Origin of the sequence: Kitasatospora indigofera (assembly GCF_014655955.1) — a bacterium.
Classification (GTDB): Bacteria; Actinomycetota; Actinomycetes; order Streptomycetales; family Streptomycetaceae; genus Kitasatospora; species Kitasatospora indigofera.
Map to the genome: position 1 here is coordinate 55,119 of NZ_BNBO01000015.1, position 57,105 is coordinate 112,223.

At 73.4% G+C, this 57,105-nt stretch carries 51 protein-coding genes and 2 tRNA genes (1 of these 53 cut by a window edge); 31 read left to right on the forward strand and 22 right to left on the reverse strand.

The genetic code is table 11. The features are described 5' to 3' along the window. The first annotated feature begins 196 nt into the window (after window positions 1-196). A complete protein-coding gene (locus IE329_RS15775; RefSeq protein ID WP_190211501.1) occupies window positions 197-679 on the forward strand; it encodes an Lrp/AsnC family transcriptional regulator in 483 nt (160 codons plus the stop codon). A 94-nt stretch (window positions 680-773) separates the two neighbouring features. On the opposite strand, the gene IE329_RS15780 is transcribed toward IE329_RS15775, so the two are convergent. Further along, window positions 774-1,358 (reverse strand): TetR/AcrR family transcriptional regulator, encoded by a 585-nt coding sequence (locus IE329_RS15780; RefSeq protein WP_190211502.1) that lies wholly within the window; start codon window positions 1,356-1,358, stop codon window positions 774-776. 32 nt (window positions 1,359-1,390) lie between these two features. Beyond that, window positions 1,391-2,431, reverse strand: coding sequence for a glycosyltransferase family 2 protein (locus tag IE329_RS15785; RefSeq protein WP_190211503.1), 1,041 nt, complete (start codon window positions 2,429-2,431; stop codon window positions 1,391-1,393). Window positions 2,432-2,779: 348 nt separating this feature from the next. Between IE329_RS15785 and IE329_RS15790 the strand changes: the two genes are divergently transcribed. The 3 genes from IE329_RS15790 (at window position 2,780) to paaN (ending at window position 6,476) form a co-directional block, all read left to right on the forward strand. Continuing rightward, window positions 2,780-3,157 (forward strand): GtrA family protein, encoded by a 378-nt coding sequence (locus tag IE329_RS15790; RefSeq protein WP_229927473.1) that lies wholly within the window; start codon window positions 2,780-2,782, stop codon window positions 3,155-3,157. A gap of 76 nt (window positions 3,158-3,233) precedes the next feature. Next, window positions 3,234-4,499, forward strand: a complete 1,266-nt coding sequence (locus tag IE329_RS15795; protein WP_190211505.1) for a glycosyltransferase family 39 protein — start codon at window positions 3,234-3,236, stop codon at window positions 4,497-4,499. A gap of 276 nt (window positions 4,500-4,775) precedes the next feature. Then, window positions 4,776-6,476 carry a phenylacetic acid degradation protein PaaN gene (paaN, locus tag IE329_RS15800; protein ID WP_190211506.1) on the forward strand — a complete coding sequence of 567 codons (1,701 nt, stop codon included), beginning with the start codon at window positions 4,776-4,778 and terminating at the stop codon, window positions 6,474-6,476. A 26-nt stretch (window positions 6,477-6,502) separates the two neighbouring features. Here paaN and IE329_RS15805 read toward each other — a convergent pair whose 3' ends face one another. After that, the gene (locus tag IE329_RS15805) at window positions 6,503-7,771 is read right to left on the reverse strand and encodes a bifunctional glycosyltransferase family 2/GtrA family protein (protein WP_190211507.1); all 1,269 of its coding nucleotides are present in this window, start codon (window positions 7,769-7,771) and stop codon (window positions 6,503-6,505) included. A 101-nt stretch (window positions 7,772-7,872) separates the two neighbouring features. Here IE329_RS15805 and IE329_RS15810 point away from each other — a divergent pair, with 101 nt between their 5' ends. The 4 genes from IE329_RS15810 to IE329_RS15825 all read left to right on the forward strand — a co-directional run bounded on the left by IE329_RS15810 (window position 7,873) and on the right by IE329_RS15825 (window position 15,674). Then, entirely contained in the window at window positions 7,873-9,384 is a 1,512-nt protein-coding gene (locus IE329_RS15810) for an FAD-dependent monooxygenase (RefSeq protein ID WP_190211508.1), read from the forward strand. Window positions 9,385-9,985: 601 nt separating this feature from the next. Then, entirely contained in the window at window positions 9,986-12,403 is a 2,418-nt protein-coding gene (locus IE329_RS15815; protein ID WP_229927474.1) for a protease pro-enzyme activation domain-containing protein, read from the forward strand. A 365-nt stretch (window positions 12,404-12,768) separates the two neighbouring features. Beyond that, on the forward strand, window positions 12,769-13,803 hold the full coding sequence (locus IE329_RS15820; RefSeq protein WP_190211509.1) for an XRE family transcriptional regulator: 1,035 nt from the start codon (window positions 12,769-12,771) through the stop codon (window positions 13,801-13,803). A gap of 503 nt (window positions 13,804-14,306) precedes the next feature. After that, the gene (locus tag IE329_RS15825; protein ID WP_190211510.1) at window positions 14,307-15,674 is read left to right on the forward strand and encodes a peptidoglycan-binding protein; all 1,368 of its coding nucleotides are present in this window, start codon (window positions 14,307-14,309) and stop codon (window positions 15,672-15,674) included. Window positions 15,675-15,702: 28 nt separating this feature from the next. Here IE329_RS15825 and IE329_RS15830 read toward each other — a convergent pair whose 3' ends face one another. The 5 genes from IE329_RS15830 to IE329_RS15850 form a co-directional block, all read right to left on the reverse strand. Then, window positions 15,703-16,470, reverse strand: a complete 768-nt coding sequence (locus tag IE329_RS15830; RefSeq protein ID WP_190211511.1) for a TrmH family RNA methyltransferase — start codon at window positions 16,468-16,470, stop codon at window positions 15,703-15,705. Window positions 16,471-16,535: 65 nt separating this feature from the next. Further along, a complete protein-coding gene (locus tag IE329_RS15835) occupies window positions 16,536-18,686 on the reverse strand; it encodes an FUSC family protein (protein WP_190211512.1) in 2,151 nt (716 codons plus the stop codon). Window positions 18,687-18,752: 66 nt separating this feature from the next. Next, window positions 18,753-20,207: an HTTM domain-containing protein gene (locus IE329_RS15840; RefSeq protein ID WP_190211513.1), complete on the reverse strand. Its 1,455-nt coding sequence runs from the start codon at window positions 20,205-20,207 to the stop codon at window positions 18,753-18,755. Beyond that, entirely contained in the window at window positions 20,204-20,914 is a 711-nt protein-coding gene (locus IE329_RS15845) for a DUF5819 family protein (protein ID WP_190211514.1), read from the reverse strand. Before IE329_RS15845 ends, IE329_RS15840 begins: the two co-directional genes overlap by 4 nt. Before the next feature lie 285 nt (window positions 20,915-21,199). Beyond that, the gene (locus IE329_RS15850) at window positions 21,200-22,366 is read right to left on the reverse strand and encodes a rhodanese-like domain-containing protein (protein ID WP_190211515.1); all 1,167 of its coding nucleotides are present in this window, start codon (window positions 22,364-22,366) and stop codon (window positions 21,200-21,202) included. A 275-nt stretch (window positions 22,367-22,641) separates the two neighbouring features. On the opposite strand from IE329_RS15850, the gene IE329_RS40615 reads away from it, so the two are divergent. Together IE329_RS40615 and IE329_RS40620 are read left to right on the forward strand one after the other, a co-directional pair. Continuing rightward, entirely contained in the window at window positions 22,642-24,435 is a 1,794-nt protein-coding gene (locus IE329_RS40615) for a PAS domain S-box protein (protein WP_229927475.1), read from the forward strand. Window positions 24,436-24,578: 143 nt separating this feature from the next. After that, the gene (locus IE329_RS40620; protein ID WP_229927483.1) at window positions 24,579-25,493 is read left to right on the forward strand and encodes an ATP-binding SpoIIE family protein phosphatase; all 915 of its coding nucleotides are present in this window, start codon (window positions 24,579-24,581) and stop codon (window positions 25,491-25,493) included. Between the two features lie 60 nt (window positions 25,494-25,553). Here the strand turns inward: IE329_RS40620 and IE329_RS15860 are convergent, their stop codons facing one another. Beyond that, complete coding sequence (locus IE329_RS15860; protein WP_229927476.1) at window positions 25,554-26,264, reverse strand: hypothetical protein; 711 nt, start codon at window positions 26,262-26,264, stop codon at window positions 25,554-25,556. Between the two features lie 262 nt (window positions 26,265-26,526). Further along, complete coding sequence (locus IE329_RS15865) at window positions 26,527-28,302, reverse strand: phosphatidylglycerol lysyltransferase domain-containing protein (RefSeq protein ID WP_190211571.1); 1,776 nt, start codon at window positions 28,300-28,302, stop codon at window positions 26,527-26,529. Window positions 28,303-28,664: 362 nt separating this feature from the next. On the opposite strand from IE329_RS15865, the gene IE329_RS15870 reads away from it, so the two are divergent. Both IE329_RS15870 and IE329_RS15875 read left to right on the forward strand, forming a co-directional pair. Further along, window positions 28,665-29,336 carry a response regulator gene (locus IE329_RS15870; protein ID WP_190211517.1) on the forward strand — a complete coding sequence of 224 codons (672 nt, stop codon included), beginning with the start codon at window positions 28,665-28,667 and terminating at the stop codon, window positions 29,334-29,336. Further along, window positions 29,333-30,490, forward strand: coding sequence for a sensor histidine kinase (locus IE329_RS15875; RefSeq protein ID WP_190211518.1), 1,158 nt, complete (start codon window positions 29,333-29,335; stop codon window positions 30,488-30,490). The genes IE329_RS15870 and IE329_RS15875 overlap by 4 nt, the downstream gene beginning before the upstream one ends. Window positions 30,491-30,626: 136 nt before the next feature. Here IE329_RS15875 and IE329_RS15880 read toward each other — a convergent pair. Beyond that, window positions 30,627-30,710: transfer RNA gene (locus IE329_RS15880), tRNA-Leu, on the reverse strand. Between the two features lie 510 nt (window positions 30,711-31,220). Here IE329_RS15880 and IE329_RS15885 point away from each other — a divergent pair. The 6 genes from IE329_RS15885 to pknB all read left to right on the forward strand — a co-directional run bounded on the left by IE329_RS15885 (window position 31,221) and on the right by pknB (window position 40,054). After that, window positions 31,221-32,111: an FhaA domain-containing protein gene (locus IE329_RS15885; protein WP_190211519.1), complete on the forward strand. Its 891-nt coding sequence runs from the start codon at window positions 31,221-31,223 to the stop codon at window positions 32,109-32,111. Window positions 32,112-32,124: 13 nt separating this feature from the next. After that, on the forward strand, window positions 32,125-32,670 hold the full coding sequence (locus IE329_RS15890; protein WP_190211520.1) for an FHA domain-containing protein FhaB/FipA: 546 nt from the start codon (window positions 32,125-32,127) through the stop codon (window positions 32,668-32,670). A 293-nt stretch (window positions 32,671-32,963) separates the two neighbouring features. Further along, entirely contained in the window at window positions 32,964-34,547 is a 1,584-nt protein-coding gene (locus tag IE329_RS15895) for a PP2C family protein-serine/threonine phosphatase (RefSeq protein ID WP_190211521.1), read from the forward strand. A 235-nt stretch (window positions 34,548-34,782) separates the two neighbouring features. Next, a complete protein-coding gene (locus IE329_RS15900; RefSeq protein ID WP_190211572.1) occupies window positions 34,783-36,147 on the forward strand; it encodes an FtsW/RodA/SpoVE family cell cycle protein in 1,365 nt (454 codons plus the stop codon). Window positions 36,148-36,224: 77 nt separating this feature from the next. Next, a complete protein-coding gene (locus IE329_RS15905) occupies window positions 36,225-37,682 on the forward strand; it encodes a peptidoglycan D,D-transpeptidase FtsI family protein (RefSeq protein WP_190211522.1) in 1,458 nt (485 codons plus the stop codon). A gap of 260 nt (window positions 37,683-37,942) precedes the next feature. Then, on the forward strand, window positions 37,943-40,054 hold the full coding sequence (pknB, locus tag IE329_RS15910; protein ID WP_190211523.1) for a Stk1 family PASTA domain-containing Ser/Thr kinase: 2,112 nt from the start codon (window positions 37,943-37,945) through the stop codon (window positions 40,052-40,054). 309 nt (window positions 40,055-40,363) lie between these two features. Here the strand turns inward: pknB and IE329_RS15915 are convergent, their stop codons facing one another. The 5 genes from IE329_RS15915 to IE329_RS15935 all read right to left on the reverse strand — a co-directional run bounded on the left by IE329_RS15915 (window position 40,364) and on the right by IE329_RS15935 (window position 44,048). Further along, window positions 40,364-41,149, reverse strand: coding sequence for a class E sortase (locus tag IE329_RS15915; RefSeq protein ID WP_373311205.1), 786 nt, complete (start codon window positions 41,147-41,149; stop codon window positions 40,364-40,366). Window positions 41,150-41,197: 48 nt separating this feature from the next. Then, entirely contained in the window at window positions 41,198-42,241 is a 1,044-nt protein-coding gene (locus tag IE329_RS15920; protein WP_229927477.1) for a class E sortase, read from the reverse strand. Between the two features lie 13 nt (window positions 42,242-42,254). Then, window positions 42,255-42,917, reverse strand: coding sequence for an aminodeoxychorismate/anthranilate synthase component II (locus tag IE329_RS15925; RefSeq protein ID WP_190211524.1), 663 nt, complete (start codon window positions 42,915-42,917; stop codon window positions 42,255-42,257). A gap of 57 nt (window positions 42,918-42,974) precedes the next feature. Continuing rightward, window positions 42,975-43,151 (reverse strand): hypothetical protein, encoded by a 177-nt coding sequence (locus IE329_RS15930; protein ID WP_190211525.1) that lies wholly within the window; start codon window positions 43,149-43,151, stop codon window positions 42,975-42,977. 138 nt (window positions 43,152-43,289) lie between these two features. Then, complete coding sequence (locus tag IE329_RS15935; RefSeq protein ID WP_373311206.1) at window positions 43,290-44,048, reverse strand: DUF881 domain-containing protein; 759 nt, start codon at window positions 44,046-44,048, stop codon at window positions 43,290-43,292. 212 nt (window positions 44,049-44,260) lie between these two features. Between IE329_RS15935 and crgA the strand changes: the two genes are divergently transcribed. Continuing rightward, window positions 44,261-44,515 carry a cell division protein CrgA gene (gene crgA / locus IE329_RS15940; RefSeq protein ID WP_073929226.1) on the forward strand — a complete coding sequence of 85 codons (255 nt, stop codon included), beginning with the start codon at window positions 44,261-44,263 and terminating at the stop codon, window positions 44,513-44,515. Between the two features lie 586 nt (window positions 44,516-45,101). Here the strand turns inward: crgA and IE329_RS15945 are convergent. After that, on the reverse strand, window positions 45,102-46,091 hold the full coding sequence (locus IE329_RS15945; RefSeq protein ID WP_190211526.1) for a rhomboid family intramembrane serine protease: 990 nt from the start codon (window positions 46,089-46,091) through the stop codon (window positions 45,102-45,104). An 87-nt stretch (window positions 46,092-46,178) separates the two neighbouring features. Then, window positions 46,179-46,703, reverse strand: coding sequence for a peptidylprolyl isomerase (locus tag IE329_RS15950; RefSeq protein WP_190211527.1), 525 nt, complete (start codon window positions 46,701-46,703; stop codon window positions 46,179-46,181). 363 nt (window positions 46,704-47,066) lie between these two features. Here IE329_RS15950 and IE329_RS15955 point away from each other — a divergent pair, with 363 nt between their 5' ends. Then, window positions 47,067-48,002, forward strand: coding sequence for a DUF5324 family protein (locus tag IE329_RS15955; RefSeq protein WP_190211528.1), 936 nt, complete (start codon window positions 47,067-47,069; stop codon window positions 48,000-48,002). A gap of 96 nt (window positions 48,003-48,098) precedes the next feature. Here the strand turns inward: IE329_RS15955 and IE329_RS15960 are convergent. From IE329_RS15960 to IE329_RS15970, 4 genes are all read right to left on the reverse strand, one after another. Next, window positions 48,099-48,171, reverse strand: a tRNA-Ala gene (locus IE329_RS15960). A 163-nt stretch (window positions 48,172-48,334) separates the two neighbouring features. Continuing rightward, a complete protein-coding gene (locus tag IE329_RS40625; RefSeq protein WP_211785814.1) occupies window positions 48,335-48,466 on the reverse strand; it encodes a DLW-39 family protein in 132 nt (43 codons plus the stop codon). A 283-nt stretch (window positions 48,467-48,749) separates the two neighbouring features. Further along, window positions 48,750-49,046: a DUF6191 domain-containing protein gene (locus IE329_RS15965; protein WP_190211576.1), complete on the reverse strand. Its 297-nt coding sequence runs from the start codon at window positions 49,044-49,046 to the stop codon at window positions 48,750-48,752. Window positions 49,047-49,824: 778 nt separating this feature from the next. Further along, window positions 49,825-50,286, reverse strand: a complete 462-nt coding sequence (locus IE329_RS15970; protein WP_190211529.1) for an NUDIX hydrolase — start codon at window positions 50,284-50,286, stop codon at window positions 49,825-49,827. A 15-nt stretch (window positions 50,287-50,301) separates the two neighbouring features. Between IE329_RS15970 and IE329_RS15975 the strand changes: the two genes are divergently transcribed. From IE329_RS15975 to IE329_RS16025, 11 genes are all read left to right on the forward strand, one after another. Beyond that, window positions 50,302-51,081, forward strand: coding sequence for a GntR family transcriptional regulator (locus IE329_RS15975; protein ID WP_190211530.1), 780 nt, complete (start codon window positions 50,302-50,304; stop codon window positions 51,079-51,081). Window positions 51,082-51,685: 604 nt separating this feature from the next. Further along, window positions 51,686-51,967, forward strand: coding sequence for a hypothetical protein (locus IE329_RS15980; RefSeq protein WP_190211531.1), 282 nt, complete (start codon window positions 51,686-51,688; stop codon window positions 51,965-51,967). Further along, window positions 51,967-52,239 carry a hypothetical protein gene (locus tag IE329_RS15985; protein ID WP_190211532.1) on the forward strand — a complete coding sequence of 91 codons (273 nt, stop codon included), beginning with the start codon at window positions 51,967-51,969 and terminating at the stop codon, window positions 52,237-52,239. The genes IE329_RS15980 and IE329_RS15985 overlap by 1 nt, the downstream gene beginning before the upstream one ends. Beyond that, window positions 52,236-53,129 (forward strand): DUF2637 domain-containing protein, encoded by an 894-nt coding sequence (locus IE329_RS15990; protein ID WP_190211577.1) that lies wholly within the window; start codon window positions 52,236-52,238, stop codon window positions 53,127-53,129. The genes IE329_RS15985 and IE329_RS15990 overlap by 4 nt, the downstream gene beginning before the upstream one ends. Continuing rightward, window positions 53,126-53,503, forward strand: a complete 378-nt coding sequence (locus tag IE329_RS15995; protein ID WP_190211533.1) for an RRQRL motif-containing zinc-binding protein — start codon at window positions 53,126-53,128, stop codon at window positions 53,501-53,503. The genes IE329_RS15990 and IE329_RS15995 overlap by 4 nt, the downstream gene beginning before the upstream one ends. A gap of 22 nt (window positions 53,504-53,525) precedes the next feature. Then, window positions 53,526-53,774 carry a hypothetical protein gene (locus tag IE329_RS16000; protein ID WP_190211534.1) on the forward strand — a complete coding sequence of 83 codons (249 nt, stop codon included), beginning with the start codon at window positions 53,526-53,528 and terminating at the stop codon, window positions 53,772-53,774. A 32-nt stretch (window positions 53,775-53,806) separates the two neighbouring features. Then, window positions 53,807-53,998 (forward strand): hypothetical protein, encoded by a 192-nt coding sequence (locus IE329_RS16005; RefSeq protein WP_190211535.1) that lies wholly within the window; start codon window positions 53,807-53,809, stop codon window positions 53,996-53,998. A 19-nt stretch (window positions 53,999-54,017) separates the two neighbouring features. Continuing rightward, window positions 54,018-54,215 (forward strand): hypothetical protein, encoded by a 198-nt coding sequence (locus IE329_RS16010; protein WP_190211536.1) that lies wholly within the window; start codon window positions 54,018-54,020, stop codon window positions 54,213-54,215. A 261-nt stretch (window positions 54,216-54,476) separates the two neighbouring features. Beyond that, the gene (locus tag IE329_RS16015) at window positions 54,477-56,585 is read left to right on the forward strand and encodes an FtsK/SpoIIIE domain-containing protein (protein WP_229927484.1); all 2,109 of its coding nucleotides are present in this window, start codon (window positions 54,477-54,479) and stop codon (window positions 56,583-56,585) included. Window positions 56,586-56,782: 197 nt separating this feature from the next. Further along, window positions 56,783-56,992: a hypothetical protein gene (locus tag IE329_RS16020; protein ID WP_190211537.1), complete on the forward strand. Its 210-nt coding sequence runs from the start codon at window positions 56,783-56,785 to the stop codon at window positions 56,990-56,992. Next, window positions 56,989-57,105 carry the start of a hypothetical protein gene (locus IE329_RS16025; RefSeq protein WP_190211538.1) on the forward strand. 150 nt of this gene lie beyond the right edge of the window, so the window shows 117 of its 267 coding nt (coding positions 1-117); its start codon is at window positions 56,989-56,991; its stop codon lies beyond the right edge, outside the window. The genes IE329_RS16020 and IE329_RS16025 overlap by 4 nt, the downstream gene beginning before the upstream one ends.

Sequence of the window (57,105 nt, forward strand, 5' to 3'; positions counted from 1 at the left end):
TGGGGGAGGGGCTGCGGTGGCAGCGGGGTGGTGCCGTGGTGCTCAAGGGGCCGCGACCGGGTGGGCGACGGTTTCCTCCCTACCGATTGTTCGGTTGTCTGTTCATTCTGACCACAGCTGCGGCAAGGTGGTGGACAATCGGCCGCGACAGCGGTCTGCTGGAAGCAGCACGTCCATATCCGAGGGGTGGGGGGCCATGTCCGCTGAACAGATGTCCAGGCCGAAGGAGCCGGTCACCCCGCTGGACCGGGTCGACAGGTCCATCCTGCGCCTCCTCCAGCAGGACGGGCGGGCCTCGATACGCTCGGTGGCCGAACGCGTGCACGTCTCCCGGGCGAACGCCTACGCGCGGATCTCCCGGATGATGGACGACGGCGTGATCCGGGGCTTCACCGCCCGGGTCGACCACGAGCGGGCCGGGCAGGGCGCGTCCGCCTACATCACCCTGAAGATCGTCCAGAACTCCTGGCGGACGGTCCGCGAACAGCTCCTGGAACTGCCCGGGGTGGCGCACATCGCCCTGGTCGGCGGCGAGTTCGACGTGCTGCTGCTGGTGCACACCGCCGACAACCGGGCCCTGCGGGAGCTGGTGCTCGGCCGCATCCAGTCGATCCCGCAGGTGCTGGCCACCCAGACCCTGATCGTCTTTGAGGAGACCGACCAGGTACCGCCTGATTGATCGGCGCCCGCTCGCCTCCGGGGCGCGGCCGTTCGGGGCCGGGGCCAGAGCGAGGTGGCAGGGGTGGGGGTGGTCAGGTGCGGGCGAGCCCGGATCAAACGGCCCGCAGGCCGTCGAAGGCCAGGCGGACGACCGTGTCGGCGACACCGTCGGCGGTCCGGATGCCCGGGCGGTACCACTCGACGATCGAGTTGATCATGCCGAAGAGCAGCCGGGTGGCCAGGCGCGGGTCGACGTCCGAGCGCAGTGCGCCGTCGGCGACGGCGGCCCGGACGAGTTCGGAGACCCGGTGGTCGAACTCGCGGCGGCGTTCCAGCGCCCACTGCTCGGTGGCGGTGTTGCCGCGCACCCGCAGCAGCAGGGTGACGTAGGGGAGCTCGGCCAGCAGCACCTCGGTGGTGCGGCGTACGACGTGCTCCAGGCGCTGCACGGCCGGGCCCTCGGTGGCGGCCGGTTCGCCGAGGATGCCGAAGAGGCCGTCCAGCGCCCGTCCGACGGCCAGCCGGAGCAGCTCCTCCTTGCCCCGCACGTGGTGGTAGATGGAGGACTTGGAGATCCCGGCGGCGCGGGAGAGGTCCTCCATCGAGGTGCCGTCGTAGCCCCGCTCGTTGAACACGTCGACGGTCACCGCGAGCAGCGACTCCACGGTGTAGGCGGTGCGGGTGGTGTGATCGGCCATCCTCCGAGTATCCCCGGCGGCCGGACGGCGGATCAGGCCGGGGGCAGTTGACCGGCCTCCGGCCGTCCGGAGGGCACCAGCGGCTCGGCGGCGGCGGGAGTGGCGGCCGGGACGGCGGCTTCGGCGGTACGGCCGCTGTCGCTGGCGACGAAGTAGGTGGGCCGCTGCTGCACGGCGGTGTAGATCCGCCCGACGTACTCGCCGAGCAGGCCGAAGCAGATCAGCTGGACCCCGCCGAGGAAGAGCATCGCGGTGAACAGCGAGGTCCAGCCGGGCACGGTGTTGCCGAGCGCGTAGGCCGTCAGGGTGAAGACCAGCATGGCCAGGCAGGTGAAGAAGCTGACCACGCCCAGCCAGGTGGCGAGCCGCAGCGGGGCGGCCGAGAAGCTGGTGATGCTGGTGATGGCGAGGCCGACCATCTTGCGCAGCGGGTACTTGGTCTCGCCGGCGGCGCGCTCGTCGCGCTGGTAGCTGACCTGCCCGCTGGGGAAGCCCAGCCAGGGCACCAGCAGCCGGTAGACCTGCTGCTGGTCCGGCAGGGTCTTGAGGGCGTCCACGGCCTCCCGGCTGAGCAGCCGGAAGTCCCCGGCCTGGGACGGGACGTTCTTGCCGACCAGCCGGCGGATCAGCCAGTAGTAGGCGCCGGCCGTCCGGCGCTTGAAGCCGGTGTCGGTGGAGCGGTCCGAGCGGACCCCGTAGACGATGTCCAGCCGCTGGGACCTGGCCAGGTCCAGCATCTCGGGGATCTTCTCCGGCGGGTCCTGGAGGTCGGCGTCGATGCTCGCCACGTACGCCCCGCGGGCGCTGTGCAGGCCGGCGGTGAGGGCGGCCTGGTGGCCCGAGTTCCGGCGCAGCGCGACCACCCGCAGCTGCGGCCAGCGGGCCCGGAGGTCCTCCAGCCGGGCGGCGGTCTTGTCGGTGCTGCCGTCGTCGACGGCGACCACCTCGTAGCGGACGCCGGTCCCGTCCAGGACGGGGCGCAGGCGCTCGACGAGGACCGGCAGGACCTCCTCCTCGTTGTACATGGGGATGACGACGGAGAGCTCGGTGCGGTCGTGGTGCACTGCGGTCATCGGTTGTCCTGGCCCATGGGAGAAGAAGGGGAGCGGCTGGTGTCGCGAACGGGTCAGGGAGTGCCGTCCACGCCCATACCGTAGACTGCGCCGATGCCGAGTGGGAGCTTTGCGGTCCGACAACTGTCGATCGGTACAGACCAATATTCTCCCCGGCCGACTGTTTGGCAGGGTTTTCCGACTCCTCGACCCAGGGTTCCGTGACCGATGCCGTCCGACTCCGATCACGACGACACGCCGCGAGCGGCGGCACCGACGACGGCCCGGCCGACGACGGCGGGGGCGGCTCCGCCGGCGGGGACGGGGGGACCGGCGGCGAAGCGCCCGGGGGCCGTCCGCCAGCTGCCGGTGTTCGCCGTCGTCGGCGTGGTCTCCACCCTCGCCTACCTGGGCCTGTACGTCGCCCTGAGCCCGGCCGTCGGCGACCGGACGGCCAATCTGATCGCACTGCTCGTCACCGCCGTGGCCAACACCGCCGCCAACCGCCGCTTCACCTTCAAGGTGCGCGGGTCGGCCGGGGCCGCCCGGCACCAGGTGCAGGGGCTGGTCGCGTTCGTGGCGGGGCTGGTGCTCAGTGACGGCGCGCTGGAGCTGGTCGCGCGGGTCGCGCCGGACGCCTCCGCCACCGTCAAGGTCGGCGCCCTGATCGCGGCCAACGCGGCGGCGACGCTGCTGCGCTTCGTGCTGCTGCGGCTGTGGGTGTTCCGAGAGCCGGCAGACCGGTGAACCTCCAGGGCCAGGTCTGGACCAATGTCCTAGACTCGGCGCACCATCGACCGCGGCAGGGTGGGATCAGGTCTTGATGAACGCAGAACAGGCAGTGACCACCGGCGTGCCCGAGCAGCGGGACGGCGGCCAGGCGGCGGAGGCCGACGGCCTGCGCGAGCGGGCACGCCGGCTGGCGATCCGCTACGGGCCGGCCGTCTGGTGCTACACGGTGCTGAAGCTGATCGGCTTCACCGTCTTCATGCGGATGCTCCAGTTCGCCGGCGACTACACCAGGAAGGACGCGCGCTTCGGCGGCGGCGCCCAGCCCTGGGACGTGCTGGCCTCCTGGGACGGCTGGTGGTACCGGCAGGTCGCGGAGTTCGGCTACCACCCGCAGCTGATCCACGTGCCCGGCGCGGTCGGCGGCTTCACGATCGAGCAGAACTCCGCCGCGTTCTTCCCGCTCTACCCGGGCCTGATCCGGCTGGTCTCGGAGGGCACCGGCCTCGGCCTGTACGGCGCCGGGATGCTGGTCTCGATCGTCGCCTCGCTGTTCGCCGCGGCCGGCATCTTCGCCGTCGCCGAGCGGCTGGCCGGCACCCGGGCCGGCGTGATCGCGGCCGGCCTGTGGGCCGTCATCCCGGGCTCCGGCGCCGAGTGGGCGGTCTACTCCGACTCCACCTTCGTCGCGCTCGCCGCCTGGTCCTGCTACCTGGTGATGACCAGGCGCTGGGTGGCGGCCGGCGTGGTCACCCTGGTCGCCGGGCTCAACCGGCCGACCGCGGCGGCCCTGATCGCGGGCGTCGGCATCGCCGCCCTGATCGACCTGTACCGGCGGGAGAGCGGCGTCGTCCGCCCGCTGGTGGCGATGTTCCTGGCGCCGCTGGGCCTGATCGGCTACGTCGGCTGGGTGGGCTGGCGGATGGGTGACTGGGGCGGCTACTTCAAGCTCCAGCGCGAGGCCTGGCTGCACTACTTCGACTACGGCGTGAGCACCTGGAACTCCATGCGCGGGGTGATGCTCGGGCGCTACGACTACCCGTTCGCCTACCCGATCCCGGACATGCTGGCCGTGCTGATCGTGCTGGCCCTGCCGATCCTGATCGTGCTGATGCTGCGGCTGCGGCCGCCGGTGGTCCTGGTCGTCTACACCCTGGTCACGCTGGTGACGGTGCTGGGCAGCGCGCAGATCTTCGGCAACGTCTCGCGCTACCTGCTGCCGGTCTTCCCGCTGTTCGTGCCGCTGGCCATCGCCCTGCGCAAGCTGAGCTGGCCGGTGCTGGCCACCGTGCTCGGCTCGGCGGCGATCGCCTCCGGCTGGTTCGCGGGCTACATCCTCTTCGAGCTCGGCGTCCCGTAACCCGGGCCCCGTCCCGGACCACCCCGCAGCACTTGGCACCACCTCGCACCACCAAGCACCACCTCGCACCACCAAGCACCGCCACGCCCCGGCCGGACACCCGGCCGGGGCGTCGTCGTGCCCGGCGGCCCCGCGGCCGGTACGGGACGGGATCCGGTACGGGACGGGGGCCGGACGGGCCGCGTCCACGAACGGGACCCGCCGAACCCCTTGAGCCGACCGATCGTTCGGTTACTCTGTGACGTGTCCCGTCCGCCTCCTCCGAGGAGCGCACCAATGGCTGCTGCGGTCACCCACCCCCTCGTCGCCGAACTCGTCGAACGTCACCAGGAAACCCTGGACCGGGCGCTCACCGCCATCACCGAACGCGACTACTGGTCGCCGTACCCCGAGTTCCCCAAGGCGTACGGCGAGAGCGGCGCCGCGGACGGCAAGGCCGCCTTCGACGCCCTGCTCGGCCGGCCCTTCACCCTCGACGGCCAGCCCACCGACGGCGACCCGGTCGGCGGCGAGGCCTCCCCGTACGGCATCGAGCTGGGCATCAGCTACCCGCACTCGACCCCGGACGCGCTGATCGCCGCCCTGCAGTCGGCCCGTCCCGGCTGGGCCGCGGCCGGCCCGGCCGCCCGCGCTGCGCTCTGCCTGGAGATCCTGGCCCGGATCAACGCCCGCTCGCACGAGTTCGCGCAGGCCGTGATGCACACCACCGGCCAGGCGTACGGGATGGCCTTCCAGGCCGGCGGCCCGCACGCGCAGGACCGCGGCCTGGAGGCCGTCGCCTACGCCTACGCCGAGCAGACCAGGCTCCCGCTGCGGGCCGACTGGACCAAGCCGCAGGGCAAGCGCGACCCGCTGCGGATGTCCAAGGAGTTCACCGTCGTCCCGCGCGGCATCGCGCTGCTGATCGGCTGCAACACCTTCCCCACCTGGAACGGCTACCCGGGCCTGTTCGCCTCGCTCGCCACCGGCAACCCCGTCCTGGTGAAGCCGCACCCGCGCGCCGTGCTGCCGCTGGCGCTCACCGTGCGGATCGCCCGCGAGGTGCTCGCCGAGGCCGGGTTCGACCCCAACCTGGTCTGCCTGGCGGCCGAGCACGAGGGCGCCGCCGTGGCCAAGGCGCTGGCCGTGCGGCCCGAGGTGAAGCTGATCGACTACACCGGCTCCACCGCCTTCGGCGACTGGCTGGAGGAGAACGCCCGGCAGGCCCAGGTCTACACCGAGAAGGCCGGCGTCAACACGGTGGTGATCGACTCCACCGACGACTACCGGGGCATGCTGGCCAACCTGGCCTTCTCCCTGTCGCTGTACAGCGGCCAGATGTGCACCACCCCGCAGAACCTGCTGATCCCGCGCACCGGCGTCCGCACCGACCAGGGCGACAAGTCCTACGACGAGGTGGTCGCCGACCTCGCGGCCGCCGTCGAGGGCCTGCTCGCGGACGACGCCAGGGCCGCCGCCGTCCTCGGCGCCGTGGTCAACCCCGGGGTGCTCCAGCGCACCGTGCAGGCCGCCGGCGGCGAGTACGGCGAGCTGGCCCTGGCCCCCCGGGTGGTCACCTCCCCCGACTTCCCGGCCGCGACCGTCCGCACCCCCGCGCTGGTCAAGGCGGACGCCGACAAGCCGGACGACCGGGCCGCCTTCCTCACCGAGTGCTTCGGGCCGGTCTCCTTCGCCGTCGCCGTGGAGTCCACCGAGGCCGCCGTCGACCTGCTCCGCCGCACCGTGCGCGAGCAGGGCGCCATGACGGCGGCCGGCTACACCGTCGAGCCGGAGGTCGAGGCCGCCCTGGTCGAGGCCGCCCTGGACGCCGGCGTCTCGCTGTCGCTCAACCTCACCGGCGGCGTCTACGCCAACCAGACCGCCGCCTTCTCCGACCTGCACGGCACCGGCGCCAACCCGGCCGCCAACTCGGCGTACTGCGACGCGGCCTTCGTCGCGAACCGGTTCCGTACCGTCGAGGTGCGGCGCCACCTCTGACCGGGGCCGCACCTCGCCCCCGCGCTTCAGCCCCGGGCCGCCCGCCCGGGGCTGAAGACCCAGACCCGCAGCAGCACGAACCGCACCAGGGTGGCCAGCGCGTTCGCCGCCACCAGGGTGGCCAGTTCGGCGCCGTGCCGGGCCTGCGGCTGCACCACCCCGAGCAGGGCGATCGCACCGCTGCTCAGGCCCAGCCCGATCAGGAACGCGATGCCGCCCTCGACCTGGTGCTTCAGGGCGTCCCGGCTGCCGGTCACCCCGAAGGTGAAGCGCCGGTTGAGCGCGGTGTTCGCCACCGCCGTCACCGCCAGCGCCAGCGCGTTGGCGAGCAGCGCCGGCATCAGCTGACGCATCCCCAGGTACAGCAGCACGTACGCCAGCGTGGAGAGCGTGCCGACCACCGCGAAGCTCGCCAACTGCCAGCCCAGGCCGGGCGCCAGCCGGGCCTGCCGGACCCTCGGCGGCACCGGCAGCCGGGTCGCGCCGGACAGCGAGCGGCGGGCCACCCGGGCCATCCCCTTCAGGTCGTCCAGCACCGTCCGGACGATGTCCACCCGGCTGTCCGGATCGTCCACCCAGTCCACCGGGACCTCGTGGATCCGCAGGCCCGACCGCTCGGCCAGCAGCAGCAGCTCGGTGTCGAAGAACCAGGCGTTGTCCTCCACCTCGGCCAGCAGCCGCTGCACCACGTCCGTCCTGGCCGCCTTGAAACCGCACTGCGCGTCCGAGAACTTCGCCGCCATGGTGGCCCGCAGCAGCACGTTGTAGGTGCGCGAGATGAACTCCCGCTTGGGCCCGCGCACCACCGCCGAGCCCCGGTGCAGCCGGCTCCCGATCGCCAGGTCGCTGTGCCCCGACAGCAGCGGCGCGACCAGCGGCAGGAACGCCTCCAGCCCGGTGGACAGGTCGACGTCCATGTACGCCACCACGTCCGCGGCACTGTCGCCCCAGACCTGCCGCAACGCCCGGCCCCGGCCCTTCAGGTCCAGGTGCACCGCCCTGACCTGCGGAATCTCCGCCGCCAAGGCACAGGCCACGGCCCAGGTGCCGTCGATGCTGGCGTTGTCGGCCACCGTGATCCGGTAGTCGTAGGGGAAGGTCTCGTCGAGATAGGCGTGCAGCTTGCGCACGCAGCTCTCCAGCACGTGCTCCTCGTTGTAGACCGGCACGACCACCTCGACCAGCTTGGTCGCGGTCCGCGCCGGAGCTCCGGCGCGGAAGCCGCCGGAGGGGGCGGCGCCGGCGTGCGCGGGGCCGGCGTCACGGTCGGTCTCGGATGTTGCGGGCTGAGTCATGATTCGGAGATTCACAGGCTCCGATGGGGCCGCGATGATGGGAGGCTGAGAGAGCGCTGAGAACTCGCTCCCACCCTCGTCCCACCGCCGGGAGATGACATATGACCGAGAAGCAGCTCAGCTCCGATGTCCTGATCGTCGGAGCCGGACCGACCGGGCTCCTGCTGGCCGGCGACCTGGCCACCGCCGGCGTCCGGGTCACGGTGCTGGAGAAGCGCGGCAGCGAGTCCAACCTCACCCGGGCCTTCGCCGTGCACGCCCGGACGCTGGAGCAGCTCGACGCCCGGGGGCTGGCGGACGACCTGATCGCCACCGGCACCCCGCTCTCCTCGTTGCGCCTGTTCGGGCGGCTGCGGATCGAGCTCGGCGCACTGCCGACCCGGTTCCCGTTCGTCCTGATCACCCCGCAGTCCAACACCGAGCGGCTGCTGCAGGAGCGGGCCCTGAAGGCCGGCGCGACGATCCTGCGCGGCGTCGAGGTGACCGGCCTGCGGCAGGACGCCGACGGCGTGCGGATCGAGACCGGCGAGGGGGACGCCAGGACCGTCCACCGGGCCCGCTACGCGGTCGGCGCCGACGGCGTCCACAGCGCCGTGCGCGACCTGCTGGGCATCCCGTTCCCCGGTGAGTCGGTGGTCGACTCGGTGCTGCTGGCCGACGTCCGGCTGGAGCGCGCCCCCGAGGACGTCCTGACCGTCGGCGCCAACGAGAACGGCTTCGCCTTCCTCGCGCCCTTCGGCGACGGCTGGTACCGGGTGATCACCTGGGACCGCGCCCGCCGGCTCCCCGACAGCGCGCCGGTCAACCTGAGCGAGATCGCCGACATCACCCGCCGGGCGCTCGGCGAGGACTACGGCCTGCACGACGCCCGCTGGTCCTCGCGGTTCCACAGCGACGAGCGGCAGGCGCCCACCTACCGCTCCGGCCGGGTCTTCCTGGCCGGCGACGCGGCGCACTGCCACTCCCCGGCCGGCGGCCAGGGCATGAACACGGGCCTCCAGGACGCCGCCAACCTCTCCTGGAAGCTGGCCGCCGCCGTCCAGGGCTGGGCCCCCGACGCCCTGCTGGACACCTACCAGACCGAGCGTCACCCGGTCGGCCGGACCGTCCTGCGCACCTCCGGCGCGCTGGTCCGGCTCGCGCTGGCCCGCACCGGCCCCACCCGGGCCCTGCGCTCCGCGCTGACCTCCTTCGCCGACGGCCTCGGCCCGGTCGCCGCCAAGGGTGCCCGCAGCGTCTCCGGCATCGGCGTCAAGTACCCGGCGCCGAAGGACTCCCACCCGCTGGCCGGCCGCCGGGTGCCGGACCTGCGGCTGACCGGGCTGTACCCGGCCGAGGGCACCGCGGACGGCCGGACGGGCGGCCCGGGCCGGCTGTACGAGGCCCTGCGGGCCGGCCGGTTCGTCCTGGTCAGCAACGACGAGCTGTCCGCCGCCGACCCCTGGGCGGACCGGGTGGTCACCGCCGCCCCCTCCGACCCGCACGGCAAGCTCCGCGACACCGTCCTGCTGGTGCGCCCGGACGGCTACGCCGCCTGGGCCGCCGTCGACCCCAGCCGGGGCGAACTGCGGGCCGCCCTGGCGCACTGGCTGGGCGCCCCCTCGGACGACTGATCCCGGCAGCGGGCCCGGGGCGGCGGCCCCCGGCCCGCCGGCGGCCCCGGGCACCGCCGGGCACCGCGGGGCCCGCGTGCGCGACGCCGGCCTGCGCGCAGGACGCCGGGGACGTACGGGGTGCGGGGACGCAAGGGCGCCGGGGACGTACAGGGCGCCGGGACGCAAGGGGCGCCGGCCCACGGGGGCGCCGCAGTTCACGATCCGCCGTACTTCCCGACCCGCCGGCCCGTTTCCCCGGTCGGCCCGTTTCCCGGTCGGCCCGTTTCCCCCGCGACCCCGCTCCCCATTCGCGGCACTCTCCCCCCGCCCCAATGCCAGGAGAAGTCCCGTTCGCCCTGCGCGAATTGGGCCAGACCAATTCCGGTACGCCTCACCAAACGCTGTGATCTGCGCAGATGACGCATCGACAGCCATTCACTGTATGGACTGACGCCCATTCTGTTTCTGTTCCGCGCGTCCACACTTGACTGTTCTTTAGTAATGAATTGCTCGGCCATGAGCCAATTCCCGCACGCCCTCTGGGATGTTCTAGCAAGCGTTTTCGAACCCGGAACGCCCAGTCCCTGCCGGCCCCCACAGCCGGCCAGAGGAGGAGCCCGTGCGCCCCCGCCCGCTCGCCCTTGCCGCGGCCCTGACCGTCCTGCCGTTGACCGCGCTCTCGCTGGGAATCACCGCCGCCCAGGCCGCCCCCGCCCCGAACGCCACCGCCTCCCGGGTCGCACTGCCCGACACCGTCACCCCGGCGGTGGCGCGCTCCGAGAAGAAGGGCGACGTCCCCGCCGCCCAGCAGCTCTCGGTGGCCGTCAGCCTCAAGCTGCGCGACACCGCGGGCCTGGACCGCTTCCTCACCGCGGTCGCCACCCCCGGTTCGCCGGAGTACGGCAAGTACCTGACGCCCGCCCAGTTCACCGCCCGGTACGGCCCGACCCAGGCCGCCGTGGAGCAGGTGAAGAGCTACCTGAAGTCCCAGGGCCTGACCGTCGCGAGCGTCAGCGACAACCGCCAGGTGGTCAACGCCCAGGGCACCGCCGAGCAGATCGCCAAGGCCTTCGGCACCCACGAGAGCGCCTACCTCGACCCGCTGCAGCAGCGGACCTTCTTCGCCAACGACGCCGCCGCCTCGGTGCCGGCCGACCTGGCCGACGTCGTCCAGGGCATATCCGGACTGAACAACCACACCGTGCGCACCACCCGCCTGGCGAAGCCGCAGAACGCCACCGCGAACGCCGCGCCGCACGCGACCCCGAGCGGCTTCGGGCCCGGCCAGTACGACGGCGCCTACAAGCTGAACTCGCTGGGCGCCGACGGCACCGGCACCAAGGTGGCGCTCTGGGAGTTCGACGGCTACAAGTCCGCGAACCTGCAGACCTACGACACCCAGTACGGGCTGACCGGCCCGGCCGTCACCACCGTGTCGGTGGACGGCGCGAACTACGACTCGGCGCCCGGCGACGGCCAGGGCGAGGTCGAGCTGGACAGCGAGATCGTGCGCGGCGTGGCCCCCAAGGCGACCCAGCTGGTCTACGAGGCGCCCAACAGCGACCAGGGCGAGATCGACATGGCCGCCAAGATCGTCTCGGACAACCTGGTCTCGGTCATCTCGATCTCCTGGGGCTCCTGCGAGCCGGACACCACCGCCGCCTCCATGACGGCGGTCGACAACTCCTTCAAGCAGGCCGCCGCCCAGGGCATCTCGATCTTCTCCGCCTCCGGCGACGACGGCTCGCGCGACTGCACCCGCTCCACCAGCGGCTCCACCGTGAAGGCCGTCGACTTCCCGGCGTCCAGCCCGCACCAGACCGGCGTCGGCGGCACCAACCTCAAGGTCTCCGGCACCAGCTACTCCTCGGAGAGCGCCTGGAGCACCGCCGGCGGCGGCGTCTCCACCGTCTTCGGCAAGCCGTCCTGGCAGACCGGCACCGGCGTCACCGGCACCATGCGCACCGTCCCGGACGTCGCCTCCAACGCCGACCCGGCCAGCGGCTTCGCGATCTACACCACCGGCGGCTGGCAGGTCTACGGCGGCACCAGCGCCGCCGCCCCGCTCTGGTCCGGCTACGCGGCGCTGTTCAACCAGAAGGCCGGGGCGGCCGGGAAGCCGGTGCTCGGCGAGGCCGCCCCCAAGCTGTACACGGTGGCGAACGGCAGCGGCTACGCCGGCGCCTTCCACGACACCGTCACCGGCAAGAACCAGGACTTCTCCACCAAGGCCGGCTACGACCAGGTCACCGGCTGGGGCAGCCCGGTCGCCGACGCGCTGACCACCGCCCTGCTCGGCGGCACGCAGACCGGCAACACCGTGACCGTCACCAACCCGGGCAACCAGAGCACCGCCACTGGCACCGCCGTCAGCCTGCAGCTCAGCGGGTCGGACAGCGCCACCGGCCAGACCCTGACCTGGAGCGCCACCGGCCTGCCGACCGGGCTGTCGATCAGCTCCACCGGCAAGATCACCGGCACCCCGGCCGCGGCCGGCACCTACAACGTCACCGTGACGGCGAAGGACACCACCAACGCCACCGGCTCCGCCTCGTTCACCTGGACGATCGGCGGCACCAGCACCTGCACCCCGGCCCAGCTGCTCGGCAACGCGGGCTTCGAGACCGGCACGGCGGCGCCCTGGACGGCCTCCACCGGCGTCGTCGACAACAGCTCCGGCCAGGCCGCGCACTCCGGCTCCTGGAAGGCCTGGATGGACGGCTACGGCTCGGCCCACACCGACACCGTGTCGCAGACCGTCACCATCCCGGCCGGCTGCAGGGCCACCTTCTCCTTCTGGGTGCACATCGCCACCGCGGAGACCGGCACCACCGCCTACGACAAGCTGACCGTCCAGGCCGGCTCCACCACCCTGGCCACGTACTCCAACGCCAACGCGGCGACCGGCTACGTGCAGAAGTCCTTCGACCTCTCGGCCTTCGCCGGCCAGAGCGTGACCCTGAAGTTCACCGGCACCGAGGACTCCTCGCTGCAGACCAGCTTCGTCGTCGACGACGCGGCGGTCACCACCTCCTGAGGTCCCTGACCTCCTGAGACCGGCCGGCGCACCGCCGGGGCGGGCCCGAGCGGCCGGCCCCGGGCGGTGCGCCGCGCGGCCGCCCCGCCCGGGCGCCGGCACCGCCGGGAGCCCTCCCCGCCATCCGGCGGTCCCCTACCGTGACCACTGTCATACGCGCGGTGGATGACGTACCCTCTCGACCGTGCGTAGGGTTCCCACAGCTCGGTGATACGCGGCTCCCAGCGCATACCGGCAGCGGGCCGGTCCCGCCGAACTCGCTTGGTGGGGAAGGTATCCGGATGGGCTCACAACTCCCACAGAACTCCGCAAGACTTCGTCTGGTCGGACAGCAGGCGGACGTGACGCGGGCCGACGGAACACGGGTGGACGGAACGCGGGCGGTCGACACACCGGCCACCGGGCTCCCGCCTGCCGGGCAGCCGGGGCCCGTACCCCCCGGCGCCGAGGAGCGCCCGCCCGCCGAGGCGCCCGCGGCCGCGCAGCCGCAGGTCGCGCGGATCAACCCGGCCGGCAGCTTCGACGAGGCCCTGAACGCCGCCATCGAGGCCAGCGGCCTCAGCCTGGACCGGATCAGGGCCGCCCTCGCCGACCGCGGGGTCCGGGTCAGCGTCACCACCCTCAGCTACTGGCGGCGCGGGCGCAGCCAGCCCGAGCGGGCCGCCTCGCTGCACGCCGTCCACCTGCTGGAGGAGCTGCTCGGGTTCCCGCACGAGGGCCTGTCCGCCCTGCTCGGCCCGCCCCGCCCGCGCGGCCGCTGGGCCACCGCCCCGACCACCGGCAGCCTGCGGATCGAGGACGTCTGGCCCGGCCAGCAGCAGATCGCGGACGTCTTCACCGAACTGGACGCGCCGCCGGTCGGCGAGCTGGAGCGGCTCAGCATCCACGACGCGTACTACGTGGACGCCGAGCACCGCGGCCACCTGCTGCGGATGCGCCAGGTGGTCCGGGCCACGGTGAGCGGGGTGGCCCGCTGCCTGGTGGTGCACAAGGCGGACGAGGGCGCGACCGGCTGCCCCGAGATCACCTCGGTGCGGCACGCCCGGCTGGGCCGGGTCCGCCGCCGGCCGGAGAACGGCCTGGTGGTGGCCGAGCTGATGCTGGACCGCCCGCTGGGCCTGGGGGACAGCACGGTCTTCGAGTACGAGGTGGAGATCCCGTCCGACGGCCCGACCACGGTGTACGGGCGGCGCTTCGCGGTGCCGGTGCGCGAGTACGTGCTCCAGGTGCACTTCGACCCGGCGGCGGTGCCCGCGCACTGCGAGCGCTACGACCGCTCGCCGGGCGAGGAGGTGGACCGGCGGCGCGAGCAGCTCTGGATCGGTGCCTCGGCCAGCGCCCACGTCCTGGCACCGGACCAGCAGCCCGGCGAGGTCGGCATCCGCTGGGAGTGGGAGTGACGCTCCGGCCCGGACCGGCCGGGGCGCCCGGGGGCCGTCCGGCCCGCCCTGCTCGTCGTGCCCGCCCTGGCCGCCCTGCGTGTCCCGGCCGCCCCGGCCGCACTGCCTGACCTGCCCCACCTGACCTGCCCCACCTGCCCGGCCGCTCCTGACCCGCCGTCGGGCCGCCGTCGCCGCCCGGCCCGCCGTCGGCCGGCCCGGCACGCCGGTGCGCAGCGGGGTGGCCACCCGGCTGCCCCTGTTCCCCCGGCCGGGTGCTTCGTGCCGGCAGCACCGCGCGCCGCCCGCCGTCCGACGGTCTTTCAGCTCCGCCCCCGCCGAGCCGGCTCACCCGCGCGGCCCATCCCACCGTGCCGAATACCCGTCCGATTTGGGACGTTGGTCCTGATAACACCGAATCGGCCTGGGAAGGTCACTCCTGCCGTGCCGTCAGCCCCCGCGCGAGGTGGCTCCCGGCCGGGGGCGACGGGCCCCGGAACGACGTGCCCTGGAAAGGGGCGGAGATGACCCGACTGCTGGAGTTCGACGAGGTCGAGCCGGACACCGACTGCATATGCCCCGGCTGCAACGCCCGCCGCCGGGCCAGGCTGCACGCCGCGGCCGTCCGGGACGGCGGGCACGCGGCGGCGCACAGCGTCCGCCGCCGGGCCGCCGTCCTGTTCGCGGCCGTCGGCACCGTGCTGGGCGGCGGCGCGGCCGCGGCCGCCGTCCCCACGCCGAGCAGCAGCACCCCGGCCCCCCGCACCCCGCAGGGCGAGGTCACCGGCCGGTTCGGCGGCGACCCGGCGGGCGGCACGGCCCGGCTGCAGGCCGTGCAGGGGATCACCCGCGAGCAGATCATCGCCCGCGCGCAGGGCTGGGTGGACCAGAAGGTGCCGTACAGCATGAGCACGTACTGGTCCGACGGATACCGCCAGGACTGCTCCGGCTACGTCTCGATGGCCTGGGGGCTGGCCGCCAGCGAGACCACCTGGACCCTGCCCGGCCTCGCCGACCGGATCACCAAGGACGAACTCCAGCCGGGCGACGTGCTGATCTTCAACAACCCCTCGAACCCGCAGGCCGGTTCGCACGTGACGATCTTCGGCGGGTGGGCCGACGCCGCCCGCACCAGCTATCTGGCGTACGAGCAGACCTCCCCGACCACCACCCGGCGGACCACCCCGTACGCCTACTGGAGCAACTCCACCGGGTACCTGCCCTACCGCTACAAGGCGCTGTCCCCCGGCGGCACCGAGGGCGGCACCGACCCGGGCACCGGCACGGGCACCGGCACGGGCAGCAGCAGCGACGGGACGGGCCAGGGCACGGCCTTCCCGGGGGCGGACAAGTTCGGCCCCGGCCGGTCCAACGAGTACATCACCCGGCTCGGGCAGATGCTGGTCCAGCGCGGCGGCGGCCGGTTCTACTCCGAGGGCCCCGGCCCCACCTGGGGCGAGGCGGACCGCAAGGCGACCGAGGCGTTCCAGCTGGCCCAGGGCTGGACCGGCGCCGAGGCGGACGGCCTGCCCGGCCGGGACACCTGGGACTTCCTGGTCAACGGCAAGGGCAAGAACATCGGCGGCGGATCGCCCCCGCCGCCGGTCACCCCGCCCACCCCCACGCCGCCCACCACCCCGCCGGCGACCGGCGTCCCGGCCTTCCCCGGCGTGGACAGGTTCGCGCCGGGTCAGTCCAACAGCTACGTCCAGCAGCTCGGCGAGCAGCTGGTCCGCAAGGGGTTCGGCCGCTACTACAGCCAGGGCCCCGGCCCGCGCTGGAGCGAGAGCGACCGGCTGAACACCCGGGCCTTCCAGCTCTCGCTGGGCTGGAGCGGCGACGAGGCGGACGGCTACCCGGGCCCCGACACCTGGCGCCGGCTGTTCGGCTGAGCCGCCGTCCGGCGGCCGGCCCGGAGTGTCAGGGCCGGCGGCCGGACATCCAGTGGAAGAGCCCCATCGCCACGCTGGTGGCGAGGTTGAAGCTGGACACCCCCGGCTGCATCGGCACCGCGACCAGCCGCGCGGCCCGCCCGCGCAGCTCCTCGGAGACCCCGTGCCGCTCGGTGCCGAAGGCGAGCAGCGCGTCGTCCGGCACGGTCACCGACCTGATGTCGGCGCCCTCCGGGTCCAGGACGTAGAGCGGCCCGGCGGGCAGCTCGGCGAGCGTCAGCCGCTCCACCGCCGTCGCGAAGTGCAGTCCGGCGCTGCCCCGCACCACGTTCGGGTGCCAGGGGTCCAGGTCGCCGGTGGTCACCACGCCGGTGGCGCCGAAGCCGGCCGCCAGCCGGATCACCGCCCCGACGTTGCCCAGGTTGCGCGGGTTCTCCAGCAGCACCACCGGGGCCGGGCGCGGGCTCCGGGACAGCGCCGCCAGGTTGGCCGCCGGGCCGGGCCGGACGGCCAGCGCGACCACTCCCGTCGGGTGTGGCTTCGGGGCCAGCGCGCGCAGCGCCGGGCCGGGCAGCTCCACCGCCAGCGCGGCCAGGGCGGGCGCCACGTCCGGCGCCAGTTCGTCCGCCAGGCGCAGCAGCGCGGCCAGGTCGTCGGTGCACGCGTACCGGACGTCCCCGCCGAAGCGCAGCGCGTGCTTCAGTGCGTGGAACCCGTCCAGGACCACCGTCCCGGGGGCGGCGGCGCTCTCCCGCCAGCTCCGTACCAACCCGGTGGCCTCGGCCTCGTCGTTCATCCCCCCACTCTGCCACCCCCAGCCCGCCGCTCGGGCGGGCCCCCGCGCCCGGCCGCCGGCCGCCCTCAGGAGCCCGTGTGCTCGCGCTCCCGGGGCTGCTGCGCGGCGCCCGGCCCGCCGCCGCGGCGCAGCGCCCGTTCCAGGTCCTTCAGGGACTGCAGCAACAACCGGGTGGCGGACCTGATCACGTCCAGCCGGTCGCTCTCCGGCGCCTGCGCCAGCTCCCGCTCCAGCTTGGCGTGGGCCTCACGGACCGAGTCGAACTCCACCCGCCGCCCGGTGAGCAGGGCGCCGGCCGCCAGCGCCGTCCCGTACCTGACCTCGTCGGCGAACTCGGGGACGCCGGGCACCGGGTCGGCGTCCCGGCCCGGCAGGTGCGCCTCCAGCAGGATGCCGACCCGGCCGAGGTGGCCGACCGCCGCCCGGGCCCGGTCGATCTGCTTGCGCGAGACGTCCGGCAGCCGGGTCCTGTTCCGGCCCGGCTCGACGTCCGCCCGCTGCACCGCCTGCATCAGCTCGGAGCGGGCCTCCCGGGAGTCCAGCAGGGCGGAGCGCACCTCGCCGGAGCCGTCGGTGGCCGGGTCGCCGTAGACCCGCAGCGCGGCGGCGTTGTAGCGGCCGGCGGCGGCCAGCCACTCGGCCAGCCGCTCGCCGAGCCGGGCCGACTGCCAGGTCGGGAAGAGCGCGTACGCGAGCAGCGCCACGCCACCGCCCAGCAGGGTCAGCCCGACCCGCTCGAAGGCGGTGGCCAGCGGGTCCCCCGGCTGGAGGCCGAGCAGGAAGACCACGTACGAGGAGACGCAGGCGGTCATCAGCGCGTACCCCGTGCGCAGGGTCAGGTAGGCGCCGCCGATGAAGAGCACCGCGAAGCCGGCCGACAGCCACTGCCCCGGGTCCAGCAGCTGCACCACCAGGGTGGAGAAGGCCACGCCGACCACGGTCCCCGCCAGCCGGGCCACCCCCCGGCTGTAGGTCTGCGCGAAGTCGGGCCGCATCACCATGGCGGAGGTCAGCGGGGCCCAGTAGCCGTGGTGGAAGCCGACCGTCCGGGCGAGCAGGTAGGAGACGGTGACCACCCCGGACAGCCGGACGGCGTGCTGGAAGACCGCCGAGTGCGGCTCCAGCTGCCGCCGGACGGTCCGGGCCGCCACCGGCACCATCCGGTGCAGCGGGGGCTTGCGCAGCGTGCTGCCGGGGTCGACCGCCAGCGAGCCGATGCTCTCCTCGTCGCTGCCGTCCAGGATGTCGGCGGCCCGGCGCAGCAGGCCGGCCAGCCGGCGGGTGGCCCGGCGGGCGGCGCCGCGCAGCTGCGGCCCCTGCGCGGGGGTCACCAGGGTGAGCGCGGGGGTCGAGCGCGGCAGCCGGAGCGGGTCGCCGGTGCGCACCGCCCGGGCCAGCGCGTCCGTCGCCTCGGCGGCGGCCGCCAGCACCTCGCGGGCCCGGTCTCGTTCGGGCCCCTCCGCCGGGGCGCCGACCTTCGGGTCGGCGATGGCGGCCAGGGCCGGGCGGATCCGCTCCGCGATGCTGCGCAGTCCGCGCATCTCGGCCGGCCGGCGACGTTCCTGCCAGGAGGTCAGGGTGGCGGCGTGGCGGGCCGTGATGAAGGGCGCGGGGTCCAGGTGCGCGATCGGGTCGTGACGCAGCCGGCGGGCGTAGTCGGCGAGTTCGGCGAAGGTGTCGGCGAGCGCCTCGCGCTGGGCGGTCCAGTTGCCGATCGGCCAGACGGTGATCAGCAGGGCCTGGACGGCGCCGCCGAGCGCGCAGACCAGGCCGTGCCCGAGCGCGGCGGGCACGCTGACCGGCAGCTGGACGACGACCAGCATCACCGAGACGGTGGTGGCCGCGACCACGCCGGCGGTGGGCCCGATCGCCCACATCAGCCCGGCGCCGAAGGCCCAGACCGCCAGCAGGACGGGGAAGGCCCCCGGCACGCCGACCGCCAGGTACCCGAGGAAGGTGCTGATGCCCAGCCCGGCGCCGGCCGCGACCGCGATGGTCGGCCGGGGCCGGAAGCTGCGCTGGAAGGTCGCGGTGCCCGCGATGAAGGCGCCCATCGCGGCGGAGGTGGCCAGCCCGGGCCCGCCGACGGCCAGGGTCGGGAAGATCACCAGGGCGACGGCGACGGCGCCGCGCAGCGCCCGCTGGGGGTTGGTGAGGGTCCGGTCCAGGGTCAGCCCGGCCCGCGCCGTGTCGCGGAGGGCAGCTAACCAGGACATAACGGACAGCTTAGACCGGTCGACCCAGGGTGGGCGGCCGGAGCAGCGCGCCCCCGGCGACCACGGCTACCGCGGCCGCCGGCGTCCGGCCCGGGGGACGGCGGGCCGGAGCCGGAGGCCGGAGAGCCCGGCCCCGGCCCGGAGCAGCAGGGTGGTGGGCAGGAACACCGCGTCCGCCGCGATCATCGCCAGCGAGAAGACCGGCAGCCCGAGCACCACCGCGATCCCCGCGTGCTCGGCCATCATCACGGCCAGCAGCACGTTCTTGACCCGCCGGTCGATCAGCGTGAACGGGAAGGCCACCTGGACGGCCACCGTCCCGTAGGTGATCAGGAAGACCGGCAGCAGGGCGCCTCCGAGCAGCCCGGACAGCCACGGCCAGGGCGCGAAGTAGTCCAGGTGCAGCGGGTAGTAGAGGGCGGTCCCGTCCTGCCAGCGCGAGCCCTGGACCTTGTACCAGCCGGCCGTCGAGTAGATCAGCACCACCTCGGCGGCGATCACCAGCAGCGCGCAGTTGTGCAGCATGGTGGCCAGCGCGTCCAGCACCGCCCTCGGCTCCCCGTCCGGCCACCAGCGGTTGACGGCGTACCAGAGGCCGGCCACCGCCCACAGGCCCCAGAGCAGCGGGGCGAACCCGGGGTACGGCCGGGCCGCCGACACCCAGTCCAGGCTGCCGCCGGAGAAGCCGCCGAACTGGGCCGCCGTCAGCGCGGCGCCGAGCACGGCCCAGAGCGCCACCCCGCCCCGGCCGCGGTCACCGCCCGCGCGGCGGCGGGCGTCCAGCGACCAGACGGTCGCGCACCGGGTGAGGACCAGGTAGACCGCCATCACGTGCAGCACGTTGTCGCCGCCGTCGCCGACGAAGACGTTCCGGTTCTGCAGCGACAGCAGGGTCACCATGAACAGCACGCCACTGGCCCTGGTCCGCCAGCCGAGCACCACCAGCAGGGCGGCCAGCACGGCCAGGTGGTAGACCAGCTCGAACCAGAGCCGGCCGCCGGACCAGGTCAGCACGGTGAACGCGCCGTTGTCCGCCAGCAGCCGTCCGGCCAGGTCCAGCGACCAGGGCGAGCGGTCCCCGTACAGCACCCGGCGCTCGGGCCACTCGCGCAGCAGGAAGGCCAGCCAGGCCAGCCCGAAGCCGATCCGCACCACGGCCGCCTGGTACGGGCCGAAGACCCGCCCGGTGAAGGCGGCGAAGCCCCGGGCCAAGGCCGCCCCCACCGCGGCCGCCGGTCCGGCCGCGGGGCCGCTCACAGGGCCGGTGCCGACGTCGGTCCCGGCGCCGCCGGCGGGCCGGGGGGCCGCTCCGGGGACGGCGGCCGGCACCGGTACGGCGTCGGGGAGGCCCGCCAGCGCGGCCGGCTGGCGGGGGATCCCGACCAGCAGCTGCTGCTCCGGCGGCAGCGCCGGGCCCGGGCCCTCGTCACCGGCCCGCTGGTCACCGGCCCGCTGGGGGCCGGCGCCGCGGCCGCGCGAGGGCTCCGCCTGCGGCGCCCCGGCCTGGGAGGTCCCGCTCACGCCAGCCCCCGGTAGTCCTCGTCGTTCACCGGCCACCACGGCAGTTCCCGGGCCGGCGGGGTCACCGGCGGGCTCTCGCCGGCCCAGCCGGGCGGCGCGACCGGCACCGCGGTCACCCGGAACTGGATCTCCAGGATCCGCTCGCCGTCGGCGGTGCGGCCGATCCGCTGCAGCGCGATCCGCTTGAGGTACTGCTCGGCGAGCTTGCCCCGGGGGTTGGTCAGCGTGCCGTCCGGCCCGGCGTGCGAGCCGTCGTAGAAGTCCCAGGCCCGGCGCAGCATGTTCTGGTCGGCGTGACTGGGCGCCGGGTTGCCGCGGATCGCCGCGATGTCCTGCTCGGTGAGGCCGAGCCAGTCGTGCTCGCGGGTCGCGCCGCCGTCCACGACGGTCCGCACCCGGGCGTCCAGGCGGACGTTCTGCTGGAGCGGGTTGGGCGCGAACAGCTTCCAGTTCTGCTCGAACTCCGGGTAGACGATCCCGTCGACCTGGTGCCGGTACTCCCGGGACAGCGCGTTCGCGGGCGCGACGTGCAGGAAGACGGCGCCCAGGAAGACCCCGGTGGCGCCCAGCAGCAGGGCCCCGGACAGGCAGAGCACCACCAGCGCGGGCGTCGACCAGACGCGGGCGGGGGCGGCGGCCGGCTCCCCGGGCACCGGTCCGGGCGGCTCGCCGGTCTGTCCCGGCCCGCCGGCGATGGTCCGCGCCATGCTCTCCCCGGGTGGTCGCTCGCGCCGCTGCCCGGCCCTGCGCCGGGCGGCGCGCGCCCCAGCGCGGGGCCGCTCCCGGGCCCGGCCGGGGGCACCCCTCGGGCGCGCCCGCCCATCTTGCCCTAAGGCCCCACGGCGGGGGGAGGGTCCGGCGGGGCCGGTCCGGGGCCGGCGCGACGACGGCCGGCCCCGGAGCGCGGACGGGAGCGCGTCCGGCCGGGTCTGCCGGTCCTGCCCGTCCTGCCCGTCCTGCCTGTCCTGGCCGTCCTAGCCGTCCTAGCCGTCCTAGAGGACGAAGGCCTCGGCGCCGCCGGTGCCGACCATCGGACGGCCGGCGCCCTCCCAGGCGAACATCCCGCCGTCCACGTTGACCGCGTCCAGGCCCTGCTGCACCAGGTACTGCACGACCTGGGCGGACCGGCCGCCGACCCGGCACAGCACGTACAGCTTGGCGTCGGGCAGCTCGCCGATCCGGGCGACCACCTCACCGATCGGGATGTGCCGCGCACCGTCCACGTGGCCGGCGTCCCACTCATCCTGCTCGCGGACGTCGAGCAGGACGGCGTCGGCGGGGACGGCGGCGGCGTCGATGGAGGGGATCTGGGGGAACATCGTCTGGGTCTCCTGGGTCGGGTTCTCGGTGCGGTCGTCCACGGGCCGGCCGGCGGGCGCGGCGAGCAGCCGCTCCAGCTCGGCCTGCTGGGCGGCGGCCTTGGCGAGCAGCTGCTCGGCGAGCTCCTCCAGCAGCCGGTCCGGGTCCTGGGGGGAGAGCGCCAGCAGCTCGCCCATCGCGGTGTTCTCCAGCCGGACCTGCTCGGCGGCCACCTCGGCGATCTTCCCGCCGAGCCACTCCAGCCGCTGGCGCAGCCAGGCCAGCCGGTCGGGGGAGTCGACGGCGGGCGCGGCCTCGGGGTCGGTGGACCACTCCTCGGCGAGCTGCGCCAAGGCCTTGGCGTCGCCGTAGGCGTACGCCTCGTTGACCCGGGCGATGAACGCCGAGCGGCGCCGCTGCTCGGCCGGGTCGGTGGAGAGGTCCGGGTGGGCCCGGCGGGCCAGGTCGCGGTAGATCCGCTGGGCCTCCTTGCCCGGACGCACCCGGGTCGGCGGCTCCGGCGGTGCGGCGGCCGCCTCCTGCTCCTGGATGTCGGCGAAGAGCGACTCCAGGTCGGGGAGCTCGTCCACCTGCCGGCGGGCGTCGGCGGCCCGCCGGACGTCCTCGGGGTGGCCGGTGCGGGCGGCGACGGCCTCGGCGATCAGCGCGTCCAGCTCGTCCAGCCGTGTGTAGAGCGGGCCGAGCAGCTGGTGGTGGATCAACGCGAAGTTGTCGATCTCGACCCGCAGGGTCTGCACGTCGACGTCCATCGTCAGCCAGGCGAGTTCGGTCGCGGCGACCCGCTCCTCCAGCTCCTGCTGCTCGGGGTCCGACCAGCGGACGGGGCTCTGCGCAGTCACCTTCTCGCCTCTGTCTCGTCTCGGTGCGATCAGCCAGACTACCCCGCCGGCCCGGCCTCCCGGCGGGCCGGGAGGGAGCTTGCGACACTCGTTGGATGGACAGGGCGTGCGTGGCGGCGCACTCTGGGTGACACGCAACTGATACTTACGAATCTCACCGTTTCGCTATCAGTCCAGACCCTCTCCGTGCTTCGCTGGATGCGGCAGAGCACGCCGCCCCCCACACAGAACGGCCACCCTCAGGCGCGGCGGCCAGGCGGGAGCAGACCGAATCCATGGTGGACGAGCCCAACTCCACACCGAGTACGGATGCCGCCCCGGCCGCCCAGGGCGGTGCCGGCGACCGTGACGACCCGCCGTCAGGAGTGGCAGCCCTCCTGCGGCTCGCCGCCGTGCTGGTCGACGAGGACGGCCGGATCGTCCAGTGGAACCGGGGGGCCGAGGAACTCTTCGGGCACCGCGCCGAGGTCGCGCACGGACGTACCGCCTCCGGACTGCTGCCCGCCTTCGAGCCGCGCACCGGCCCGCACGCCCTGCCCGGCCAGGTCCGGCCGCCCGGCACCGCCCCGCATCCCGGCACCGTCCGGCAGTCGGCCGGCCGGCGCTGCGACGCCTTCGACACCCTGGACGACCTCACCCAGCTCGACACCCCGTGGTCGGGCCCGATGGCCGTCACCGACCGCGAGGAGCGGCTGCGGGACATCCTCTGGTGGGCCTACCCGCTGATCGAGCCGGCCGGCCGCAGCCTGCTGGCACTGGCCGTGGACGCCCGCCCGCTGCGCTCGGCCGGCCCGCGGATCGCACTCGGCTCCAAGCTGCTGCCGTACGCGGCCACCACCACCGCCCAGGGCGGCTTCCACCGGCTCGGCGCCACCTTCGCCCCGCCCGGGCAGGGCTCGGCCGGCCCGTTGGCCGCGCTGCTGCCCGCCGGGTCGCCGGAGCGGGTGCGGCGGCTGCTGGCGCAGCTGCTCCGGGCCGGCCTGCCCGCCCTGTGGGTGGACGCGGCCACCACGCTGCCGGTCCTCCCGTACGAACTGCCCGCCGCCGGCACCGCCCGCGCGGCCGCCGGGCTGGGCCGCCGCTACCCGACCGCGCAGCAGCGCGCCGCCCGGCTCGGCTCCGGCCGGCCGGGCGAGCAGGCGACCGGACGCCGGACCGACGGGGGCACCCCCGCCATCGCCCGTGGCGCCATGCTCGGCCTGCGGGTGCTGCCGTCCGGCGGCTCCGGTCCGGCCGGGCCCGGCGGGGCGCTGCCCGGCCAGCGCGAGTCGGCCGCGGCGGCGCCCGCACCCGACAGCTCCGAAGGACCCGAAGGAGGAGCCACCATCGAGCAGGCCGCCGTCGAACCCTCCGCCAACGGCCACCGCGACCGTGCGACGGACACCGTCACCCCCACCGTGCCCGCCCCGGGCGGGGCCCGGCCGGCCGACCAGCTGGTCCCGATCCTGACCAACGGCCAGGCCGGCGAGCAGCTGGCGCTGCTGGGCGAGGTCGGCGGCAAGGTCGGCACCACGCTGGACCTGCACGCCACCGCGCGCGAGCTGTGCCAGGTGCTCGTCCCCCGGGTCGCCGACTTCGCCTGCGTGGACCTGCTGGACGGGCTGATCTCCGACTCGGAACTGCCCGCCGCCCGGCCGGACGACGACACCATGCTGCGCCGGGTCGCCCGCACCTTCAACGACGCCGCCGGCCAGTGGGACCACGTCCTGGAGGAGGGCGCGCTGCTCGCGATGCCGCGCAGCACCCCGCCGGGCATGGCGCTCCAGCTCAACCAGCCGGTGCTGGTCCCGGTGATCAGCCCGGACGTCGCGGTGGACTACGCGGCCTCGCTGGGCGGCACCGGGCTGGCCTCGGTGGTGGCCGGCCGTTCGATGCTGGTGGTGCCGCTGTCGCCCGCGGCACCGTGCTCGGCATCCTCAAGCTGCTGCGGCTGGCCGACCGCGCGCCCTTCGACGAGAGCGACGCGGCCACCCTCAAGGAGCTGGCCGCCCGGGCCGCGCTGTCGCTGGACAACGCCCGGCTGCACCGCGCCGAGTCCCGGGTCGCCACCACCCTGCAGCGGTCGATGATCCCGACCCGCCCGCCGCGGATCCCCGGCGTCCAGATCGCCCACCGCTACCTGCCCGGCGACCCGCGGGCCGAGGTCGGCGGCGACTGGTTCGACGCGATCCAGCTGCCCGGCAGCCGGGTCGCCCTGGTGGTCGGCGACGTGATGGGCCACGGCCTGCACTCGGCCGCCGCGATGGGCCGGTTCCGTACCGCGATGCAGACCCTGGCCGCGCTGGACCTGCCGCCCGGGCAGCTGCTGCGCCACCTGGACAACCTGGCCCACAAGCTCGGCGACGACCATCTGGCCACCTGCCTGTACGCGGTCTACGACCCGATCAACCGCACCTGCGAGCTGGCCAGCGCGGGTCACGTCCCGCCGGTCCTGGTGCACCCGGACGGCACCGGCGAGCTGCTGGAGATCCCGGCCGGGGCGCCCATCGGGGTCGGCGGGGTGCCGTTCGTCGCCAAGAAGATCGACGTCCAGGACGGCTCGATGCTGGTGCTCTGCACGGACGGTCTGGTCGAGGTCCGCGGCAGCGACATAGGGGCGGGGCTGGCCGCGCTCTGCGGCAACCTGATCGACCCCAAGCAGACCCCCGAGCAGGCCTGCGACGTGGTGCTGGAGCGGCTGCACTCGGACGACCGCAAGGACGACGTCGCCCTGCTGGTGGCCCGCTTCGACGGCGTGGCCCCGACCGAGGTGGCCACCTGGGACCTCACGGTGGACACCGCCGAGGTCCGCCGGGCCCGCACGCTGGTCCGCGAGCAGCTCGCCGCCTGGCACCTGGAGGCGCTGACGGACACCACCGAGCTGCTGGTGAGCGAGCTGGTGACGAATGCCGTCCGGGTGGCCCGGGACAGGGTGCGGCTGCAGCTGATCCGGGTGGACAAGCTGCTGGTCGAGGTCAGCGACGACAACCACAACCTGCCCTCGCTGGAGCCCGCCGAGGCGCTCGGCGAGACCGGCCGGGGACTGCACCTGGTGACCAAGCTCGCCGAGCGCTGGGGCTCGGCCCGCAAGGCCGTCGGCAAGGTGGTCTGGTTCGAGCTGCCGCTGCCCCGCAGCGTCCGCGACTGACGTCGCGGTGGGCCCGCCCTGCGCGGCGGGCCCGCCGGCGGATCCCGCCGGCGGATCCCGTCAGGGGATGACGGCGCCCGCGGAGCCGCGCCGCCTGGCCTCGCCGGCGCGCCCGGCGGCGGCGATCGCGGTGGCGGCGACCACCCCGGCCAGCATCCGCGGCCAGAGGCCCCCGAACACCTCGACCGACGTGGCGATCAGCATCGCCGCCATCAGCGCGACCACGTGCTCCAGGCCGGCCAGGTTGGGCAGGATCACGGCCTCGCCGATCATCAGCACCAGCACGGTGCCCCCGGTGAACCAGGCCCGGCAGCGGAAGGCGATGCAGAGCGCCAGCCCCACCACGGCGGCCGACGGGCCGGTGTCGCGCACGTGCGCCACCCACCGCGGGAAGCCCAGCAGGTGGTCCGGCCCGACCGCCACCGCCACCCGGGCGAAGAGCGTCCCGGCCAGGGTGCAGACGTAGGCGATCACCAGGGTCATCCGGCGGCCCAGCACGATCTCGGCCAGCCCGAAGACCAGGAAGACCTGGGCCAGCGCGCCCCAGACCGGCAGGTCCAGCGCCGGGACGTAGAGGGAGAGCGGGGTCCGCAGCAGCGAGACCTCCAGCGGCAGCGAGGCCCGCACCACCCCGATGCTGGTCACGAGGCGCTCGCCGCCCGGCAGGTGCTGGACGACGCTGAACACCATGATCAGGAGCGTCGCGGCGGTGGCCAGCGGAACGGCCGCGAACTTCCGCTCCACCAGCCGTTCCCGGACAGCGCCGAACAACGGCCCCCACTCTGCGACAACGGCCCGCCTGGCAAATGCCAGCGGACCCTTTCGCACGCCCCCCGCGTGGGTCCTCTGATTCACAGCCTTCGCTCCAATTCCGATGCTCCCCGAAACCTCTACCACCACTCAACATTAGAAGGCGGCCAAAGAATCCCCATCGGCAATTCTGTCGATTCCACGTCATCCCAAAGTGGGAGATCGACGACCGAAACACCGTCATTCGGGTGATTCGGCTTCCCTCCGCCCCCCGGCGGAGGGACTACCCCTTCCCAGTCCGTTCCGCCGTAGGCACTCGCGGCCCCACCACAGCGGGACGCGCGTGTCGGCGACGGAACAGAGCGGGCAGGCTCGGTGCGGTGATGAAACCCTCGGCACGCGCGCTCGCGATGCCGATCCGCGGGATCTCGCTGCTCTTCTCGAACAGCAGATAACGCGGCTCCCAGATCGGCCGGTACTTCGCGTTCGCCCGGTAGAGCGATTCGATCTGCCACCAGCGCGAGAAGAACCCCAGCACGGAACGCCACAGCCGCAGGACCGGGCCGGCCCCCAGTTTCGAACCGCGCTCGAAGACCGACCGGAACATCGCGAAGTTCAACGACACCCGTTCCAGCTGGACCTCCCCGGCCCGCTGGAGAAGTTCGATCACCATGAACTCCATCAGGCCGTTCTCGGTGTCCCGGGCGCGGCGCATCAGGTCCAGCGAGAGGCCCTTCTCGCCCCAGGGCACGAAGCTCAGCAGGGCCTGCAGCTCACCCTCGGCGTCGTGGCACTCCAGCATCACGCAGCGGCCGTCGTCCGGGTCCCCCAGGCGGCCGAGCGCCATCGAGAAGCCGCGCTCGGTGGCGCCGTCCCGCCACTGGTCCGCCCGCTCGACCAGCTCGGCCATCTCGCACTCCGGCACGTCCTCGTGCCGCCGGATCCGCACCGTGTAGCCGGCCCGCTTGACCCGGTTGTAGGCCTGGCGGACCACCCGCATCGCCCGGCCGTCCAGCGAGAACTCGTCCAGCTCGACGATCGCCTCGTCGCCCAGCTCCAGCGCGTCCAGCCCGTGCCGGGCGTAGATCACCCCGGCCTCCTCGGAGGCGCCCATCACGGCCGGCGCCCAGGCGTGCTCGCGCGCCTCGGTCAGCCAGGCGTCGATCGCCCCCGGCCAGGCCTCCGGGTCGCCGATCGGATCGCCCGAGGCCAGCGAGACCCCGCCGACCACCCGGTAGGTCACCGCCGCCTTGCCGCTGGGGGAGAAGACCACGGCCTTGTCGCGGCGCAGCGCGAAGTAGCCCAGCGAGTCCCGCCCGCCCTGCCGGTCGAGCAGGTCCCGCAGCCGCCGCTCGTCCTCCGGGGTGAGCAGCTCCTTGTCCCTGGGGCTGCGGAAGGCCACGTAGATCACCAGCAGGAAGAGCACCGCGCTCATCGTGTTGATGACGGCGTTCACCCAGGTCGGCACGGAGATCACCGAGTCGAGGTGCTGGGACGGCGCGATGGTGACCATCCGGCCGAGCGCGTACCGGTAGAGGTCCCAGAAGTGCGCGCCGGCCAGGCTGTTGTTCAGCCACACCAGGAACGCGCCCACCCCGGCCCCGGCCAGCAGGCCGGCCACGAAGGTGGCCGCCGCGGTCTTCGGGTTGGAGCTGTCCCCCTTGGAGGTGAACTCCTTGCGTCCGGTCAGCAGTGCCACCAGGAACAGCCCGGTCAGCGTGATGGAGAACCAGTTGAAGGGGTGCTTGGCGTAGTCGTAGCCGTCCTCCGGCGGCCACGCCATGAACAGCACGTACACCAGGAAGGTCAGGCCGGCGAGCGCGGTGTTGAAGATCCACGCCGCCCGCTTGCGCCGCCGCATGGCGACCGCCAGGAAGATCGACAGGACCACCGAGCCCAGCCCCGCGGTCAGCAGGTACGGGGTGAAGAACTCACCCTCGTTGTGGTCCTGCACCTGGTCGCGGAACGGCACCGCGAGCACGGTGACGACGTTGAGCAGGGCGAGCAGCCGCAGGTACCAGACCGTCGCCGCCGCGGCCCTCGGGCGCCAGCGCGACATGGGCCCGGGCCGGTCCGCGGCGGGCGCTGCGGCGGACGGCTCCGGCTTCACAGTGGACGACACAGCTCTATTCCAAACGATCAGGTGACGGGGCGCATCCGCGACAGCGGGCCGCGGCCGGCGGCACCGACCCGTCCGCCCGGGCCGTCCTCGCCCGGCGCGGCCTCGTCCGGCCCGCGCCCGCAGGGGCCGCTCATTCCATGGTTGCCCACCCGACATGAGAATTTCGTGAACCCGGTAGGCGATTCACACCCCCGCCGTTCGGCGGGGGTCACCGCCCCCCGGCCGGTACGCGACGCCCCCGCGCGGGCCCTAGGCTCGAACCGGCCGCACCAGGGACGGCCCGCAACCGAGGAGGGACCATGGCGACGACCCGTGTACTGATCGTGGACGACGAGATCCTGGTCCGCTCGGGACTCGGACTGATCGTCGGCTCGGCCCCCGACCTGGAGGTGGTCGGCGACTGCTCCGGCGGCCAGGCCGAGGAGGACGTCCGCCGGCTGCGCCCGCACGTGGTGCTGCTCGACATCCGGATGCCCGACCTGGACGGCATCTCGGTGCTCCGCCGGCTGCGGGCCCTGCCCGAGCCGCCGGCCGTGGCGATGCTCACCACCTTCGACACCGACGAGTACATCGGCACCGCGCTGAAGGCGGGCGCCGCCGGGTTCCTGCTCAAGGACACCGCGCCCGAGCAGCTGGTGCACGCCGTGCGGGTGCTCGCCGCGGGCGGCAACATCCTCTCCCCCACCGTCACCCGCACCGTGATCGGCGGCTACGTGGACGGCGGCGGGCCGGACGCCGACGCCACCGCGCTGGCCCGCACCCTCACCGGCCGCGAGCTCGACGTCCTGGCGCTGCTCGGCGAGGGCCTGTCGAATGCGGAGATCGCCGACCGGCTCTTCCTCGGCACCGGCACGGTCAAGGACCACATCAGCGCCATCCTGGGCAAGCTCGGCACCGTCAACCGCGTCCAGGCGGCGGTGGTCGCCCACCGGGCCGGCCTGGTGAAACCACAGCCCCGCGACAGCGCATGACCGCCGACCGGCCCCGCCGGCGGCCCGCCTGGACCGGCTCGCCCTGGGTGGCCCTCCTGCTGCCGGTGCTCTTCTCGCTGGTGGACGCCGCGCTGGTGGCCCGGAACTCCTCCTGGTGGGAGAACGGCCTCTCCGTGCTGGCCGCGGTGGCCCTGCTGCTGCGCCGCCGCTTCCCGGTGCTGGTGCTGCTGCTGACCCTGCCGGGCAGCTTCCTGAACTACATCTGGATCGCGCCGGTGACCGCCGTGTACTCGGTCGCCGCGCACCGCTCCCGGCCCTGGGTGACCACCGTCGCCGCGACCGCCTTCGCCCTGGTCGAGTTCTTCCACTGGCCGCTCTCCGACCACCCGCTCGCCCTCGACCGGGACAACGCCCTCTACGCGATCCAGTGCGTGATGCTGGCCGGCGGCCCGGCCGCCCTCGGCCTGCTCTCCCGGACCCGGCGGGAGCTGGCGACCAAGCTGGACGAACTGACCCGCGGCCAGGAGCGGGAGAGCAGACTGCTGGCCGAGCGGGTGCTGATCAGCGAGCGCGGCCGGCTGGCCCGGGAGATGCACGACGTGGTCTCGCACCAGGTCAGCCTGATCAGCATCCAGGCCGGGGCCCTCCAGGTGAGCAGCGCCGACCCGGCCGCGGTGGCGACCGCCAGGACGATCCGCGAACTGTCGGTGCGCACCCTGGAGGAGTTGCGCCAGATGGTCGGCGTCCTGCGGGCCTCCGGCGTCCGGCGGGACGTCCCGCTGGCCCCGCAGCCCCGGCTGGCCGACCTCTGCCGGCTGATCCAGGAGAGCGGCCTGCCGGCCGAGACCGAGATCAGCACCGGGGAGCTGCCCTGGCCCGAGGCGGTGGAGCGGGCCGCCTACCGCACGGTCCAGGAGGCGCTGACCAACATCAGCAAGCACGCGCCGGACGCCGCCGTGGAGGTCCGGGTGCTGGCCCGCGGCGCGCGCCTGCGGGTCGAGGTCCGCAACGGCCCGCCGGCCGGACCGGACGGGCGGCCCGGCGGCACTCCCGCCGAAACCCTCCCCGGCGGCGGCCACGGCCTGATCGGCCTGCGCGAACGCGCCCAGCTCCTCGGCGGCACCCTGACCGCCCGCCCCACCCCGGACGGCGGCTTCGAAGTCCTCGCCGACCTGCCGGCCGCCCGGGACTGACCGGGTCGCACAGGAATCCGGCCCCGGAACACCACCTCGGTGCCCTGGCCTCACCCCCGTAGGGCCGCGCCCCGGAGGCGGGCGGGCGCACAAAAAGAAAAGCCCCGCAGATCCGAAGATCTGCGGGGCTTCGCTGTGCGCGAGGGGGGAGTTGAACCCCCACGCCCTTTCGGGCACTGGAACCTGAATCCAGCGCGTCTGCCTATTCCGCCACCCGCGCATGGGTGTTGTCGTAGATGCTATCCGATCCTCCGACCCGCTCCGCACCGTCTCCGGTGTTTCGCTGGCCTTCGGTCCGGCTGCCTTGCGGCCGCCCCTTCCGACATGGAAAACATTAGCACGCCCCTGGGGCTACCTCCGAATCCCTTTCCCCGGACCGCCCGGGCACCACCCCTCGAAGCCCGGTCCGGCGGGCGGACAGCGGCCGGCCGAAGGGTCTCCCGGCGGCCGGGCGCATCCGAACGGCTGCCCCGCGAACAGGCGAGCGAGGGGTGAGCGGGCCTTCGGCCGGGTAGCCCTGCCTTGCCGGACACCGGGGCGAAGACCGGCGCGGGTACCGGCGCGGGCGTGGTGTGCGCGAGCCCACCCCCGGGTACGACGCGGTCCGGGAACCGTACGGATGGCCCGGGCGTGGATACGATCAGTACGGAAGTACCGCAAGTAGGCGCGACCGGGTTCGAACCGACCCGGTCCGCGGACAAGCGACCGAACCCTTGGAAGGGGGTGCCCCGTGGGAGTCCTGAAGAAGTTCGAACAGCGGCTCGAGGGTCTCGTGAACGGCACCTTCGCCAAGGTGTTCAAGTCCGAGGTCCAGCCCGTGGAGATCGCCGGCGCTCTTCAGCGCGAGTGCGACAACAACGCCACGATCTGGAACCGCGACCGCACCGTCGTGCCCAACGATTTCATCGTGGAGCTCAGCCCGCACGACCACGAGCGGCTCAGCCCGTACTCCGGGCAGCTCGGCCAGGAGCTGGCCGGCATGGTCCGCGAGTACGCCGAGGCCCAGCGGTACAGCTTCATGGGCCCGCTCCAGGTCAACCTGGAGAAGGCGGACGACCTCGACACCGGCCTGTACCGGGTCCGCAGCCGCACCCTGGCCGCCGAGGAGCCGCAACAGCTCCACCAGCAGCCGCCGGCCCCGGGCGGGCAGCCCGGCTACGGCCGCCCGCCGGTCGCGGCCGCCCCCGGCGCACCGTGGCAGCAGCCCGGCGCGGCCCCGTACGGTGCGCCGCAGCCGCCCGCCGCTCCCCCCGCGATGCCGCCGGCCCCCCCGGCCCACCAGCCGGCCCCGGGCGGCAACAACGTGCGGCCGTTCCCCGGCGCGGGCCACGGCGGCACCGCCGTCCGGCGCTGGATCGAGGTCAACGGGTCGCGTCACCAGATCACCGGGAACGCCTGCGTGCTCGGCCGCTCCACCGAGGCGGACGTGCGCATCGACGACCCCGGAGTGTCCCGCAAGCACGCCGAGATCCGCCCGGGCACCCCCTCGATGGTGCTCGACCTCGGGTCGACGAACGGCATCGTGGTGGACGGACAGCACACCCAGCGCGCTACGCTCCGCGACGGCTCACGAATCGTCGTGGGCTCCACCACCATCGTCTACCGACAGGTCGAAGGGTAGAAGCGGGCCACTTATGTCAGAACTGACCCTGACGGTCATGCGGCTGGGGTTCCTCGCCGTGCTGTGGCTGTTCGTCATCGTCGCGGTCCAGGTGATCCGCAGCGACCTGTTCGGCACCAAGATCAACCCGCGCTCCTCCCGGCGGGCCGCCACCGCGCAGGCCGGCACCGCGCCGCCCGGCCGTCCCGCCCAGGGCCCCGGGCCCGGCCAGGGACAGGGCCAGGGGCAGCCGGCCGCACCCGCGCAGCCATCGCGGCGCCGGGGCGCCCCGACCCAGCTGGTCGTGGTGCAGGGCTCGCTGGCCGGGACGACCGTGGCGCTGCAGGGGCAGACGATCACGCTCGGCCGGGCGCACGATTCGACGATCGTGCTGGACGACGACTACGCGTCCTCCCGGCATGCCAGGATCTACCCGGATCAGACTGGGCAGTGGACGGTCGAGGATCTAGGCTCCACCAACGGCACCTATCTGGACCGGCAGCGCCTCACGACGCCCACCCCGCTCCAGCCCGGCGTGCCGATCCGTATCGGCCGGACCGTCATCGAACTGCGGAAGTAGCAAGCGCATGAGGGACAAGACCCCGTCCATGACCAGCCGGGACGGCAGCGGCAGCGCCGTCGCGGCCGTGCGCGCCGGTTCCCGTGGAATCCGCCGCAGCTCCGACGACGCCCAGAGGGGGACACGGACCGCATGAGCGAGCGCAGCATCGGGGCTCACGCCCCCGGCCCGGCGGCCGGGGCGCACCCCCGCGCCGGCCGGCCGGGGGAGCGGCACCACCGGGCCGACGGCCGGTGGGCACCTGTGAGCTCCGCGCCCGGCGTGGACGTGGCCGAGCGAAGCGAGGCAGGGAAATGAGCCTCGTGCTGCGCTTCGCCGCCGGCTCCCACAAGGGACTCATCCGGGAGGGCAACGAGGACTCGGGCTACGCCGGTCCGCGGCTGCTGGCCGTGGCCGACGGCATGGGCGGGGCGGCGGCCGGCGAGGTCGCCTCCTCCGAGGTCCTCGGCTCGATCGTCCGGCTGGACGAGGACGTGCCCGGCGCCGACCTGCTGACCCTGCTCGGCGACGCCGTCCAGGGCGCCAACGACCGCCTGCGTCAGATGGTCGAGGAGGACCCGCAGCTCGAAGGCATGGGCTGCACCCTCACCGCGATGCTCTGGACCGGCCAGCGGATGGGCATGGTGCACGTCGGCGACTCGCGCGCCTACCTGCTGCGCGACGGCTCGCTGACCCAGATCACCCAGGACCACACCTGGGTGCAGCGCCTGGTCGACGAGGGCCGGATCACGCCGGAGGAGGCCGAGACCCACCCGCAGCGCTCGCTGCTGATGCGTGCGCTGGACGGCCGCGGCCAGGTCGAGCCCGACCTGTCGATCCGCGAGGTCCGGGCCGGCGACCGCTACCTGATCTGCTCCGACGGGCTCTCCGGCCCGGTCAGCCACCAGACCCTGGAGGAGACGCTCGGGAGCTTCTACTCCCCCGAGCAGACCGTCCAGGAGCTGATCCAGCTCGCCCTGCGCGGCGGCGGCCCCGACAACATCACCTGCATCGTGGCGGACGTCATCGACGTCGGCGCCACGGACACCCTCAGCGGCCTGCGCGGCGACGTCCCCGTGGTGGTCGGCGCGGTCGCCGAGACCCCGCCGGCCTCGGCCGCCGACCAGACGATCCTCAACACCCCGGCCGGGCGCGCGGCCGGCCTCGGCCGCCCCCCGCAGGGTGCTTTCGGCCCGGCCGAGGGCTACGAGGGCGGCTACGGCGCCGCCCCGGGCGGTTTCGGTCCCGCCGAGGGCTACGAGGGCGGCTACGGCGCGTACGGCGCCGAGCAGCCCGGCTACGCCGACGAGGACGAGGACGGGCCCGTCCGCAAGGGCAAGTGGGCGAAGCGCTCGGTGATCGGCCTGGTCACGCTCGGCCTGCTGGCCGGCGCCGGCTACTTCGGCTGGCGCTGGACGCAGGACCAGTACTACGTCGGCGTCGACGGCGACCACGTCGCGGTCTACCAGGGCATCAACCAGAACCTGGCCGGGCTGAGCCTGTCCTCGGTGCACCAGTCCTTCGGCGACGTCCAGGTGAAGTTCCTGCCGCCGGACCAGCGCACCCACGTCACCAACACGATCGCCGCCGTCAGCCTCGGCGACGCGAACGACAAGGTGAAGCAGCTCCAGGAGCAGGCCACGGTCTGCCGCAAGGTCTCCGAGGGCGCCAGGCCCGCGCCGGGCACGTCCGCCGAGCCGCCCGCGGCCGCGCCCACCCCCACGCCGAGCGCCTCACCGAGCTCCTCGCTGAACCACCCCGCGAGCCCCACCCCGGCGGTCGCGGCGGCCTCGCCCACGGCGACGGCCACGGCCGCGCCGGCGGTCTCGCCGCAGGGCGAGGTGCCGACCCTGACCGAGGAGGAGCAGAAGAAGGCCGCCTCCTGCCCGACGCCGTGACGGCGGGCAGTCCCGGCCCGGCCGGCCGCGCACCGGCGGCCGGCCGTCGCAGACAGCACCAACCGAGCAGTACCGGCTCCGCCGTACGCGGGCCCGCCAGCCGTCGGGGAGCGGCCACCACGTGAGCACCTATGACCTGAGCAGCGGCCCGAACAGCCAGTCCGGCGACCGTCCGCCGGCCCCCGGGGCACCCTCGGGCGGCGCCCCGGCCGGCGCCCGGCGCCGGCGCGGCAACATCACCATCACCCCGCAGGGCACCCCGAACCGGCGCAACACCGAGCTGGCCCTGCTGGCCTTCGCGGTGCTGCTGCCCGTCCTCGCGTACGCCAACGTGGGCCTGGCGATCGACGGCAGCCTGCCGGCCGGCATGCTCGGCTACGGCCTGGGCATGGGCGCGCTGGCCCTGGTCGCGCACCTGGTGATGCGCCGCTGGGCGCCGTACGCCGACCCGCTGCTGCTGCCGCTCGCCACCCTGCTCAACGGGCTCGGCGTGGTGATGATCTGGCGGCTGGACAAGGCCGGCAAGCTGCTCTCCAAGAACTACCCGGCGGCGCCCAACCAGCTGATGTGGTCGGGTCTGGGCATCGCCTTCTTCATCGTGGTGATGGTGTTCCTGAAGGACCACCGGGTGCTGCAGCGCTACACCTACATCTCGATGGCGGTGGCGCTGGTGCTGCTGGCCGCGCCCGCGTTCTTCCCGTCCAGGGAGGCCGACTTCGGCGCCAAGATCTGGATCCACCTCGGCCCGCTGTCCTTCCAGCCGGGCGAGTTCGCCAAGATCATCCTGACCGTGTTCTTCGCCGGCTACCTGATGGTCAAGCGGGACGCGCTGGCGCTCGCCAGCCGGCGGTTCATGGGCCTGTACCTGCCGCGCGGCCGGGACCTCGGCCCGATCATCGCGATCTGGCTGGTCAGCCTGCTGATCCTGGTCTTCGAGAACGACCTCGGTTCGTCCTTCCTGTTCTTCGGCCTGTTCGTGGTGATGCTGTACGTCGCCACCGAGCGGACCAGCTGGATCGTCTTCGGCCTGCTGATGTCCGTCGGCGGGGCCGTCGTGGTGGGCTCCACCGCGAGCCACGTGAAGACCCGGATCGACGCCTGGCTCGACCCGATGGCCGCCTTCGCCCCCGACCACCCGAAGGGCGCCAGCGACCAGATCGGCCAAGCCCTGTTCGCCATGGGATCCGGCGGGGCCACCGGCTCCGGACTCGGCCAGGGCCGGTCCTACCTGATCGGCTTCGCCGCGAAGAGCGACTTCATCATCGGCTCCTTCGGCGAGGAGCTCGGGCTGACCGGCCTGATGGCGATCTTCATGGTCTACGCCCTGATCGTGCAGCGCGGCCTGCGCACCGCGATCGCCGCCCGCGACCCGTTCGGCAAGCTGTTCGCCGTCGGGCTGTCCTCGGCGCTCGCGCTGCAGGTCTTCGTGGTGGCCGGCGGCGTCACCGGGCTGATCCCGCTGACCGGTATGACCATGCCGTTCATGGCCCAGGGCGGTTCGTCCGTGGTGGCCAACTGGGCCCTGATCGCCATCCTGCTGAAGATCAGCGACAGTGCCCGCCGTCCCGGGGTGGAACCGGCCCCGGCCAGCGAAACGTGATGACCTGTGCGACCGACTGACCGGCCGGACACCCGGCGACCCACTGCTGCGAGCAGTACGAGGAGGGGACCCGTCTCATGAACAAGCCCATTCGCCGGGTCTCGATCTTCTGCCTCGTGCTGATCCTGGCCCTGATGGTGCGCACCAACTGGGTGCAGGGGGTGCAGGCCGACAGCCTCGCCTCCAACACCCACAACGACCGCAACAAGTACGACCGGTACGCCTACCCGCGCGGCAACATCATCGTCGACGGCGAGCGCGTCACCAGCTCCGACTTCGTCGACGGCCTGCGCTACAAGTACAAGCGCTCCTGGGTCAACGGGGCGCTCTACGCCCCCGTCACCGGGTACTCCTCGCAGTCCTTCGGCAGCAGCCAGCTGGAGTCCCTGGAGGACGGCTTCCTGGCCGGCACCGACGACCGGCTCTTCTTCCGCAACACCCTGGACATGCTGACCGGCAAGGAGAAGCAGGGCGGCGACGTGGTCACCACGATCAACGCCAAGGCCCAGAAGGCCGCCTTCGAAGGCCTCGGCAGCAAGAAGGGGGCGGTGGTCGCCCTCGACCCGGCCACCGGCGCCATCCTCGCGCTGGTCTCCACCCCCTCGTACGACCCCGGCACCTTCGCCGGCGGCGGCGACGCGGACACCAAGGCCTGGACCGACCTCAACGCCGACCCCAACAAGCCGATGCTCAACCGGGCGCTGCGCGAGACCTATCCGCCCGGCTCCACCTTCAAGCTGGTCACCGCGGCGGCGGCGTTCGAGAACAACGTCTTCCAGAACGTCGACGACAAGACCGAGACGCCCGACCCGTACATCCTGCCGGGGACCAGCCAGGAGCTGAAGAACGAGAGCGCCAACGAGCCCTGCGAGGGCGCGACGCTCAAGGTCGGCATGGACTACTCCTGCAACACCGTCTACGGCAAGATCGGCGCCGACCTCGGCCGCGACAAGATGCGCGAGCAGGCCGAGAAGTTCGGCTTCAACACCACCGTCGACACGCCGATCCGGGCCGTGCAGAGCTTCTACCCGAAGGGCTCCAGCCCGGACGGCACCGCGCTGGACTCGATCGGCCAGCACGACACCCGCGCCACCCCGCTGCAGATGGCCATGGTCGCCTCGGCCATCGCCAACAACGGCTCGCTGATGCAGCCGTACCTGGTCGCCCAGGAGCGGTCGGCCAACCTGACCACCATCTCCCAGCACAGCGCCAAGCAGCTCGGCCAGGCGATCAGCCCGGCCACCGCGCAGAAGCTGCAGGACATGATGGTCAGCGTGGTGCAGAACGGCACCGGCAAGAACGCCCAGATCCCCGGCCTCACGGTCGGCGGCAAGACCGGCACCGCCCAGCACGGCGAGGACAACAGCGGCACCCCGTTCGCCTGGTTCGTCTCCTACGCCAAGGGCGCCGACAACAAGTCGGTGGCGGTCGCCGTGGTCGTCGAGGACGGCTCCAACAACCGCGACGGGATCAGCGGCGGGCGGCTCGCGGCCCCGATCGCCAAGGCTGTGATGCAGGCCACGCTCGGCAAGTGACCCGGCGGGCCCCGGGTGCGTGGATTGTCACAATCGGGAGCCCCGTTCCGATACCGGTCTGGTATCGGCCTCCGGCCGACCCCGGTTGTGCCGGGCGGGACCGGTAGCGTATCCGCAAGCAGCGGGTGTGCCCGTTGCCGCCTGCGGGACGCCGTGGGGTCCGTGTCTCAGAACCACCGTGGCCCGGACGGCGTCACACAGAGCGTGCGGGGACACCTACGTCACATCCTCACCGGCCGGTGAGGGAGAGGGTCGGAACTATGGAAGAGCCTCGTCGCCTAGGCGGCAGGTACGAGCTCGGCGGCGTCCTCGGACGCGGCGGCATGGCCGAGGTGTACCTCGCCCATGACACCAGGCTCGGCCGCTCCGTCGCAGTGAAGACGCTCCGGGCCGACATGGCCCGGGATCCGTCGTTCCAGGCCCGGTTCCGCCGCGAGGCCCAGTCCGCGGCATCGCTCAACCACCCCGCCATCGTCGCCGTGTACGACACCGGCGAGGACTACATCGACAACATCTCCATCCCGTACATCGTGATGGAGTACGTCGAGGGCTCCACCCTGCGCGAGCTGCTGCACTCCGGCCGACGGCTGCTGCCGGAGCGCGCGCTGGAGATGACCATCGGGATCCTCCAGGCCCTGGAGTACTCCCACCGGGCCGGCATCGTGCACCGCGACATCAAGCCCGCCAACGTGATGCTCACCCGGCAGGGCAACGTCAAGGTCATGGACTTCGGCATCGCCCGTGCGATGGGCGACGCCGGCATGACGATGACCCAGACCTCGGCCGTCATCGGCACCGCCCAGTACCTCTCCCCCGAGCAGGCCAAGGGCGAGCAGGTCGACGCGCGCTCCGACATCTACTCCACCGGCTGCCTGCTCTACGAGCTGCTCGCCGTACGCCCGCCGTTCGTCGGCGACTCGCCCGTCGCGGTGGCCTACCAGCACGTCCGCGAGGAGGCCCAGCCGCCGTCCGTCTACGACCCCGAGCTGCGGCCCGAGATCGACGCGATCGTGCTGAAGGCGCTCACCAAGGACCGCGACTACCGGTACCAGTCGGCCGACGAGATGCGCGACGACATCGAGCGCTTCCTCGACGGCCTGCCGGTGGCGGCGGCCCAGCAGGCCGCGTACGGCATGGGCGCGGCCGGCGGGTACGGCTACGACCAGAACGGCCAGAACGGCCAGTACGCCCAGCACGACCCGTACGGCCAGACCAACATGCTCCCGCAGCAGCCCGGCGGCGGCCCCACCACGGTGCTGCCCCAGGTGGGCTCCCCGCAGCAGGGCTACGGCCCGCAGGGCGGCTACCAGGACGACGGCGGCTACCAGGGCCAGGGCGGCGGCAACGACGGCTACGACGACGGCTACGGCCGGGCCGCCCGACGGGGCGAGCAGCCGCCGAAGAAGAGCAACACCTCCTGGATCGTGCTGGCCGTGGCGGCGGTGCTGGTCCTGGTCGGCACCTTCTTCGTCGCGCAGGCGATGTTCGGCGGCGGCAAGAAGGAGGACGCCAAGATCACGGCGCCCACCCTGGTCGGCAAGAGCCTGGCGGACGCCAAGACGGCCGCCCAGGGCGCCGGCGGCAAGCTGGTGGTCACCGAGGGCGAGCCGGTGGCCTGCCCCGACACCAAGATCCAGAAGGCCCAGGTCTGCAACCAGGACCCGGTCGCCGGGACCCAGATGGCGGAGACCGGCACCATCACCGTCCGGCTGTCCTCCGGCCCGGCCAAGGCCACCGTGCCGGGCGTGGTCGGCAAGGCCAAGGACGCCGCGACCAAGGCCCTCCAGGACGCCGGCTTCGCCAACGTCACCACCGAGTACAAGAACGACGACTCCGCCCCGCTCGACCAGGTGACCGCCCAGGACCCGCCGGCCAACGGCGCCGCCGACCCGGCGGCCCCGGTCAAGCTGACGATCTCCCAGGGCAAGTCCAAGGTCGACGTTCCCAATGTGGTCGGCCAGCCGGTGGCGTCCGCCACCCAGGCCCTTCAGGACGCCGGCTTCCAGGTGGACGCCAGCAAGACCGTCGCGGCCCCCGACCCGAGCAAGAACGGCCTGGTCGCCTCGCAGAACCCGCCCGCCAACGGCAAGGCCGCCACCGGGACGAAGATCGTCCTGACGGTCTTCAAGACCCCGGACAAGATCCCGGTGCCCGGCGACCTCCAGGGCAAGACGGTCAAGGACGCGATGGCCCAGCTGAAGGCCGCCGGCCTGCAGTGGACCTTCGCCGGCGCGGGCGGCGACAACGACAACATCGTCGTCCGGTACAGCCCGGGCGCCAACGAGCTGGTCGACCCGAACACGCCGATCCAGCTGCAGACGATGCCGGGCCCCAAAGGGAACGACCCCACACCGTCCCCGAACCGGCCGTAACGGCTGACCCCGTCCGACCCGTGACACCCGAGCGGCCGAGCCGCTCACCGCAGGACAGCTGCCCGGAGGGGCCGCCGACGCCACCGGGCGCCGGCGGCCCCTCCGGCGTTCCGGCGTCGGCCGCGGGGGCGGCAGCGGGGGCGGCGGGAGCACCGGGATGGCACGGCGGCGGGGGCGCGGTACGCGGGACGGCCGCCGGAGGGCGCCCTGCGGCCCGTCGGCGGCGGGCCCGGCCCCTGGAGCCCCGCGCCGCCGCCGCGGCCCGCAGAACGCCGTCCGGCGGCCCGGGGGAGCCCGTGCGGCCGGCGCCTAGCGCAGTTCGGCCGGCGGCGTGCGCGCCGCGTCGACCGGGTCCACCCGCACCAGACTGCCCCAGACCGCCATCCGGTAACGCGAGGTGTAGACCGGCGTACAGGTCGTCAAGGTGATGTAGCGCCCGGGGGAGTGGTACGACGACCCCTCGGGCACCGGCGCGACCACGCCGGTGTCGTACTTGGAGGTCTCCGGCAGGGTCTCGTCCACCCGGTAGACGTACCAGCTGTCCTGGGTCTCCACCACGACGGCGTCACCCGGCTTCAGCGCGTCCAGGTCGTGGAACTTGGCGCCGTGCCCGTCCCGGTGCGCCGCCAGCGCGAAGTTGCCGCTCGGGTCCCAGGGCATCGCCGAGCGGTACGGGGTCTCGTACACCCCGGCCACCCCCTCGGCCAGCGTGTCGGCGTCCGTGCCCATCCGGATCAGCACCTGGTAGCCCGCGCCCATCGCCGGCACGTGCAGGAACCCGACGCCGTCCCCCGCCGCGTAGGTACGGGCCGGCGGGGCGGCGGACGGCGGCGCCGACCAGGCGCTGCGCAGCTTGTCGGAGGCCAGGTCGGCGCTCCGGTCCGCCTGCACGTTCGTCCACCACAGGGAGTAGACGGCGAACAGGGCCAGCAGCAGCCCGAGGGTGATCAGCAGCTCGCCGAACACCCCGAGCGCCACCATCGCCGGCCCCCGCCGGGCGGACCGGCCCGCCGGCGCGTCCGCCGGGCCGTCCCCGTTCTCGTCACCGGTCTCGTCCGCGAGTCCGTCCAAGGGGTCCGTCGACTGCTGGCTCACGCTGCTCCGCCTCGCTGTGCTCGGGGCCCGCTGCCGGGCCGCCGCCGGCTACTGACCACCCGTCAGTGCGGCGGGCTTGCCCTCACCGCGCGGCCGCTCCTCGACCATCTTGCCAAAGACGATCAGCCGGTACTTGGAGGTGAACTCCGGCGTGCACGTGGTCAACGTGATGTACCGGTCGGCCTTGGTGAACCCGGCGCCCTTCGGGACCGGCTGGATCACCCCGATGTTCGACGGCGGCGTCTCCGGGATCCCGCTCGTCACCTCGTACGTGTAGTACGCGGTCGCGGTCTCCACCACGATCTTGTCGCCCTTGGCCAGCTTGTTGATGTACCGGAACGGCTCGCCGTGGGTGTTGCGGTGCGCGGCCAGCGCGAAGTTGCCCGCCTTGTCCGCGGGCATCGCGGTACCCGTGTAGTGGCCCACCAGGCCCTTGTCGAGCACCTGGGCCTTGCCGGTGCCCTCGGCGATCGGCACGCTCAGCCCGAGCTTGGGCAGGTGGATGATCGCGAAGCCCTTGCCCGGCGCGAAGGCCTCCGGCGGCTTGTTCGGGTCCGGTGCCGGAGCCCCGGCGCCCGGCTGGCCCGCCGTGTCGAACTGGTGCTCAAGCTGGCTGCGGGCACCGCTCGCCGCCGCGTCCGCCTGCACGTTCGTCCACCACAGCTGGTACGAGACGAAGAGCAGCATCACCAGGCCGAGCGTTATGCACAGCTCGCCGATCATCCGGGCGACCACCACGCCCTTCGGCTCCGCGGGCCGCGGCCGGCCCGCCGCCGACCGCCCGGCCGCCCGGCGCCGCCCGCTGCCCGAACGCACCGCGAGGCGGCCGCCCTGGGCCGCCCGCCGGCGCTCGGCCCGGCCGCCGCCCGGCGCCGGCGGGCCGGCCGTCAGGGCGGCCTCCGGGATCGTCCGCAGCTGGAGGGTCTGGTCGGCCAGCCACGGGTACTCGGGCATCTCGTCGGCCGGGTACGGCTCGTAGACCCCCCAGGCGTCCGGCTCGCCGTCGGCGCGGCCACCGGCCGCGGGGTAACCGCCGGGGGCGTCGGCGCCGTACGCGCCGGCCCCGGCCTGTGCGCGGCCCTCCGGGCGCACCGCCGTCACGTCCTCAGCCCCGACCGATCACCGGGGCGAGGCCGGCGGAACGGCCGACCGCCTCCGGGTCGCCGCACTGCGCCAGCCAGTTGGCGAGCATCCGGTGCCCGCCCTCGGTGAGCACCGACTCCGGGTGGAACTGGACGCCCTCCACCGGCAGCTCCCGGTGCCGCAGCCCCATGATGACGCCGCTCTCCGTCCGCGAGGTGACCACCAGTTCGTCCGGCACGGTGGCCGGCTCGACCGCCAGCGAGTGGTAGCGGGTCGCGGTCAGCGGCGAGGGCAGGCCCTCGAAGACCCCGCCGTCCTCGTGCGTGACCAGCGAGGTCTTGCCGTGCAGCAGTTCCGGCGCCCGGCCGACCACCGCGCCGTAGGCCACCGCGATCGACTGCAGGCCCAGGCAGACACCGAACACCGGCAGCCCGGTCCCCGCGCAGTGGTGCACCATCTCGATGCAGACCCCGGCCTCCTCCGGCGCACCGGGACCGGGTGAGAGCAGCACCCCGTCGAAGCCGTCGGCACCGTCGCGGCGCACCGCGTGGGCGACCGTCACCTCGTCGTTGCGCACCACCTCGCAGGTGGCGCCCAACTGGTAGAGGTATTGGACCAGGTTGAAGACGAAACTGTCGTAGTTGTCCACGACCAGGATGCGGGGCGAGGTCGGCGGGGTGGTCATACGCACGCTACTCCGGTGAGATGCGGGGACTTGTGGGGTGGGAGGACGCGGCACCGGTCAGCCGGCGCCGCCCTCCGGACCGTCCACCGTGACGTCGCCGAAGGGCAGCAGCGGCTCCGCCCACGGGAAGACGTACTGGAACAGGACGTAGACCACCCCCAGGACGAGGAGCAGCGCGAGGACGGCCCGGACCAGGGTGTTCCCCGGCAGATGGCGCCAGATCCAGCCGTACATGGTGCTCCCTCGACGTAAAGGTTGGGCTCAAGACTAGACCGCGCACCGGGCGGCGGCGGTTCCCGTCGCCCGCTCCGGCCCCGGCGCCCACGGCCCGGGGCGGTGCGCGGCCCGGTCACCGGCCCGGCGGGCGGCCGTTCACTGGCCGGTCGCCGACCGCAGGTCCACCGTGCCGGAGTAGCCCGGCACCGACAGGTCCCCGCTCTCCTGCACCTTCCAGCCCAGGCCGTAGGCCTGCACGTACTGGAGGTAGTTGCGGATCGTCGGGTCGGCGTCCACCGCCGACCGCAGCGCCTCCGTCCGCCCCACCGCCCTGATCACGTACGGCGGCGAGTACACCCGGCCCTGCAGCAGCAGCGTGTTGCCCACGCAGCGCACCGCACTGGTCGAGATCAGCCGCTGGTCCATCACCTGGATGCCCTCGGCCCCGCCCCGCCACAGCGCGTTCACCACGGCCTGGATGTCCTGCTGGTGGATCACCAGGTCGTTGACGCCGGGCGCGGGCACCCCCGGGATGCGCGCGGTCGCGTTCGGCGGCGCGTCGTTCAGGGTGACCGTCAGCCCCGGGCCGGCCAGCGGCTCCAGGGCGGAACCTTGCTGCAGCGCCCCCAGCAAGGCGGTGTCCGCCGGGCTGCCCTGCTGCTGGGCGAGCTCCTCGGCCCGCTCCTGCTGATCGGCGAGCTGCGCCTGCGCCTGCTGGTTCTGCGCGCTGCGCTGGCGTATGACGTCGCTCAGCCGCAGCAGTGAATCGTCGGTCCGCAGATCGGTGCCGCGGGCGGCGTGCGCGCTGACGTAGAACAGCAGCCCCGCCAGTGCGAAGACGGCGCAGGTCAGGGCACGCCCGACAATTCGGGTACCGCCGGCGCGGGTGGGGGCAGGTTCAGGGAGAATCGACAAATTCGGCACCGTACCCTTATCTCCTTCGGACCCGCCGAACCACTACGCTAACGGACGCCGGTGGCATGTGCGGAGCCCCCGGCAGGTATGCCCCCTGACCCGTCCGGAGCATTCCTGCCGTACGGCGCCCCGCACACCCGGTCAGTCCCCGCCGCCGCCCCGCCCCGCTGCACCCTGCGCGGTCTCACAGCGCATCGACAGGAGAGCTCCTCGTGCCGAAGTCTCGACTCCGCAAGAAGTCCGACTACACCCCGCCGCCGTCCACGACGACCGCGGTGAAGCTCAGCTCAGGCCGCAGCTGGGTCGCCCCGCTGATGCTGGCGCTGTTCCTGGTCGGCCTGGTGTGGATCGTCACCTACTACGTGACGAGCGGCAGCTACCCGGTGGAGAGCTGGCGCAACTGGAACATCCTGGTGGGCTTCGGCTTCATCGCGGCGGGCTTCGGCGTCTCCACCCAGTGGAAGTAGGCCCCGCGAGCTGAGCCCGGCCGGCCGCCAGGCCCCGTGCTCCCCCGCTGCGCCACGCCCTGCCCCCGCCACGCCCTGCCCCGGTCGGCACCGCACTGCCCCGCCGTGCCCTTCGCCGGCCTCGACCGCCCTGTCCCGCCGGGCGGCGGGCAGGGCTGCCCCGCGCTGCCCGGGCGCCGTCCCGCGCCTCCGGCGAGTGCTGCCCGCTGCCGCCCGGGGTACCCGGCCGGCAGTCCCGGGGCCTCCGGCGCGGGGCGCCCCGGCGGTGGCCCCCGGTCACACCTTCCGCTTATCCACATGGTTATCCACACTGGGGAAAAGTCCCGTCGTCCTGTGGATAACTTTCCCGCGCCGTACTGTCCACAGGGCCGGCCGGGACCCCCGGGGCCCAATGGCCGCACAGCAGGACGCGCGTAGAGCGACTGTGCACAAAGCACTGTGCGAAACACTTGTGCACAGCACGGCGCGCGCTGTGGACAACGCCTGACCATGCCTCAGGCCGGCCCGGGCGTCCGGACACCCGTCCGGGCCCCGACCGGACGTCCGGACGCGCCGCCCACCCGACGGCCCCCTGCCCCGCGACGGCTCAGCTGTTGAGCAGCGCCGTCTGCAGCACCACGACGCCCACCACGAGGCCCAGCATCAGCAGCACCGCCGCGCCCTGGACGAGGTTGCGGCGCTCCCGCGGGGCGTACATCAGCCCGAATCCCATGGCCGCCCCGGCCAGCAGACCCCCGATGTGCGCCCGCCAGTCGATCCCGGACACCGAGAACGTGATCACCAGGTTGAACACCAGCAGGGCGATCACCGGCCCGAGCGGCGTCCTGGTCCGCAGGAACAGCACCACGGTCGCCCCGAACAGCCCGAAGATCGCCCCGGACGCCCCGAGCGAGTTCATGTAGTCCCCGGCGATCAGGTACGCGAAGGTGCTCCCGGCCAGCCCCGACACCAGGTAGAGCGCCAGGTAGCGGATCCGGCCCAGCGCCTGCTCCAGCATCGGCCCCATCCACCAGAGCGCCAGCATGTTGGTCGCGATGTGCCAGATCTCGATGTGCAGGAAGGTCGCGGTCAGCAGCCGGTACCACTGGCCCGGACCCTCCGCGACGCCGTGCGGCCAGCCGTCGTACCGCGGGCTCACGCTGAGCAGCGAGAGGTCGTTCGCGAGCCACGGCTTGTAGACGTACGCGGCCAGCAGGAAGACCAGCAGGTTGATCCCGATCAGGATCTTGGTGACCAGCGCGCCGTCCCGGACCGGCTGCCCGCCGAAGCGGGTGGTGGCCCGCCGGGCCGTCCGGCCCCCGCCGGACACGCACTCGGGGCAGTGGAAGCCCACCGAGGCGTCGGTCATGCACTGCGGGCAGATCGGCCGCCCGCAGCGGGAACAGCCGATCCCGGTCTCCCGCTCGGGGTGCCGGTAGCAGCCCGGCAGCGGCGGGTGGGCGTCCCCGGGCCGCCCGGGGGCCTCGGCCGGCGGGCCGGGGTGCCCGGCGGGGGTCGGGCCGCCCGCGGGCCGGTCGTCCGGGCCGGACGGCGGCTGGGGCCGGTCCGCCGGCTTCTGGGGCTCGTCCGGGAGCATCGCGGGATTCCCTTCTCATGGCCGATCCCGGTGAGGCCGCCGCCGCGCGGGGCACCACCGGGATCGCCAGGCTACTGCGGGTCCGCGTCAGCGGCGGGTGATCTCCACCGACTCGATCACGACATCGTCGACCGGGCGGTCCTGCGCCTTGGTGGGCGTGGTCGAGATCTCCTGGACGACCTTCCGGCTCGCCTCGTCGGCGACCTCGCCGAAGATGGTGTGCTTGCCGGTCAGCCAGGTGGTCGGCGCCACGGTCACGAAGAACTGCGAGCCGTTGGTGCCCGGGCCGGAGTTGGCCATCGCCAGCAGGTAGGGCTTGGTGAAGGCGAGGTCCGGGTGGAACTCGTCGGCGAACCGGTAGCCCGGGCCGCCGGTGCCCAGCCCGAGCGGGTCGCCACCCTGGATCATGAAGTTGGCGATCACGCGGTGGAAGACCGTGCCGTCGTACAGGCGGCCCTTGGAGGTCACCCCGGTCCGCGGGTGGGTCCACTCGCGGCCGCCCTCGGCCAGCTCCACGAAGTTCGCCACCGTCTTGGGGGCGTGGTTCGGGAAGAGCTTGATCACGATGTCGCCGCGGTTGGTCTTGAGAGTGGCGAACAGTTCCTCGGCCACGGACTGCCTTCCTGTCTACGTCGTTGACACCGGCAATCCTCCCACGCCACGGCCGCGGGCCAGGGGCACACCAGTGCGAAGCGGGGCCCGGCCCCCGGCCCTCCCGGACACCTCACCCGCGCCGCCGGCCCCCTCCCGAACCACTCCCGGCCCCCTCCCGCATCACTCCCGTACGCCCGCCGGACGCCCCTCCCGCCCCTCCTCGGGCCCCGCCGGAGGCCCGCCGCGCGGTGGGCCCACGGCCCCGACCTGCGACGGCCCGCTTACGGCCCATTCCGGCGTGCCGGTGCACAAATCGGGATGCATGATCAGCTATCAGGTGGATATGTGCATAAGTGGACGCCACCGAGGAGGAGAGATCTCGTGACCCGTTTGGACTCAGCTCGTGAGACGGCCGACAAGACCAAGGAAACCCTCGCGCCCTATGCCGCCACCGCGAAGGACACCGCGCTGCACTTCGCGGGCGAGGCCAAGCAGCGCGTAGGCCCCGCGCTGGAGGCGATCGGCCCCAAGGTCGGCGAGACGGCCGAACGGGCCTGGAGCGGCGCGGCCAACACCGCACGCAGTGCCCGCATCCAGTACGACAAGCACCTCGCGCCCCAGTTCGGCCAGGCCTTCTCGCACCTGCCGCCCGAGGCGCAGCAGAACGCCCTCAAGGCCTTCCACCGGGCCCAGGAGGCCGCCCTGGCGGCCCGGCTGTCGGCCGCCAAGATGGCGGGGCAGACCAAGGCCACCATCGGGCCCAAGGTCGCCCAGGCCGTCGAGGAGGCCCGCAGCACGGTCGTCCCGGTCGCCCAGGAGGCACAGATCCGCGGCGCCGCGGCCCTCACCGCGCTGCAGGGCCACGTGACCGCCTCCGAGATCAGCGACCTGGCCGCGAAGAACGCCAAGAAGGAGCAGCGCAACGGCTGGGCCACCGGCCTCGCCGTGGCCGGCACCCTCGCGGTCGGCAGCGGCGTCATCGCCTGGCAGTGGTGGCGACGCCAGAGCAACCCCGAGTGGCTGGTCGAGCCGCCGCTCGTCCGGGACTCGCCGAACACCACCCAGGGCGGCAGCGGGTCCACCGGTGCGCACGCGACCAGCAGCACCGGCAGCTCGGCCGCGTCCGGCGGCACCGCGAACGGCAGCCCCGGCGCCGGAACGGGCTCCCCGGTCAACGGCAGCGGGCCCGCCGACCCGGCCGGGCAGGCGCCCACCGACTCCACCACCCCGAAGCCCGGCCCGACCCCGCCGCCGCCCGGCAAGCCCGGCCCCGGGGACGACCACCCGAAGCCGCACGACCCGCGCAAGCCGCACTGACCGGCCCGCCGGGAACGCGATCGGCCGCTGACCTGATCACAGGTCAGCGGCCGATCGCGGATCGAACACTGTGAAGCTTTACTGCCTTGAACACTGTGGAGCTTAGGAGACTCGAACTCCTGACATCTGCCTTGCAAAGGCAGCGCTCTACCAACTGAGCTAAAGCCCCGTGACGGTGCTGTGCACACCGTCGGGCACTAGCGTACCGGGTCCTGGCGTGAATCCCACCTGGTATCCCCCGCAGCCGTGCGCGGGCCCGGCCGGCCCCAGCCCGAGGCTGGGGCCCGACCGGCCCGGGGAGCGCCCTGGGCGCTCCCGAAGATCGTCGTGAGTCAGCGCGCGCCGGCCGGCACCGGGTCGGTGGCCTCGGTCCACAGATCCTGCTCGGCACGGTCCGCCTGGACCTGACGGTAGACAAAGAAGCCGCCGAGGGCGACCAGGGCGACCAGGAGAAGCTTCTTCACCGCGGGACCTCGTCCTTCTTGCGTTGCGAACTCGGCACCAATGGCTCCGGCCGGAGTGGCCGGACGGCGAGTCCGGGAAATTTCGAGCACGAACAGGCAGCCGGAGTGGCAGACCGCCTTGCGGCCGATGATACACACCGGTGTCCCAATCGTGACCAGCCGCCACCGGGCCAACCGGCCGGTCCGGGGGCGGGATTGACGCCATGCCTCCTGTCGTACGGTCGGCCCGGCGCACCCCGGACGGCCCCGCCGCCGAGGACGAGGGGCTGTCTCCGTGCGGCCGTCAGCGCGCCTGCGGCACCCGCACCACGGCCCGGCCGCCGGCCAGGTCGACCTTGGTCCTGGGGGGCGCGCCCTCGCCGTCCTCGTCGCGCAGCATGAGCGTCGTCCCGCGCTGGTCGAGCTCGTGCTGCTTGCCCGCCGCGAACTGCGCGTGCAGCTGCTCGAACCCGGTGGCCGAGATCTGGCCCTCCCGGCCGGTGCCCCGCCAGGGGATCCACCGCGCGCGCCTCGCCCGCAGCGCCAGCTGGTCGACGAAGGCCAGCAGCACCAGTGCGCAGACCAGCCCCGGAATGCTCATCGCCCAGAAGAGCGCCACACCGTCCACCTCTCCGTCGAACCGCCAACGGCTCTCCCTCCAGTAGACCCGGCGACCTCCGGGCGCGTCCAGGGCCGTCCGGGACCTTTCCCGGCACCGCCGGGCGGGACGGACCGCTGGTCCGGCTCCGGACGGCCGAGGGCGCGGCGGGGCGGCGGGGCGGGGCGGCGGGGCGGCGGCGGGCCCTCCTCAGGTCCGCGAGGTCCTGCCGCGTCGTCCGGACATCGCCCCGCATTGAGCACGGCCCACCGGAGGAAGACCCCCCAGCCACGGGGTACGGGGGGCCAACCCACTCAGGGCCTTGAAAGCCCTGAGTTCCTGACCGGCCGGAACGCGATACCCGCTGCCCGCCGGCTCGGACCGGTGGTCCTTCACGAGCGACTTCACCGCTGCGAGCGGGACCTCGAAGCAGTCGGCCACCGTCCGGGTGGTGGCGGGCACCCCGTCGGGGAGCAGGGTGAGGATCCTGACCTTGTCGAGCACGTCGACGCGCTCGACGGATCTCCCCGAGTGCCCGGCGCGGAGCGCCGGCCGTACCCGGACATGGCAGAAGGCCCGGAGTGAGATCACTCCGGGCCTTCGTCGGTGGGCCTAACAGGACTTGAACCTGTGGCCTCTTCCTTATCAGGTGATCATCGCCACGAGAGAGCGCCGGTGAGCCCGTCGCGCACGAAGGCCGACGGCCCCCAGTACTCCCCTGCGGTACTCCGTTGTCTGCTGCTGTTGGCGTAGTGCATTGGCGTACGCCCGTGGTGCGGGCCTAGGCAACGAGCTTCCGACCGTCATGAGCCCGCACTACTGGCTCGCCCGGGCTCAATGCGTCCCTCACCCGCATCCCGTACATGTCTCCCATCCTGCCAATGGCGTCATCAGGCGAGAGCCATTCGACGGCCGTGGACTCCGGCGAGGTGCAGGGCGTGCCAGCAACGGGCTTGCACCGGAACACCAAGGCCACAACACCGAGGGACATGTTCTTGTACACCCCGGTGAGGCGCTCCACGACAACACTGAGACCGGTCTCCTCTAGGACCTCGCGACAGACACCGGCCTCGACCGACTCACCAAGCTCCAACACCCCACCGGGCGGCTCCCAGGTGTCGTTATCCGCACGCCGGATGACGAGCACCCTTCCGTCCTCGCGCACGACCACACCAGCCACCGACACCGAGTGAAGCGGCGTTGACCGCTCCTGCTGCGTGCTGTTACTCATGTATATGAGCATAGGAGGTTCCACCCGATGAGGAGTGGAAGCGTTCGCGAGACATCATCGCCCCGGTACCTGCAGATCGCCGAGGACCTCGCAGAACAGATTCAGAAGGGCGTACTGCCCCCTGGCCAGAAGATCCCAAGCGAGTCCGAGCTGATGGATCGCTACAAGGTGGCCCCTGGCACAGCCAGGAAGGCCGTGGCCGAGTTGCGGACCACCGGGCTGATCGAGACGCACCACGGTCGTGGCTCCTTCGTGAAGTCCCGCCCGCCGGTCAACCGCAAGTCGTCGGACCGCTTCCGGCGCTCACACCGAAAGGCCGGGAAGGCCGCCTACCTCGCTGAAGCCGAGCAGGCCGGGGCTACACCGTCGGTACGTGTCCTCTATATCGGCCCGACCGAGGCGCCGGCCGACATCGCCGAGCGCCTCTTGGTGGCGCCCGGCACGCAGGTCCTGGCGCGACGAAGGCTGTACTTCAGCGACGGGGTGCCCACCGAGGAAGCCACGTCGTACTTGCCGTGGGACATCGCGAAGGACATCCCGGAGCTGTTCGCAGAGAACCCCGGCGGCGGTGGCATCTACGCCCGGCTTGAGGACCACGGCCACACCCTCGCCGAGTTCACGGAGACTGTCCGGGCCCGCCTCGCCACCAAACCAGAGACCACAGCTCTGAGCTTGAGCCCGGGCGCCCCGGTCATCCACCTGACGCGAAATGCCATCTCCGACGCCGGTCGAGTGGTCGAGGTCTGCGACACGCTGATGGCGGCTGATCAGTTCGTTCTGGACTACCGCATCCCTGCCAGCGACTGACCCACACGCCTCTCCGGTCAACCCTCCGAGCCCCGCAAGGCACGGAGGGTTGACTTATGTATATGAGCAAGGCACTCTGATGCATGTCACTCCTCTACATAAGTGCATGAGCACTCATGTAGAGGAGGGGGCCCTTCTTTGGGCTGCTCTGACCTGCACAAACGCACCACCTGCTCAACAACTCAAGAGCGTGATCCACCACCGCAGTCCGTTCGTGACAACTCCGGCGGGGTGAGTGGAGACCAGTCGGCAGAGAAGGGGCGCACGCCCTGACACCTCGGTCGCCCTTAAGACGGCGGCCGTACATGGGACACGCAGCCGACTCCGACGTAAAGATCCACGCGGCCAACCTTCACCCAGCGACGACCTCCGGAACGGATCTCTCCGGAGAGAGCTGGACCGCGTGCAGATGAGACCCAACCCCTGCTCCACCAGTGACCACGGTCCTCGACACCCCTCGCATCAGCTTTCGCGGCGGGGTGTCGGGGGTCGTGGCTGCTCGTGATGAGTTGCCGGGCCCGATGAGTCGGGGCCGTCGCGCTTGCCTTGGCCGGTTGCGCGACAGCCCCTCGGGCCCACCACCCCTAGAGGACGAGGTAGACCCGTGAGGTCGATTGTTGCAGGCCAGCGTGCCGCGAACGAGAACGAGTTCGCGGAACTCGCGCTGGGCGTGGACGAGGAGCTGTTCGCCGGTGTGGCCGGTGAGGACGAGATGAGCCGGGCGGCGCGGCTGGACGCGGCGTACGGGGTGCTGGCGGACCTGCGCCGGGAGGACCCGGAGTTGGCCGCCTACGCCGAGCGGCTGCTGAAGTCGGCGCCGGTCCCGCTGCGGCGGGCCCGAACCGTGGCCGCCGCCAACGTGGTGCCGGTGGGGGTGGCTGCCTGATGGGCCGCATCCGTGCCGCCTTGGACCGGGCGGTCATCTCGTACTGCACGGACGGCTACGGGGCGCCGGCGGCGGACCGTCGGACGGCGACCTACGGCGGGATGATCGCTAGCACCGTCGCCGAGGCGGGGCACCCGGCGGTCGCCGCCGTGGTCTCCGGCATCGGCGCCGCCGTGATCGCGGCGGACACCGTGTTCGGCCACCCGACCGCCCCCGAGGATGGATACGCCGGCTTCACCGCCGAAGCCCCGAAGCGGGGGTGGCGACGGTGAGCCGGGCTGCGAGGTTCTGGATCGTGGCCGCGCTGCTGGCCGTGGTCGGTATGGCGTTCCGGGTGTCCTGGAATGCGCTCAAGGATGTGGCGGGTGCGATCGGGGCGGACCCGACCGCCGCGACCGTCTACCCGCTGGTCGTGGACGGCCTGATGGCTCTGGCGCTGGTGGCGGTTCTGGTCCTGACCGGGGCCGACCGGCGGTTCGCCCTGCGGGTGCTGGTCGGGTACACGATCGCGTCGTTGGTCCTCAACTACGTGCACGGTCTGGTGCCGACTCTGCACGGGCCGGGTCGGATGCGGTTGGCCGAGTGGGCGCCCGCGCACTGGGCGCTGGTCCTGCTCGCCAGCAGCCTGCCGGTCGGGTCGATCTACTTCGGGTCGGACCTGGTCGCGAAGGTGCTGCACCACAAGCCCGAACCGGCAGAAAACACCCAGAACATGGCAAACCGGTCGGGGTCTGACCTGCCAGGATCGGCCGATCCCGACCAAATCGAATCGGTGTACGAATCGGCCGATCCCTTGCCGCTCGCCGACCCGATCCCGGCGCCGGCCGGGCCGACTCCGGCACGTCCGGTGCGGGCGGTGGCGGCACTGTCCGATCGGCCCCGTCGGGCGACCGGCAGCGTGCCGAAGTCGGCCCGCACCAAGGTGCCCGCCCGGACCGTTGAGGAGCTTCTGGCAGAGGCCCGATCGGTCACGGCCGGATGGCCCGATGCGGAGCTGAACGCCGATCGGATCCGCACCACGCTCCGCACGTCCCCGGCCCGTGCCCGCGTCCTGCGGGACGCGCTGAAGGCCGAGCGCCTGGATGCCGCGCGGCCCGACCTGCACGCCGTCCCGGACGCCGCTCCGGTGGAGGGTGAGGCGCCGGCGGAGCAGGCGTCGTGAGCCGCCCGCGCTTCTGGGACCCCGACGGGGAGCGCCACGGGGGAACGCCCACCTACCCGTGGCGTCAGGCCCCGGACGGGTTCCTCACCTACCGCCAGCTCCGAGCGCGGGGCCTGCGGCCGGGCGGACAGCCGGTCGCGGCACAGATCCTCTGGCGCTCCCGCCGCTCCAAGACCGTCCGGGCCGCCTACCTCTACCGCGCCGCCCTGGCCGTCCCGGTCCGGGCGATGACCCCGGCCAAGTGGGCGGCCCTGGCGGCCGCCAACCGGGCCCGGCGCATCTGCCCCGACTGCGGCCGGGACGCCGGATACGTCCTCCCCGCGCACCTGGGCACCTGCCTGCCCTGCGCCGACTCCATTCCGATCGCTGCCTGACCTCAGAGAAGAGGAAGCACGCATGAACCGCGAGTTCGCCAAGGACGCCACCGGGGTGCCGGTCGGCACCGTCGCCCTGTTCCTGAACCTGGGCTCCGCCCTGGTCGCCCTGCTCCACAACACCGGCGGCACCCCCGCCGACTACGAGTGGCTGTGCCTGGGCTGCGGCGCCCACAGCTTCAGCCCCACCCACCGGCCGACCGCCCGCAACAGCGCCAACGAGCACGCCGCCGCCTGCCGCGCCCTGCCCTGGCCACCCCACCAGCACTGACCCGCATCGCTGCTACCCGAGGAGAAACGGCCATGGCCGAGAACACCCAGCCCACGTACGTCGTCACCGCCACCAACGCCGACGGCAGTGCCTATCAGGACCGGCTCAGCAGCGCGCTCGGCGTCCCGGCCAGCGCCACCGTCCACGGCAGCCAGGACCTGGCCGACCGTCAGGCCGCCGCCGACCAGGCGGGCGTCACCCTCAACGTCCGCCAGGTCGGCTGACCCCGAAGGAGCCCCCGCCATGACCTTCGCCGCTGGCGACGAAGTGCTGATCGTCTCCTACGAGGACGACCCCCGGGCCGCCGGGCGGACCGGCCGGATCGTGGACGCGGTGCCCCCGGGCCCGCTCACCGACGGCCGCTGGACCGTCAACCGGATCGGCCTGCTGATCGGCCCCGCCCTGTGCCACACCCACGAGCTGCGGCCCACCGGCCGCTGAGGCTCACACCCCGGGACGGCCGTTCCTGCCGGCAAGCTGACCGGCCGCCCCGGGGCCCTTTCCCGCACCACATGACCTGTGAGGAAGGAACCACCAGTGAACCAGCCACACAGCACCACCCACGAGACCCCGGGCGGGGTGGTCGTGGACCTCGGCAAGGCCCGCGCCGCCCGCAGCACCGCCGCCACGGCCACCGCGCCGGCCGACGTCGAACCGGACTCGGTATACGTCGCCCCGCCGCAGCGCGCGCCGCTGGAAGGCGTGGTGCTGCCCGGCCCGGCCGACCCTCGCCCGTCCGTCGTCCCCAAGGCTCCGGCGTGGGTGCGGGGGCGGCGGGCGGTGCGGGTGTTCCTGACCGATGAGCGGACCCGGACCACGGCGCGTCTGGTCGTGCGGCACGGCTCCTACGTGGTGCGGGGCGGCGGGATCCTCGCGAAGCGCGGGTGGGACGGCCGCAGCACCGCCCGGTACGAGCGGATGATGCGCACCGCCGAAGCGGCGGGGCTGCACGAGCAGGCGTTGGAGTGGGAGGTGCGGGCGGCAGCCTTCCGGGCCGCCCGTCACCAGCGCCGGATGGACCTGCTGACCTCCCCGATCCGGGTCGCGAAGAACGCCGCCGTCGGCACCGGGGCGGGCATCGCCGGGCTGCTCGGACTCGGTGTGGTGCTGGCCATCGCCGAGCGGGACATCACCGACGTGGTCACCCCGATCATGACGGTGATCGACCTGATCCGCTGGGCCGTCGTGTTCGTCAGCATCGTGTGGGGGCCGCTGGTCGCCATCGCCCCGTGGGCGGCCCTGCTCGCCATGTGGTCGGTCGGCCGCCGTCGCCAGGCCGCCCCCGCCTGGACCCTCCCCGCCACCCAGACCAGCACCGTGGGTGAGCCGATCACCCCGTCCATCGTGGTCAAGGCCCTGCGTGACCTGGGCATCGCCCCGCTCCGCAACGCCATCAAGGACATGGGCGACGCCGGCGCGGGCATGCTCGGCCCCATCCGCATCGCCGGATGCGGCGTCGAAGTCGATGTCACCCTGCCCTCGGGCGTCTCGACCAACGAAGTCCAGGGGCGCCGCCGCAAGCTCGCCGAGAACCTCAGCAGGCACGAGCACGAGGTGTTCATCACCATCGCGGCGGCCGCCCGCACGGTCCGCCTGTGGATCGCCGACTCCGGCGCTCTGGACGAGCCCATCGGCCCGTCGCCGCTGGTCACCGACCACGACATGACCGCCGACCTCTACACCGGCCGCGCCCCCTGGGGCCAGGACCTGCGCGGGGACGCGGCGCTGATCAGCGTTCTTCAGCGGCACCTGCTGATCACGGGCCTGTCCAACCAGGGCAAGACCGCCGCACTGCGGGCGCTGGCCCTGTGGCTCGCCCTCGACCCGACGGTCGAGTTCCGGATCGCCGACCTCAAGGGTGTGGGTGACTGGCGGATGTTCGACGGCCTCGCGACGGTCCTGATCCAGGGGCCGACGGACAACGAGGTCATGGAAGCCACGCAGATGCTCGAAGAGGGCGTGCGGGAGATGGAGCGCCGGATCGCGCTGGTGAAGGCCTCCGGCGCCACCGACGGCGTGACCCGGGAGGTGGCCCGCACCAACCCGGACTTCCACCCGCTCGTACTGGTGGTCGACGAGGCGCAGATGGCGTTCATGTGCCCGGCCGTCGGCGACGACAAGCGCCCCTACGGCGGCACGAAGGCGACGTCCCGGTACTTCATGGCGGGCCGCAAGCTCCACAACCAGGGCCGGGCGGTGAACGTGACCCTGTGGCAGGGCACCCAGGACCCCACCAACGAGAACCTCCCGAAGCTGATCCGCGAGGGCGCCCACATCCGGGCCTCCCTCGCGCTCGGCTCCGAGGAGCAGGCCCGCATGGCGCTGGGGGACAAGGCCATCGACGGCGGCGCCGCCCCGCACAAGCTCCGCCAAGGAGCCGACAGGGGAACCGTCGTGGTCGCGGGTGACGGCGTGAAGCTCGCCCCCGGGCAGGCCGCCACCACCATCCGCACCCACTACATCACCGGCGAGCAGGCCGCCGAGGTCGCCGACCGGGCGAAGGCCCGCCGGGCCGGGGTCACCACCCTGACTGCCGTGGCGCCGGCCGAGGGCGGGCCCGATCCGCTGGCGGACATCGCCACCGCCCTCGGGGACGCGGTCCGGCTGCGGACGCAGGAAGTCCTGCAGCGGCTGGCGGCCGCGAACCCGGGCGAGTACCGGGAGTGGAACTTCGGGGACCTCAAGTCCGTGCTTGAGGGCGCCGGCGCCGCACCGTACAAGTCCGACGGGCAGATGGTCGTGGCCCGAGCCAAGGTGCTCTCCGCCCTCGCGGAGCGGGACGCGGACACCTCGGACGGCGACGGAGAGTAAAGGGAGTCGTCAGGGAGGCAGGGAGATCTCCCTGTGAGCCTCCCTGGACCCCGATCCCTGCCCTGATCAGCATGCCTGTTCTCCCAGGGAGGCAGGGAAGCACCCCAGGTCAGCCCCCCAGGGACCCCGGAAACGGGCCTCCCGGGCCGCCCCCTGCCTCCCTCCCGCTACACACAGCGACGAAAGGATGCCCTGCCATGACCACCCCGACGCTCCGGCCGCTGGCTGCCGTGCACCTCCGCGAGGCCCTCACCGCCGCCGCCGACGGCCACGCGCCGGCCGCCCTCGCGGCCCTTATGCACATCGACGCCGAGTCCTGGCAGGCCATCGAGCACCGCATGGCCACGCTCGGGACGACCGTCCTCGACGCGCTGGCCGTCGCGGCCCGGAGCGGGGGCACCGAGTGAGCACCGCCGACATCGTGGCGGCCGCCGTCCTGTTCGGCCCCGCCGCCCTCGGGGGCGCCGCCTACGCCTGGACCCTGCGCGGCGCGGCGTCCGACTCGGCCGCCGTCCGTCAG

Excerpts from the sequence above, each read along its gene's own strand:
- IE329_RS15785 (WP_190211503.1), bottom strand. The coding sequence starts at position 2,431 with ATGACCGCAGTGCACCACGACCGCACCGAGCTCTCCGTCGTCATCCCC.
- IE329_RS16000 (WP_190211534.1), top strand. The coding sequence starts at position 53,526 with ATGAACCGCGAGTTCGCCAAGGACGCCACCGGGGTGCCGGTCGGCACC.
- IE329_RS16010 (WP_190211536.1), top strand. The coding sequence starts at position 54,018 with ATGACCTTCGCCGCTGGCGACGAAGTGCTGATCGTCTCCTACGAGGAC.
- paaN (WP_190211506.1), top strand. The coding sequence starts at position 4,776 with ATGGCTGCTGCGGTCACCCACCCCCTCGTCGCCGAACTCGTCGAACGT.
- IE329_RS40615 (WP_229927475.1), top strand. The coding sequence starts at position 22,642 with ATGGTGGACGAGCCCAACTCCACACCGAGTACGGATGCCGCCCCGGCC.
- IE329_RS15810 (WP_190211508.1), top strand. The coding sequence starts at position 7,873 with ATGACCGAGAAGCAGCTCAGCTCCGATGTCCTGATCGTCGGAGCCGGA.
- IE329_RS15890 (WP_190211520.1), top strand. The coding sequence starts at position 32,125 with ATGTCAGAACTGACCCTGACGGTCATGCGGCTGGGGTTCCTCGCCGTG.
- IE329_RS15895 (WP_190211521.1), top strand. The coding sequence starts at position 32,964 with ATGAGCCTCGTGCTGCGCTTCGCCGCCGGCTCCCACAAGGGACTCATC.
- IE329_RS15775 (WP_190211501.1), top strand. The coding sequence starts at position 197 with ATGTCCGCTGAACAGATGTCCAGGCCGAAGGAGCCGGTCACCCCGCTG.
- IE329_RS15805 (WP_190211507.1), bottom strand. The coding sequence starts at position 7,771 with ATGACTCAGCCCGCAACATCCGAGACCGACCGTGACGCCGGCCCCGCG.
- IE329_RS15925 (WP_190211524.1), bottom strand. The coding sequence starts at position 42,917 with ATGACCACCCCGCCGACCTCGCCCCGCATCCTGGTCGTGGACAACTAC.
- IE329_RS15795 (WP_190211505.1), top strand. The coding sequence starts at position 3,234 with ATGAACGCAGAACAGGCAGTGACCACCGGCGTGCCCGAGCAGCGGGAC.
- IE329_RS15830 (WP_190211511.1), bottom strand. The coding sequence starts at position 16,470 with ATGAACGACGAGGCCGAGGCCACCGGGTTGGTACGGAGCTGGCGGGAG.
- IE329_RS15780 (WP_190211502.1), bottom strand. The coding sequence starts at position 1,358 with ATGGCCGATCACACCACCCGCACCGCCTACACCGTGGAGTCGCTGCTC.
- IE329_RS15835 (WP_190211512.1), bottom strand. The coding sequence starts at position 18,686 with ATGTCCTGGTTAGCTGCCCTCCGCGACACGGCGCGGGCCGGGCTGACC.
- IE329_RS15945 (WP_190211526.1), bottom strand. The coding sequence starts at position 46,091 with ATGCTCCCGGACGAGCCCCAGAAGCCGGCGGACCGGCCCCAGCCGCCG.
- IE329_RS40620 (WP_229927483.1), top strand. The coding sequence starts at position 24,579 with ATGGGCCACGGCCTGCACTCGGCCGCCGCGATGGGCCGGTTCCGTACC.
- IE329_RS15975 (WP_190211530.1), top strand. The coding sequence starts at position 50,302 with ATGAGGAGTGGAAGCGTTCGCGAGACATCATCGCCCCGGTACCTGCAG.
- IE329_RS15985 (WP_190211532.1), top strand. The coding sequence starts at position 51,967 with ATGGGCCGCATCCGTGCCGCCTTGGACCGGGCGGTCATCTCGTACTGC.
- IE329_RS15965 (WP_190211576.1), bottom strand. The coding sequence starts at position 49,046 with ATGAGCATTCCGGGGCTGGTCTGCGCACTGGTGCTGCTGGCCTTCGTC.
- IE329_RS15905 (WP_190211522.1), top strand. The coding sequence starts at position 36,225 with ATGAACAAGCCCATTCGCCGGGTCTCGATCTTCTGCCTCGTGCTGATC.
- IE329_RS15825 (WP_190211510.1), top strand. The coding sequence starts at position 14,307 with ATGACCCGACTGCTGGAGTTCGACGAGGTCGAGCCGGACACCGACTGC.
- IE329_RS16005 (WP_190211535.1), top strand. The coding sequence starts at position 53,807 with ATGGCCGAGAACACCCAGCCCACGTACGTCGTCACCGCCACCAACGCC.
- IE329_RS16020 (WP_190211537.1), top strand. The coding sequence starts at position 56,783 with ATGACCACCCCGACGCTCCGGCCGCTGGCTGCCGTGCACCTCCGCGAG.
- IE329_RS15845 (WP_190211514.1), bottom strand. The coding sequence starts at position 20,914 with ATGGCGCGGACCATCGCCGGCGGGCCGGGACAGACCGGCGAGCCGCCC.
- pknB (WP_190211523.1), top strand. The coding sequence starts at position 37,943 with ATGGAAGAGCCTCGTCGCCTAGGCGGCAGGTACGAGCTCGGCGGCGTC.
- IE329_RS15875 (WP_190211518.1), top strand. The coding sequence starts at position 29,333 with ATGACCGCCGACCGGCCCCGCCGGCGGCCCGCCTGGACCGGCTCGCCC.
- IE329_RS15970 (WP_190211529.1), bottom strand. The coding sequence starts at position 50,286 with ATGCTCATATACATGAGTAACAGCACGCAGCAGGAGCGGTCAACGCCG.
- IE329_RS15930 (WP_190211525.1), bottom strand. The coding sequence starts at position 43,151 with ATGTACGGCTGGATCTGGCGCCATCTGCCGGGGAACACCCTGGTCCGG.
- IE329_RS15870 (WP_190211517.1), top strand. The coding sequence starts at position 28,665 with ATGGCGACGACCCGTGTACTGATCGTGGACGACGAGATCCTGGTCCGC.
- IE329_RS15865 (WP_190211571.1), bottom strand. The coding sequence starts at position 28,302 with ATGTCGCGCTGGCGCCCGAGGGCCGCGGCGGCGACGGTCTGGTACCTG.